General features: G+C 72.7%; 47 protein-coding genes (1 of these 47 running past the window's edge). 19 read left to right on the top strand and 28 right to left on the bottom strand.

Annotated features, from left to right (window positions below; translation table 11 throughout):
- Nucleotides 1–1,824, bottom strand: the 5' portion of a protein-coding gene (locus ACIQGZ_RS23820; protein WP_402605046.1) for a GNAT family N-acetyltransferase. The gene continues 1,020 nt to the left of window position 1, outside the view; 1,824 of the gene's 2,844 nt are visible here — the first part of the coding sequence; its start codon is at nt 1,822–1,824; its stop codon lies beyond the left edge, outside the window.
- A 120-nt stretch (nt 1,825–1,944) separates the two neighbouring features.
- Here ACIQGZ_RS23820 and ACIQGZ_RS23815 point away from each other — a divergent pair, with 120 nt between their 5' ends.
- Nucleotides 1,945–2,223, top strand: a complete 279-nt coding sequence (locus tag ACIQGZ_RS23815) for an HPr family phosphocarrier protein (protein WP_402605044.1) — start codon at nt 1,945–1,947, stop codon at nt 2,221–2,223.
- A gap of 215 nt (nt 2,224–2,438) precedes the next feature.
- Nucleotides 2,439–2,705 carry a hypothetical protein gene (locus ACIQGZ_RS23810; RefSeq protein WP_402605041.1) on the top strand — a complete coding sequence of 89 codons (267 nt, stop codon included), beginning with the start codon at nt 2,439–2,441 and terminating at the stop codon, nt 2,703–2,705.
- Nucleotides 2,706–2,712: 7 nt separating this feature from the next.
- Here the strand turns inward: ACIQGZ_RS23810 and ACIQGZ_RS23805 are convergent, their stop codons facing one another.
- The gene (locus ACIQGZ_RS23805; protein ID WP_402605038.1) at nt 2,713–3,906 is read right to left on the bottom strand and encodes an RtcB family protein; all 1,194 of its coding nucleotides are present in this window, start codon (nt 3,904–3,906) and stop codon (nt 2,713–2,715) included.
- Nucleotides 3,907–4,354: 448 nt separating this feature from the next.
- On the opposite strand from ACIQGZ_RS23805, the gene ACIQGZ_RS23800 reads away from it, so the two are divergent.
- A complete protein-coding gene (locus ACIQGZ_RS23800; RefSeq protein WP_402605036.1) occupies nt 4,355–5,008 on the top strand; it encodes an RNA polymerase sigma factor in 654 nt (217 codons plus the stop codon).
- On the top strand, nt 5,005–5,499 hold the full coding sequence (locus tag ACIQGZ_RS23795) for a hypothetical protein (protein ID WP_402605034.1): 495 nt from the start codon (nt 5,005–5,007) through the stop codon (nt 5,497–5,499). The genes ACIQGZ_RS23800 and ACIQGZ_RS23795 overlap by 4 nt, the downstream gene beginning before the upstream one ends.
- A 32-nt stretch (nt 5,500–5,531) precedes the next feature.
- Here the strand turns inward: ACIQGZ_RS23795 and ACIQGZ_RS23790 are convergent, their stop codons facing one another.
- Nucleotides 5,532–6,455, bottom strand: coding sequence for an alpha/beta fold hydrolase (locus tag ACIQGZ_RS23790; RefSeq protein ID WP_402605032.1), 924 nt, complete (start codon nt 6,453–6,455; stop codon nt 5,532–5,534).
- Nucleotides 6,456–6,589: 134 nt separating this feature from the next.
- On the opposite strand from ACIQGZ_RS23790, the gene ACIQGZ_RS23785 reads away from it, so the two are divergent.
- The gene (locus tag ACIQGZ_RS23785; RefSeq protein ID WP_402605029.1) at nt 6,590–7,063 is read left to right on the top strand and encodes an HIT family protein; all 474 of its coding nucleotides are present in this window, start codon (nt 6,590–6,592) and stop codon (nt 7,061–7,063) included.
- Here the strand turns inward: ACIQGZ_RS23785 and ACIQGZ_RS23780 are convergent.
- Nucleotides 6,995–7,996: an MSMEG_6728 family protein gene (locus tag ACIQGZ_RS23780; RefSeq protein ID WP_402605027.1), complete on the bottom strand. Its 1,002-nt coding sequence runs from the start codon at nt 7,994–7,996 to the stop codon at nt 6,995–6,997. The two genes, ACIQGZ_RS23785 and ACIQGZ_RS23780, sit on opposite strands and share 69 nt — an antisense overlap.
- A 117-nt stretch (nt 7,997–8,113) precedes the next feature.
- Between ACIQGZ_RS23780 and ACIQGZ_RS23775 the strand changes: the two genes are divergently transcribed.
- On the top strand, nt 8,114–8,467 hold the full coding sequence (locus ACIQGZ_RS23775) for a hypothetical protein (RefSeq protein ID WP_402605024.1): 354 nt from the start codon (nt 8,114–8,116) through the stop codon (nt 8,465–8,467).
- A gap of 246 nt (nt 8,468–8,713) precedes the next feature.
- On the opposite strand, the gene ACIQGZ_RS23770 is transcribed toward ACIQGZ_RS23775, so the two are convergent.
- Nucleotides 8,714–10,102, bottom strand: coding sequence for a M16 family metallopeptidase (locus ACIQGZ_RS23770; RefSeq protein ID WP_402605021.1), 1,389 nt, complete (start codon nt 10,100–10,102; stop codon nt 8,714–8,716).
- Nucleotides 10,099–11,454, bottom strand: a complete 1,356-nt coding sequence (locus ACIQGZ_RS23765; RefSeq protein WP_402605019.1) for a M16 family metallopeptidase — start codon at nt 11,452–11,454, stop codon at nt 10,099–10,101. The genes ACIQGZ_RS23770 and ACIQGZ_RS23765 overlap by 4 nt, the downstream gene beginning before the upstream one ends.
- A 296-nt stretch (nt 11,455–11,750) precedes the next feature.
- On the opposite strand from ACIQGZ_RS23765, the gene ACIQGZ_RS23760 reads away from it, so the two are divergent.
- Nucleotides 11,751–14,201, top strand: a complete 2,451-nt coding sequence (locus ACIQGZ_RS23760; RefSeq protein WP_402605016.1) for a DNA topoisomerase (ATP-hydrolyzing) subunit A — start codon at nt 11,751–11,753, stop codon at nt 14,199–14,201.
- A gap of 134 nt (nt 14,202–14,335) precedes the next feature.
- Here the strand turns inward: ACIQGZ_RS23760 and ACIQGZ_RS23755 are convergent, their stop codons facing one another.
- On the bottom strand, nt 14,336–15,100 hold the full coding sequence (locus tag ACIQGZ_RS23755; protein WP_402605014.1) for an alpha/beta fold hydrolase: 765 nt from the start codon (nt 15,098–15,100) through the stop codon (nt 14,336–14,338).
- Nucleotides 15,097–18,942, bottom strand: coding sequence for an RHS repeat-associated core domain-containing protein (locus ACIQGZ_RS23750; RefSeq protein WP_402605010.1), 3,846 nt, complete (start codon nt 18,940–18,942; stop codon nt 15,097–15,099). Before ACIQGZ_RS23750 ends, ACIQGZ_RS23755 begins: the two co-directional genes overlap by 4 nt.
- A 257-nt stretch (nt 18,943–19,199) precedes the next feature.
- Between ACIQGZ_RS23750 and ACIQGZ_RS23745 the strand changes: the two genes are divergently transcribed.
- Nucleotides 19,200–20,045, top strand: a complete 846-nt coding sequence (locus tag ACIQGZ_RS23745) for an alpha/beta fold hydrolase (RefSeq protein WP_402605123.1) — start codon at nt 19,200–19,202, stop codon at nt 20,043–20,045.
- An 88-nt stretch (nt 20,046–20,133) separates the two neighbouring features.
- Here ACIQGZ_RS23745 and ACIQGZ_RS23740 read toward each other — a convergent pair whose 3' ends face one another.
- The 3 genes from ACIQGZ_RS23740 to ACIQGZ_RS23730 form a co-directional block, all read right to left on the bottom strand.
- Nucleotides 20,134–20,439: a hypothetical protein gene (locus ACIQGZ_RS23740; protein ID WP_402605007.1), complete on the bottom strand. Its 306-nt coding sequence runs from the start codon at nt 20,437–20,439 to the stop codon at nt 20,134–20,136.
- Nucleotides 20,430–20,876: an ATP-binding protein gene (locus ACIQGZ_RS23735; RefSeq protein ID WP_402605004.1), complete on the bottom strand. Its 447-nt coding sequence runs from the start codon at nt 20,874–20,876 to the stop codon at nt 20,430–20,432. Before ACIQGZ_RS23735 ends, ACIQGZ_RS23740 begins: the two co-directional genes overlap by 10 nt.
- A 448-nt stretch (nt 20,877–21,324) precedes the next feature.
- Nucleotides 21,325–22,479, bottom strand: a complete 1,155-nt coding sequence (locus ACIQGZ_RS23730) for a methyltransferase (protein WP_402605121.1) — start codon at nt 22,477–22,479, stop codon at nt 21,325–21,327.
- Between the two features lie 102 nt (nt 22,480–22,581).
- On the opposite strand from ACIQGZ_RS23730, the gene ACIQGZ_RS23725 reads away from it, so the two are divergent.
- From ACIQGZ_RS23725 to ACIQGZ_RS23710, 4 genes are all read left to right on the top strand, one after another.
- A complete protein-coding gene (locus ACIQGZ_RS23725) occupies nt 22,582–23,310 on the top strand; it encodes a tyrosine-protein phosphatase (protein WP_402605002.1) in 729 nt (242 codons plus the stop codon).
- A 148-nt stretch (nt 23,311–23,458) separates the two neighbouring features.
- Entirely contained in the window at nt 23,459–24,244 is a 786-nt protein-coding gene (thyX, locus tag ACIQGZ_RS23720) for an FAD-dependent thymidylate synthase (protein WP_402604999.1), read from the top strand.
- Nucleotides 24,245–24,319: 75 nt separating this feature from the next.
- Nucleotides 24,320–25,240: a sucrase ferredoxin gene (locus tag ACIQGZ_RS23715; RefSeq protein ID WP_402604997.1), complete on the top strand. Its 921-nt coding sequence runs from the start codon at nt 24,320–24,322 to the stop codon at nt 25,238–25,240.
- Between the two features lie 102 nt (nt 25,241–25,342).
- Nucleotides 25,343–25,717, top strand: coding sequence for a VOC family protein (locus tag ACIQGZ_RS23710; protein ID WP_402604995.1), 375 nt, complete (start codon nt 25,343–25,345; stop codon nt 25,715–25,717).
- Nucleotides 25,718–25,924: 207 nt separating this feature from the next.
- On the opposite strand, the gene ACIQGZ_RS23705 is transcribed toward ACIQGZ_RS23710, so the two are convergent.
- From ACIQGZ_RS23705 to ACIQGZ_RS23680, 6 genes are all read right to left on the bottom strand, one after another.
- On the bottom strand, nt 25,925–27,556 hold the full coding sequence (locus tag ACIQGZ_RS23705; protein ID WP_402604993.1) for a cation acetate symporter: 1,632 nt from the start codon (nt 27,554–27,556) through the stop codon (nt 25,925–25,927).
- A complete protein-coding gene (locus ACIQGZ_RS23700) occupies nt 27,553–27,843 on the bottom strand; it encodes a DUF485 domain-containing protein (protein WP_402604991.1) in 291 nt (96 codons plus the stop codon). Before ACIQGZ_RS23700 ends, ACIQGZ_RS23705 begins: the two co-directional genes overlap by 4 nt.
- Nucleotides 27,844–28,351: 508 nt before the next feature.
- Nucleotides 28,352–29,053: a response regulator gene (locus ACIQGZ_RS23695; RefSeq protein ID WP_402604988.1), complete on the bottom strand. Its 702-nt coding sequence runs from the start codon at nt 29,051–29,053 to the stop codon at nt 28,352–28,354.
- Entirely contained in the window at nt 29,050–30,210 is a 1,161-nt protein-coding gene (locus ACIQGZ_RS23690) for a sensor histidine kinase (RefSeq protein ID WP_402604986.1), read from the bottom strand. The genes ACIQGZ_RS23695 and ACIQGZ_RS23690 overlap by 4 nt, the downstream gene beginning before the upstream one ends.
- Nucleotides 30,211–30,254: 44 nt before the next feature.
- Entirely contained in the window at nt 30,255–30,740 is a 486-nt protein-coding gene (locus tag ACIQGZ_RS23685; protein ID WP_402604983.1) for a DUF1453 domain-containing protein, read from the bottom strand.
- A gap of 196 nt (nt 30,741–30,936) precedes the next feature.
- Nucleotides 30,937–33,048, bottom strand: a complete 2,112-nt coding sequence (locus ACIQGZ_RS23680; protein WP_402604981.1) for a type IIA DNA topoisomerase subunit B — start codon at nt 33,046–33,048, stop codon at nt 30,937–30,939.
- Nucleotides 33,049–33,592: 544 nt separating this feature from the next.
- Between ACIQGZ_RS23680 and ACIQGZ_RS23675 the strand changes: the two genes are divergently transcribed.
- A complete protein-coding gene (locus tag ACIQGZ_RS23675; protein WP_402604978.1) occupies nt 33,593–33,823 on the top strand; it encodes a hypothetical protein in 231 nt (76 codons plus the stop codon).
- A 169-nt stretch (nt 33,824–33,992) separates the two neighbouring features.
- Here ACIQGZ_RS23675 and ACIQGZ_RS23670 read toward each other — a convergent pair whose 3' ends face one another.
- The 5 genes from ACIQGZ_RS23670 to ACIQGZ_RS23650 all read right to left on the bottom strand — a co-directional run bounded on the left by ACIQGZ_RS23670 (nt 33,993) and on the right by ACIQGZ_RS23650 (nt 40,765).
- Nucleotides 33,993–34,850: a S1 family peptidase gene (locus tag ACIQGZ_RS23670; protein WP_402604976.1), complete on the bottom strand. Its 858-nt coding sequence runs from the start codon at nt 34,848–34,850 to the stop codon at nt 33,993–33,995.
- A 157-nt stretch (nt 34,851–35,007) separates the two neighbouring features.
- Nucleotides 35,008–36,633 (bottom strand): RNA polymerase sigma factor, encoded by a 1,626-nt coding sequence (locus tag ACIQGZ_RS23665; RefSeq protein ID WP_402604973.1) that lies wholly within the window; start codon nt 36,631–36,633, stop codon nt 35,008–35,010.
- Nucleotides 36,634–36,865: 232 nt separating this feature from the next.
- Nucleotides 36,866–38,773, bottom strand: coding sequence for a SpoIIE family protein phosphatase (locus tag ACIQGZ_RS23660; RefSeq protein WP_402604970.1), 1,908 nt, complete (start codon nt 38,771–38,773; stop codon nt 36,866–36,868).
- Nucleotides 38,774–38,944: 171 nt separating this feature from the next.
- Nucleotides 38,945–39,877 (bottom strand): FadR/GntR family transcriptional regulator, encoded by a 933-nt coding sequence (locus tag ACIQGZ_RS23655; protein WP_402604967.1) that lies wholly within the window; start codon nt 39,875–39,877, stop codon nt 38,945–38,947.
- A 141-nt stretch (nt 39,878–40,018) separates the two neighbouring features.
- Nucleotides 40,019–40,765, bottom strand: coding sequence for an NUDIX hydrolase (locus ACIQGZ_RS23650; RefSeq protein WP_402604965.1), 747 nt, complete (start codon nt 40,763–40,765; stop codon nt 40,019–40,021).
- Between the two features lie 140 nt (nt 40,766–40,905).
- Here ACIQGZ_RS23650 and ACIQGZ_RS23645 point away from each other — a divergent pair, with 140 nt between their 5' ends.
- On the top strand, nt 40,906–42,216 hold the full coding sequence (locus ACIQGZ_RS23645) for an alpha/beta fold hydrolase (protein ID WP_402604963.1): 1,311 nt from the start codon (nt 40,906–40,908) through the stop codon (nt 42,214–42,216).
- A 40-nt stretch (nt 42,217–42,256) separates the two neighbouring features.
- Here ACIQGZ_RS23645 and ACIQGZ_RS23640 read toward each other — a convergent pair whose 3' ends face one another.
- Nucleotides 42,257–43,513, bottom strand: coding sequence for a DUF4192 domain-containing protein (locus tag ACIQGZ_RS23640; RefSeq protein WP_402604961.1), 1,257 nt, complete (start codon nt 43,511–43,513; stop codon nt 42,257–42,259).
- 195 nt (nt 43,514–43,708) lie between these two features.
- On the opposite strand from ACIQGZ_RS23640, the gene ACIQGZ_RS23635 reads away from it, so the two are divergent.
- Together ACIQGZ_RS23635 and ACIQGZ_RS23630 are read left to right on the top strand one after the other, a co-directional pair.
- Nucleotides 43,709–45,964 (top strand): DEAD/DEAH box helicase, encoded by a 2,256-nt coding sequence (locus tag ACIQGZ_RS23635; protein ID WP_402604957.1) that lies wholly within the window; start codon nt 43,709–43,711, stop codon nt 45,962–45,964.
- 281 nt (nt 45,965–46,245) lie between these two features.
- Nucleotides 46,246–46,821, top strand: coding sequence for a hypothetical protein (locus ACIQGZ_RS23630; protein ID WP_402605118.1), 576 nt, complete (start codon nt 46,246–46,248; stop codon nt 46,819–46,821).
- Between the two features lie 114 nt (nt 46,822–46,935).
- Here the strand turns inward: ACIQGZ_RS23630 and ACIQGZ_RS23625 are convergent, their stop codons facing one another.
- From ACIQGZ_RS23625 to ACIQGZ_RS23615, 3 genes are all read right to left on the bottom strand, one after another.
- Complete coding sequence (locus ACIQGZ_RS23625; protein WP_402604955.1) at nt 46,936–47,319, bottom strand: hypothetical protein; 384 nt, start codon at nt 47,317–47,319, stop codon at nt 46,936–46,938.
- A gap of 410 nt (nt 47,320–47,729) precedes the next feature.
- Nucleotides 47,730–48,416, bottom strand: a complete 687-nt coding sequence (locus tag ACIQGZ_RS23620; RefSeq protein WP_402604953.1) for a ribonuclease HII — start codon at nt 48,414–48,416, stop codon at nt 47,730–47,732.
- A 9-nt stretch (nt 48,417–48,425) separates the two neighbouring features.
- Nucleotides 48,426–49,118, bottom strand: coding sequence for a TetR/AcrR family transcriptional regulator (locus tag ACIQGZ_RS23615; protein WP_402604951.1), 693 nt, complete (start codon nt 49,116–49,118; stop codon nt 48,426–48,428).
- A gap of 180 nt (nt 49,119–49,298) precedes the next feature.
- On the opposite strand from ACIQGZ_RS23615, the gene ACIQGZ_RS23610 reads away from it, so the two are divergent.
- Together ACIQGZ_RS23610 and ACIQGZ_RS23605 are read left to right on the top strand one after the other, a co-directional pair.
- Entirely contained in the window at nt 49,299–50,840 is a 1,542-nt protein-coding gene (locus tag ACIQGZ_RS23610) for an MFS transporter (RefSeq protein WP_402604949.1), read from the top strand.
- Between the two features lie 232 nt (nt 50,841–51,072).
- A complete protein-coding gene (locus ACIQGZ_RS23605; protein ID WP_402604947.1) occupies nt 51,073–51,891 on the top strand; it encodes a class I SAM-dependent methyltransferase in 819 nt (272 codons plus the stop codon).
- 143 nt (nt 51,892–52,034) lie between these two features.
- Here ACIQGZ_RS23605 and ACIQGZ_RS23600 read toward each other — a convergent pair whose 3' ends face one another.
- Nucleotides 52,035–54,893 (bottom strand): vitamin B12-dependent ribonucleotide reductase, encoded by a 2,859-nt coding sequence (locus ACIQGZ_RS23600; RefSeq protein ID WP_402604944.1) that lies wholly within the window; start codon nt 54,891–54,893, stop codon nt 52,035–52,037.
- Between the two features lie 101 nt (nt 54,894–54,994).
- The gene (gene nrdR, locus ACIQGZ_RS23595) at nt 54,995–55,492 is read right to left on the bottom strand and encodes a transcriptional regulator NrdR (RefSeq protein ID WP_402604942.1); all 498 of its coding nucleotides are present in this window, start codon (nt 55,490–55,492) and stop codon (nt 54,995–54,997) included.
- A gap of 505 nt (nt 55,493–55,997) precedes the next feature.
- Here nrdR and lexA point away from each other — a divergent pair.
- A complete protein-coding gene (gene lexA / locus ACIQGZ_RS23590; RefSeq protein ID WP_402604940.1) occupies nt 55,998–56,837 on the top strand; it encodes a transcriptional repressor LexA in 840 nt (279 codons plus the stop codon).
- The last annotated feature ends 132 nt before the right edge of the window (nt 56,838–56,969 follow it).

Genomic DNA, 56,969 nt, shown 5'->3' with positions numbered 1-56,969 from the left:
GGCCTCCGCGATGGCGGGGGCGTCGGCGGTCAGCTCCGGGTCGCCCCCGGTGCTGCCGAACAGGGTGCTGCCGGGGAAGGCGGGGGTGCCGATGGGCGGGATGGCCACGGTGACCACGGCGTCGACGGCGGGGTCGTCCAGCGCGGTGGCCAGGGCGATCCGGAAGTGGTCGCCGGTGGCGGCGGTGGTGAGGTCGACCGGGGTGCGGGGGCGCAGTCCGGCGCTGAGGCAGGCGTCGTGGGTGAGCAGGCCGAGGGAGTCGGAGTTGCCGATGATGGCGATCCGGTCGCCGGGCGGCAGTGGCTGGTACGCCAGGAGTTCGCCGGTGTCGTACAGCTCGGTGATGGTGTCGACCCGGACCACGCCTGCCTGCTGGAAGAGGGTGTCGACGGTGGCGTCGCGCAGGGCGGAGGCGGTGGAGGGCACGGCGTGGCCGGGCGGGACGCTGCCGGTGTGGCGGCCGCCCTTGACCACCACCACGGGCTTGGTGGCGGCGATCCGGCGGGCGATCCGGGTGAACTTGCGGGGGTTGCCGAAGGACTCCAGGTAGAGCAGGACGACATCGGTGGCCGGGTCCTCCTCCCAGTACTGGAGCAGGTCGTTGCCGGAGACGTCGGCGCGGTTGCCGACCGAGGCGAAGGAGGAGATGCCGATGGCGCGGTGGTGGGCGCTCTCCAGCAGGGCGGCGCCGATGGCGCCGGACTGGCTGAAGACGCCGAAGCCGCCGGCCCGGGGCAGCAGCGGGGAGAGGGAGGCGTTCAGCGGTGCGTCGGCGGCGGTGTTGATCAGGCCGAAGGCGTTGGGGCCGATGACCCGCATGCCGGCGGCGCGGGCCTGGCGGACCAGCTCCCGCTGCTGCTCCCTGCCGTCCGGGCCGGTCTCGGCGTAGCCGGCGGTGACCACGACCAGGCCCTGTACGCCGTGGGCTCCGCAGTCGGCGACGGTGCGGGGTACGGCGGCGGCGGGTACGGCGAGGACGGCGAGGTCGACCGGGGCGGGGAGGTCCAGGACGGAGCGGTGCACGGGCATGCCGTCGAGCTCGGTGCCGGGCGGGGCGGCGCTGTTCACCGCGTAGACGGCGCCGGGGAAGCCGGAGGCCCGCAGGTCGCGCAGCAGGGTGCGGCCGACGGCGGCGGGGTTGCGGGAGGCGCCGACGACGGCGACCGAGCGGGGGGCGAGCAGCCGCTGTACGGACCGGGCTTCGGCGCGGTGCTCGCGGGCGCGCATCACGGCGAGGGAGGCGTCGGTGGGTTCCAGGTCGAGTTCGAGGTGGACGACACCGTCGGCGTAGCTGCGCTGCTGGGTGTAGCCGGCGTCCGTGAACACCTTGATCATCTTGCGATTCTCGGGCAGCACCTCGGCGGCGAAGCGGCGGATGCCGCGCTCGCGGGCGACGGCCGCGATGTGCTCCAGCAGGGCGGAGGCGACGCCCCGGCCCTGGTGGGCGTCCTGGACCAGGAAGGCGACCTCCGCCTCGACCGCGCCGGACTCGGCGTCGGCGGGGCGGCCGGTGGCGTCGATCCGGTCGTAGCGGACGGTGGCGATGAACCGGTCGCGGACCACCACCGCCAGACCGACCCGGTTGACGTAGTCGTGGTGGGTGAACCGCCGCACGTCGCGGTCGGACAGCCTGGGATAGGGGGCGAAGAACCGGAAGTACTTGGACTGGTCCGACACCTGGCCGTAGAACTCCACCAGCCGGTCGGCGTCGTCCGGGGTGATCGGGCGGATGCGGGCGGTGCCGCCGTCACGCAGCAGGACGTCGGCCTCCCAGTGCTGCGGGTAGGCCCGCGCGGGGTCTGCGGGTGCGGCTGAGTGGTCCACCCTGCCAGGCTATCCGGGCTGCGGGGTGGGGGCCGCCGGACGTGCGGGCGGCGGCCCGCACCCATGCAACACTGGTCTAGACAACACCGCGCCCCTGGCTCCACCCGGAAGGCACCACTCATGGCTGAGCGTCGCGTCACCGTCGGCTGGCCCGAGGGCCTGCACGCCCGTCCCGCCTCCGTCTTCGTACGCGCGGCCACGGCGACCGGCGTCCCGGTGACCATCGCCAGGCCCGGAGGCGCCCCGGTCAACGCCGCCTCGATGCTCGCCGTGCTGACCCTGGGCGCCCGGGGCGGTGACGAGGTCGTACTCGCCGTCTCCACGCAGGACGCGGAAGCGGCCCTGGAGCGGCTGGCCACCCTGGTCCGCGACGGGCTGGACGAGCTGCCCGCCGCCTGACGCCCGCCCGCTCCACCCGACGGGTCGCCGGTGCCGGCCGCCCCGACCGGCTGACCATCGCTCTGCCTCCCGTCAGACCGATCGCGGTTCGATCGCGGTTCCATCGACGCCCTCCCCATGGCCGCCGACCGCCGCGCCCCCTGGCGGAACTGCGGCGCATCCTGCGCCCGGGGGCTCGGGCGTTCTTCACCTGCGGCGAGTGGCACGGCCCCGAGGTGCCACCGCACCGGCGCGGCGGACCCCGCTGGGCGCCGCTGATCGCGGAGGCCGGCCTCGACCTGGTCGGCACCCGCATCGACCACGGGCAGCGGGAGCGGTGGCTCGCCCTCTACGCCCTCTGGCTCGACCACGAGGCCGAGCTGCGGGAACGCCTCGGGGACGACACCGCCGAACAGCTGCTCCGGGAGGCCCGCAGCGGCCCCGAGGTGCAACGGCCCAGCCGCCGGGCGCTGCAACTGACCGCCGAGCGCCCGGTCACGTGATGGTGCGTCAGCCCTTGACGCAGACCAGCTGCTTGAGCTGGGCCACCACCTCGACCAGGTCGCGCTGCTGGTCGATGACCTTCTCGATCGGCTTGTAGGCCCCGGGGATCTCGTCCACCACGCCACTGTCCTTGCGGCACTCCACACCCCGGGTCTGCTCCTCCAGGTCCTGGGTGGTGAAGCGCTTCTTGGCGGCGTTGCGGCTCATCTTGCGGCCGGCGCCGTGCGAGGCGGAGTTGAAGGCGTCGGTGTTGCCGAGGCCACGGACGATGTACGAGCCGGTGCCCATCGAGCCGGGGATGATGCCGTAGTCACCGGAGCCCGCCCGGATGGCGCCCTTGCGGGTGACCAGCAGATCCTGGCCGTCGTACCGCTCCTCGGCCACATAGTTGTGGTGGCAGGAGATCACCTGCTCGAAGGTGACGCCCGCCCGGCGGAACTCCCGGCGGACGACGTCCTGGAAGAGGGCCATCATGATGGCGCGGTTCTTCTTGGCGTACTCCTGTGCCCAGAACAGGTCCTCGCGGTAGGCGGCCATCTGCGGGGTGTCCGCGACAAACACCGCCAGGTCGCGGTCGACCAGGTTCCGGTTGTGCGGCAGGGAGCGGGCGACGCCGATGTGGTGCTCGGCCAGCTCCTTGCCGATGTTGCGGGAACCGGAGTGCAGCATCAGCCACACCGAGCCCGCCGTGTCGAGGCAGAACTCGATGAAGTGGTTGCCGCCGCCCAGCGAACCCATCTGCGACAGCGCCCGCTCCCGGCGGAACCTGACCGCCTGCGCCAGGCCGTCGAAGCGCTGCCAGAAGCCGTCCCAGCCGGCCGTGGGCAGGCCGTGCAGGCGGCTCGGGTCGACGGGGTCGTCATGGCCCTGACGGCCGACCGGGATGGCCTCCTCGATCTCGGAACGCAGGCGGGAGAGGTCATCGGGCAGGTCACGGGCGGTGAGCGAGGTCTTGACCGCGCTCATCCCGCAGCCGATGTCCACGCCGACGGCGGCCGGGCAGACGGCGCCCTTCATGGCGATGACGGAGCCGACCGTGGCGCCCTTGCCCAGGTGGACGTCGGGCATCACGGCGAGGCCGCTGATCCAGGGCAGCGAGGAGATGTTGCGCAGCTGCTGCATGGCCTGGCCCTCGACGGCGGCCGGGTCGGTCCACATGCGGATCGGCACCCGGACGCCGGGAACCTCGGTGTACGACATGGTTGAAACGACCTCCAAGGTCGGATGGCCCACTTGCGAGAGTGCCACGCGAGAGTCCGGCGTGGCTCGGGAAGGCTGTGCCCCCAGGGGGGTGTGCGCCGCAGGGACGCCCCCGCTTCCCCCGTGCGCGGAGGCGGCCCTGGGCGCTGTGTGGTGCGCGTCGGCGGTGTTACCGCCGGGTGCGCACCGGGGACGGCGCGGTTCGGCGGAGCCCCGGGGAGCGGCGAGTGCTGGAACAGCGCCCGCTCGGTGTCTCGACCCGCATGGCTTCCGCCTCCCTTCGCCGTGTTCGGGAGCGGCGCTGCCGGTCCCGGGCCCGTGTACCGGGCACGGGACCTATCTACCCACGGCGGCGCGGCGGCGCGCAACGGAATTGCCGAGAAGTGACGGGAACCTTCGGAGCTTGCGGCCCCTCTGTCTTGAGGGAGCGTCACGGAGAGGAGGCTGGATGGGGACTCTGCGGGTGGAGGCAGTGCCAGCGGAGGCACTGCAAGTAAAGGCACGGCGGGCGGAGGCACTGCGGGCGGAGGAGCCGGGGGTGTCGGACGTGGTGGGGGTGTCGGACGTGGGGCCGGGGGCGGCACCGGAGGAGCGGCCGCCGCCGTGGGAGGCCGCTGCTGCGCTGATGCCTGCGGCGCAGCGGGGCGATGTGCTGGCGATGGACGCGCTGCTCCGGCTGCTCACGCCGTATGTGACACGGCTGTGTCGGCCGATCGCGCTGCGCGACACGGCGGACGCGGTGCAGGAGGCGTTGGTCGCGGTCTTCCGGGGGCTGCACACGGTGCAGGAGCCGGGGGCGTTGTACGGGTGGGTGCGTACGGTCACGGTGCGCGAGGCCGTGCGGGTGGCGCGGCGGGCGGCCCGGGAGACGCCGGTGGCGGAGTGGGACGACCGTCCGGCCAGGGGCGATCCGCAGCTGGCCGGGGAGGTGTACGACGTGCTGCGCCGGATGTCGTCGGACCATCGGGCGATCCTGGTGCTGCGCGAGTTGGAGGGGTTGGACGAGCAGGCGGCGAGCGAGCTGCTGGGAGTGTCCCGGGGGACGGTGAAGTCGCGGCTGCACCGGGCGCGCGACAGCTTTCGGAAGGCGTGGCAGCGATGATCGACGGGCTGGAGCAGGAGCAGGATGGAGCGGGTATGCCGGGGGTCGACCCGGTTCGGCGGTTGCGGGTGATGGCAGCCGGGGTGCGGGGGGCGATGTACGCCGAGGGGTATATCGCCGCGCCGCCTGCGGCGGTGTGGTCGGTGGCGGCGGATCTGGAGGGTGAGCTGCCGCGATTGGTGCCGTCCGTGTACTCCTTCCAGCTGGTGGACGGCTCGGCGCCGAGGTTCCGGGCGGTGGCGGCCGGGCCGCTCGGGCATCGGGCGGAGTTCGAGGTACTGCTGGAGGCGGGGTGGTGCCTGATGCAGAGCGAGCTGGTGGTCGGCGGGATGGCGGCGGTGGCGGAGGGTGAGGGCACCAGGTTCGCGGTGCTGGGCGGCGTGCGCAGGCGGAGGCTGGTGCCGATAGCGGCGGTGCTGCGGGCGGTGGGGGCGGTCCGGGTGGGGCGCATGGTGGAGCGGGTGCGGCGGCGGACGGCCGACCGGAGCTGACCGCACCTGCCGGGCGGCCGCTCCCGGCGCCGTCAGCCGTGGAACAGGGCGCCGGCCGCTTCGGCGACCAGGTCAGGGCGCTCCTGGTGGAGCAGGTGCCCGGCGCCGGGTATCACCTGGACGCGCAGCCGGTCGGTGTGGCGGTCGGCACCGGCCAGCACGCTGGGCGGGAGCGTGGCGTCCCGCTCGCCGGCCAGGATCACGGTAGGGGTGGTGAGACGCTGCCGCCGGTAGCGGCCGCGCACCAGGCGGGGGATGTCGTGCAGGGCATACGCGCGGTGCAGCTGCTCGGCGGCGCGGGCGTGCGCGGGTTCGGCGGTGGAGCGGGCGTACTCGTCGAGCTCCTCCGGGCTCCAGACGGCCGGGTCGGCGGTGCCCCGGCGCAGCAGTTGCCGGGTGAAGCCGGGGCTGTGGCGCAGCAGGCGGCGGCCGAGCAGCGGGGTCTCCAGCGGGGCGGTGTGCCAGTAGCGCCAGGCGTTGGGCAGGAGTCGGCGGTGCAGCGGCCAGGGGTGGGTGATGTTGAGGGCCAGGTGGTGGCTGAAGCGGCCGGGTGCGCGCAGGCAGAGCATGAAGCCGAGCCAGCTGCCCCACTCATGGCCGATCAGCCTGACCCGGTCGAGGTCGAGGGTGTCCATCAGGGCCAGCACATCGGTGACCCGGGTGTCGGTGTCATAGCCGTGCGGCGGGGCGTCGGACCAGCCGGAGCCGCGCAGGTCGGGGCAGATCAGGCGATGGTCGGCGGCCAGCAGCGGCAGCAGGTGGTGCCAGGCGTACCAGTGCTGGGGAAAGCTGTGCAGCAGCAGCACGGGCTCCCCTTCGCCGGCCTCGGCCACGTGGAAGCGGATGCCGTCGGCCGTGACGAAGCGGTGGGTCACGCCCGGGGCGGGCGGCAGCGGTCGGGTGGCGGTGGTCGCGGTGCGGGCGGTGTCGGTGGTAGCCGTGCGGGCGGCGGTCATGGGTGGTGCCTCCTGGGCGGGTCGCTGGTGCCTTCTCGTCCGGTCAAGAGGCGCCGGGTGGGCCAGAGGTTCCGAGCGGTTTCCGGCGGCGGGTCGGGGGTGCGCTGCGGCCGGCGGTGGGCTGGAATCGGGGCATGGTGACAACGCGGTCGGAGTGCGTGTTCTGTGCGGTGGTGGCGGGGACGGCGGCGGCGCGGCTGGTCTACCAGGACGAGTGGACGGTGGCCTTCCTGGACCGGCGGCCGCTCTTCCCAGGCCACACGCTGGTGGTGCCGCGCACCCATGTGGAGACGCTGCCGGAGCTGCCGTCCGCGCTGCTGGAGCCGTACTTCTCGGTGGTGCAGCGGGTGGCGGCGGCGATGGAGGGCGCGCTCGGCGCGGCCGGTTCCTTCGTCGCGGCGAACAACCGGATCAGCCAGTCGGTGCCGCATCTCCATTTTCATGTGGTGCCCCGGAACCCCAAGGACGGCCTGCGGGGCTTCTTCTGGCCGCGTGCCCGCTACCGCGACGAGACGGAGGCGGCCGGGGTGGCGGCGACGCTACGGGCGGCGCTGACCGCCGCCGACGAGCCGCAGGACCGGGACGGCGGCCCAGGCAGCCGGACGTGAGGCCGCCACCCGGTCCAGTACCAGCAGTCCGGGCACGTCGGCGGCAGGCGCGGCGCTGAGCTGCCGGGCCCGCAGGAAGCGGAATTCCGGGTCGGCGGTGCGTTCGGCCCGCATCGCGGCCAGGGCAGCGGCGTCCGGGCGGCGGGCGGTCATCCCGGCTTCGGTGCCCTCAGGAGCGGGCTCGGAGCCGGGCATCGGCGTGGCAGGAGCCGTACGGACAGGCTCGCCGGGGATGACCCAGGCGGTGCTGCCGGGGGTGCACAGGCCCGCGAGCAGCGCGACCGTACCGGCGGCGGTGCGCGAGCGTACGGCCAGTTCGGCGTCCGAGCCCGCGCTCACGGCCGCCACCGCCGCGCGGGCCTGCCGGTCGGGCAGCTCGACGCCCAGCAGCCGCGCGGCCTGCTCCAGCCCGAGCGGCCGGTCGTGGCCCCGGCGCAGCGGCCAGCGTGGGAAGGCGGGGTCGGGCCAGGTGTACGGGAGGTCATCGGGCAGTCCGGGTTCGAAGCGGTCCCGGTAGTGGTCCGGGTCCTTGCGCAGCAGCGCCGAGCGGTGGCTGAGGTGCACGGCCTCGTCGCCCAGCCAGGGCGGCAGCAGTCCGTCGTCGGCCAGGTCGCGCTGCGAGCGGGGCCCGCCGGGTCCGGTGAAGTCGCGAAGCTGGCCGGCGACCGTGTCGCGGTGGCCGAGCTGCTGCCAGCGGTGGCAGACGGCCAGGCCGTAGGCGGCCAGCGCGGGTACGAAGCCGCGCCACATCGCCACGGCCGGGTGGTTCTTCCAGCCGTACTCCGGCCAGACCAGCGCGCGGGCGATCTGGAGCGTCTCCACCCGCTGCTTGCCGAGCCGCCTGGTGTCCAGTACGGCCGCGCCGGCGGCGAAGTCCGGGTACGGCAGGAAGGTCTGCACGGGCTGTCGGGTGCCCCCGGCGGGGATTCTCATGCGGCCGGTGTCGGAAAACGGGGTGCCCGGGGTGCGGGCGCGAGCTAGCGTGCGCGTCGGCCGCCCGGCCGGGATCGCGGGTGGGCCCCGGTGTTCTGCGGAGGCGAGGGGGCGGATGTGGCGCTGGTACGCAAGGGTTCGCGGCTGGTCACGGTGGATGGGACGGAGTACCGCTGGCGGGTGCGACCCCGGCCGACGTACTGCCAGGGCGCCGGGTGGTCGTCGCTGACGTTCGCGGTGGAGCGGACCGGCTGCGGGCCGGGTTCGGTGCTGGTGGCGGACCTCGGTGCGGCCCGGCCCGACAACTGGGCGGGCCGACCGGCGATGAGCGTGCTGCCGTCGACCGTGGCGGCGGCCGTCCGCCTGGGTCTGACCCGGGGCTGGCAGCCCGACCGGCCGGGCAGTCCGTTCCTGGTCGGCCCCGGCGACGGAAACCCGGTCGCGCCCGGTCCGACGCCGCTGAGACCCTGACCGGCACGGACATCGACCCCGTCGACCAGGCCCGGCGTCTGGTGCGCGCCCGCTTCCCCGACGCACTGGCGGCGGTCCTGGCCGGATCGACGGCCGCAGGGCGGCCCACGGCCGGCAGCGATCTGGACGTCGCGGTGCCCATCGGGGACGGCGGAGCTACCGGCGGGTGAGCGGGCGGCCCGGGGCCCGCCCGGCCGCCGGGGCCGGTGCAGGGCCCCGGCGGCCGGTGCGGTGGAGGTGCGGCCGTCAGGACTGGACGACGGTGACGTCGCCGATGCCCAGCTCGCGGACCGGGCCTGCGATCACGGAGGCGTCCCCGACCAGGACGGTGACCAGCCGGTCCGGTGGGAAGGCCGCGACCACGGCGGCGGTGGCCTCGGCCGTGCTGACCTCGGCGAGCCGCCGGTACATCTGGGCCTGGTAGTCGTCCGGCAGGCCCTGCTCGACCTGGTCGGCCAGGGTGTCCGCCACGGCGGCGGACGTCTCGTACTTCAGCGGCGCCACGCCGACCAGGTTCTGCACGGCGACATCGCGCTCGTCGTCGGTCAGCCCCTCGGCGGCGAGGGTGCGCAGCACCGTCCAGAGGTCGGCCAGGGCGGGGCCGGTGGAGGCCGTGTCCACCGAGCCGGTGATGGCGAGCAGCACCCGGCCGGTGCCGTCGGAGGCGGAGCGCAGTGGCTGGTTGAGCGCGCGGACGCCGTAGGTGTAGCCCTTCTCCTCCCGCAGCACCCGGTCCAGCCGGGAGGTGAGGGTGCCGCCGAGGCAGTAGGTGCCGAGCACCTGGGCCGCCCAGTGCTCGTCGTGCCGGTCGGGGCCGATCCGGCCGATGAGCAGCTGGGTCTGCACCGAGCTGGGCCGATCGACGATGATCACCCGTGCCGTGTCGTCGGCGGCGATCGGCTCGGAGCTGCTGGGCTCGGCCTTGTCGCCGGTCCAGGCGCCGAGGGTGCGGTCCAGGATGCCGGGGAGGTCGACGCCCTCCAGGTCCCCGACGACGACGGCGGTCGCGGTGGCCGGGCGGACGTGCGCGTCATAGAACGCCTGCACGGCCGCGCGGTCGATGCGGCGTACGGTCTCGGCGGAGCCGGCCCGGGGGCGGGAGAGCCGGTCGGCGCTGTCGAAGAGGTCGCCGTAGAGCGCGAACGCCGCGCGGCGGGCCGGGTTGGCCAGCTCGTGGACGATCTCGTCCAGCCGGTTGGCGACCAGCCGCTCGATCTCGTCCCCGGGCAGGGCCGGGGCCCGCAGCGCGTCGGCCAGCAGGGTGAGGCCGCGCTCCAGCCGGGAGGCGGGCACCTCCAGTGAGACCCGGACGCAGGAGTGGTCGGCGTGCGCGCCCATGGTGGCGCCGGCCCGCTCCAGCTCGGCGGCGAACTCCTCGGCGGTGAGGGTGTCGGTGCCCTCGCTGAACGCTCGGGCGAGGATGGTGGCGACGCCGTCCAGCTCGGCGGGCTCGGCGGCGAGCGGGGCGTCGAGCAGCACCTCGACGGCGACCAGCTGCTGGCCGGGCCGGTGGCAGTGCAGCAGGGTCAGGCCGTTGGCCAGGGTGCCGCGCTCGGGGGCGGGGAACGCCCACGGGGTGGCGGTGCCCGCCTCGGGGCGCGGGTGGAAGGTCATGGTGGGCTCGATGCCGGTCATGCGGCGCCTCCCTCGGAGTTCGCGGCGTCGTCGGAGGCGTCGGAGGCGACGGCCTCCGGGTGTACGGGCTCGTACACGAGCACCGCGCGGTTGTCGGGCCGCACCCGCTCTGCGGCGATGGCCCGGACCTCCTCGGCGGTGACCTCCATGACCCGGCTCAGCGCGGTGTTGACCAGCCCCGGGTCACCGAACAGGACGGCGTAGCGGCACAGTTCGTCGGCGCGGCCGGAGACGGTCTGGAGCCGGTCCAGCCACTCGCGCTCGATCTGCGCCTGGGCACGCTCCAACTCCTCGGGCGTGGGGCCCTCGGCCGCGAAGCGGGCCAGCTCGTCGTCGACGGCGGCCTCGACGTCCTCGATGGTGGCGTCACCGGACGTCTTGACGTCCAGCCAGCCCAGCGAGGGTGCCCCGGCCAGCCGCAGCAGGCCGAAGCCGGCGGTGACGGCGAGCCGGTCGCGGCGCACCAGCCGGTTGTAGAGCCGGCTGGACTCGCCGGAGCCGAGCACGGTCAGCGCGAGGTCGGCGGCGTCGGCCTCCCGGGTGCCGTCGTGCGGCAGCCGGTAGGCGGCCATCAGGGCGCGGGAGGGCACCTCCTCGCGGACGGTGAGCCGCAGCTCCTCCCCCGCGACCGGCGGCAGCGAGCCGTCGCGCGGCTCGGGCTTGCCGTCGTGGGAGGGGATGCTGCCGAAGTACTTCTCGACCCAGCGCAGGGTCTCCTCGGGGTCGATGTCGCCGACCACCGACAGCACCGCGTTGTTGGGCGCGTAGTAAGTGGTGAAGAAGGCCTGGGCGTCCGCGAGGTCGGCCGCGTCCAGGTCGGCCATGGAGCCGATCGGGGTGTGGTGGTACGGGTGGCCCTCGGGGTACGACATCGCGGTGAGCTTCTCGAAGGCGGTGCCGTACGGCACGTTGTCGTACCGCTGGCGGCGCTCGTTCTTCACCACGTCGCGCTGGTTGTCCAGGCTGGTCTGGTCCAGCGCGGCCAGCAGCGAGCCCATCCGGTCGGCCTCCAGCCAGAGGGCGAGCTCCAACTGGTGGGCGGGCATGGTCTCGAAGTAGTTGGTGCGCTCGAAGCTGGTGGTGCCGTTCAGGGAGCCGCCGGCACCCTGGATGAGCTCGAAGTGCCCGTTGCCGGAGACATTGGCCGAGCCCTGGAACATCAGGTGCTCGAAGAGGTGGGCGAGGCCGGTGCGGCCCTCCACCTCGTGGCGGGAGCCGACGTCGTACCAGAGGCACACGGCGGCGACCGGCGTGAGGTGGTCCTCGGAGAGCACCACACGCAGGCCGTTGGCCAGCCGGTGCTCGGTGATGGATAGGCCTCCGGTGGTGGAGGCGGGGGCCGGGTTGGCCATGCTCTTCGGGTCCTTCCCGTCGCTGCTCGGTGTGGTTCCTGCTCGCGGGGTGAGGGCGTCGCCGCCCTCGTGCTGCCCCATTGTGGTGCAACGAACGAGCGGCCCGCAGATGCCCACGCCAGGCCGTTGTTCGCCGCAGGCGGACGCGCGCCGGTGCTCCGGCCGGTGGCGGCGGTGCCCGTGGACGGCGGGCGCGGGGTGGTGGCCGGGGATGTCGGTGCGAGGGGTCACAATAGGGAGCCGCCGTGCCCGCACGGCCTGGATCGACGCTGAACACGCAAAGGAGCCCGCCCGCGATGGCCCGCCGCAGTTCGCCTACCCCGCCGCCCGGCGACTTCGAGGAGCGCATCCTCGATGTCGACGTCGTGGACGAGATGCAGCGCTCCTACCTGGAGTACGCCTACTCCGTCATCTACTCCCGCGCCCTGCCCGACGCGCGGGACGGTCTCAAGCCGGTGCATCGGCGGATCGTCTACCAGGCCAATGAGATGGGGCTGCGCCCGGAGCGCAGCCATGTGAAGTCGGCCCGCGTCGTCGGTGAGGTGATGGGCCGGCTGCACCCGCACGGCGACGCGGCGATCTACGACACCCTGGTGCGGCTGGCACAGCCGTTCTCGATGCGGCTGCCGCTGATCGACGGTCACGGCAACTTCGGCTCGCTGGGCAACGACGACCCGCCCGCCGCGATGCGGTACACCGAGTCCCGGCTGACCGCCGCCGCGATGGCCATGGTGGAGTCGATCGACGAGGAGACCGTCGACTTCACGCCCAACTACGACGGCAGCGAGCAGGAGCCGGGCGTGCTGCCCGCCGCCTTCCCCAACCTGCTGGTCAACGGCGCGTCCGGCATCGCGGTCGGCATGGCGACCAATATGCCGCCGCACAACCTCTCCGAGGTGGTCGCCGCCGCCCGGCACCTGGTCAAGCACCCGGACGCCGACCTGGACACCCTGATGCGGTTCGTGCCCGGCCCGGACCTGCCGACCGGCGGCCGGATCGTCGGCCTGGCGGGCGTCCGGGACGCGTACGAGACCGGCCGGGGCACCTTCAGGATCCGGGCCACCACCACGATCGAGAGCGTCACGGCGCGCCGCAAGGGCATCGTGGTCACCGAGCTGCCGTACAACGTCGGCCCGGAGAAGGTGATCTCCAAGATCAAGGACCTGGTCGGCTCCAAGAAGCTCCAGGGCATCGCCGATGTGAAGGACCTCACCGACCGCGCGCACGGCCTGCGGCTGGTGATCGAGGTCAAGAACGGCTTCGTGCCGGAGGCGGTGCTCGAACAGCTCTACAAGCTGACGCCGATGGAGGAGTCCTTCGGCATCAACAATGTGGCGCTGGTCGACGGGCAGCCGCTGACGCTGGGTCTGAAGGAACTGCTGGAGGTCTATGTCGACCACCGCTTCCAGGTGGTGCGCCGACGCAGCGAGTTCCGGCGCAGCAAGCGGCAGGACCGGCTGCACCTGGTTGAGGGCCTGCTGGTGGCGCTGGTCGACATCGACGAGGTCATCGCCCTCATCCGGGGCAGCGAGAACGCCGCCCAGGCCAAGGAGCGCCTGATGGAGCGCTTCTCGCTCTCCGAGGTGCAGACGGCCTACATCCTGGACACCCCGCTGCGGCGGCTCACCCGGTTCGACCGGGTGGAGTTGGAGGCCGAGCAGGAGAAGCTGCACCGGGAGATCACCGAGCTGACCGCGATCCTGGACTCGGACGCCAAGCTGCGCAGCGTGGTCTCCGGCGAACTGGCGGCGGTGGCGAAGAAGTTCGGCACCGAGCGGCGCACGGTGCTGCTGGAGGGCGGCGTGGTGACGGCCGCGTCGGCGGTGCCGCTCCAGGTGGCGGACGATCCGTGCCGGGTGCTGCTCTCCTCCACCGGGCTGCTGGCCCGCACGGCGGACGCGGACGCGTTCGAGCCGAGCGAGGGGCGGTCCAAGCACGACGTGATCGTCTCGGCGGTGCCAGCCACGGCGCGCGGCGATGTCGGCGCGGTGACCTCGGCCGGGCGGGTGCTGCGGCTGACGGTGATCGACCTGCCCGCGCTGCCGCCGAGTTCGGCTGCGCCCAGTCTGGCGGGCGGCGCGGCGGCGAGCGAGTTCCTGGATCTGGCGCCCGATGAGCGGGTGCTGGCGCTGACCACACTGGACGAGTCCTCGCCGGGCCTGGCGCTGGGCACCGTGCAGGGCGTGGTGAAGCGGGTGGTGCCGGACTGGCCGGCCAACAAGGACGAGTTCGAGGTGATCTCGCTCAAGGAGGGCGACAGCGTCATCGGTGCGGTGGAGCTGCGCACTGGCGAAGAGGATCTGGTCTTCATCGCCTCGGACGCGCAGTTGCTGCGCTATCCGGCGGGGCAGGTGCGGCCGCAGGGCCGCCCGGCGGGCGGTATGGCGGGCATCAAGCTGGCCGACGGCGCCCGGGTGCTCTCCTTCACGGCGGTGGACCCGGCGCTGGACGCGGTGGTGCTCACCGTCGCCGGGACGGCCGGGACGCTGACCGGGGAGGCCCAGTCGAGCTGGAAGCTCACCCCGTTCGAGCAGTACCCGAGGAAGGGCCGGGCCACCGGCGGTGTCCGCTGCCAGCGGTTCCTGCGCGGCGAGGACGCCCTGGCGTTCGCCTGGGCGGGTCCGGCACCGGCTCGGGCGGCGACCGCGGGCGGCGCGCCGGTGGAGCTGCCGGAGCGCGACCCGCGCCGCGACGGCTCGGGTCTGCCCGTCACCGCCCAGGTCGCGGCGGTGGCCGGCCCCGCCTGACGCACCCCGGCCGCCCCGGCTCCGGTGACCGCTTGCGAGCGGCCGCCGGAGCCGGGCTCGGCGGCTCGGCGGCCCGGCGGCCCGGCGGCCCGGCGGCTCGGCGGCTCGGCGGCTCGGCGGCCAAGCTCAGTCGATCAGCCGTTCAGGAAGCCCTCCAGCATCGGCAGCAGCTCCGTACGGTGCGTCACCTCCATGTGGGTGCAGTCGGGGAGGACCGCCAGGCGTGAGTCGGGGATGAGCCGGTGCATCTCGGCGGCGTGCTCCAGGCGGACGAAGTCGGTGTCGCCGAAGACCAGCAGCACCGGTACGGCCAGCCCCTTGAGGTCGTCCGGTGACCAGCCCGCGAAGCCCGCCGCGACGGTGCACTTGGCCATGAAGTCCTGGAAGTGCCCCGGGTCGGGGGCCACCGCGTTGTAGGCGTCCACCATCTGCTGGAAGTCGGCCCGGGTCGGCAACCGGGTCGATGTCGCATGCAGCGCCGGGTCGCGGATCTCGTCGTAGTAGCCGTCCGCCCGGTAGGCGGCGCCCGCGACGGCCAGCCGACCCACCCGCTCCGGATGCCGCAGCGTCGTCTCCAGCGCCGTCATGCCGCCCAGGCTGAACCCGAAGAGGTCGGCCTGCCCGATGCTGAGCGCGTCGAGCAGCGCGACGACGTCACCGGCGAGCGCCGGTACGGTCATCTCCCGGTCGATGTCGGCGGTATGGCCGTGCCCCTGCAACTCGACGGCGATCACCCGGCGCCCGGCGGCCAGCGCGGGCAGCAACTCCCCGAACGACGACTCGATGGTGAGGACGCCGCCGTGCAGCAGTACCAGCGGTCGGCCGGAGTCGGCACCATGGGTCTCGTAGTACATCTCCATGCCGTTGACCTGTGCATAGGCGACCTGATGAGCAGTCATGCCTGCCCCCCTCCAGCTTGGAATCCACTGCTGTCCGGATCGTACGAGCCACCTCTGACAACACGGCCGGTCCTGACGCCGACCACGGGGGCGACCCGCGCGACAGCGGCGACCCACGCCGCCGTCGGCACGGCCGCGACGGCGCGGTGGCGGCCGACCACGGCGAGCCCGGCCGCCAGGCCGAGCGGGTCCGCCCAGGTGTGCGGATTGTGCACATAGCCCTCGGGGTTGACGGCCGGCCCGAGCCCGAGCGGGTCGGGGGCGGTGTAGCGGGCGGTCTCGGGGTCGTAGTAGCGGTGCAGGCCGTAGTGCAGCCGGGTCTCCGGGTCGAAGTACTGGCCGGGGAAGCGCAACGGCGTGTACGTGGTGCTGGTGCTGGGCCAGGTGGTGTTGCCCCAGAGGGTGGGGGTGGCCCGCCAGGCGATGGTCTCGGTGGCGGGGTCGACCAGCTCGGTGGGGGTGCCGACCAGGTCGGTGACGACGGCGAAGAAGCGGCGGTCGGTCTGCTCCCGGGGGGCCTCGGCCGTCGCCCGGGTGGTGATGGTCTCGGTCTGCGCGATGGGATGCAGCCCCCGGTGGTCCCAGCTGAGGGTGTGCGGCCCCGGGAGGTAGCGGGCGCGGGTGGTCTGCTCGGCCAGGGTGGCGCCGTCCCAGGTGAAGTCGGTCTGCTCCTCCACCGTGGTGCCGTCGGCGGCCAGCCGCTGCTTGGCGGTCCGCCGCCCGAAGGGGTCGTACAGGTAGCGCCACCGGGTGCCGTCGGGGGTGGTGACCTGGGTGAGCCGGTCCTCGGCGTCCCAGCCGAAGTGCCAGCTGTCGGGCTGCTGGGCGGATCGGAGGCGCTGCCGCAGGACGGTACGACCGGCGCCGTCGTACTCGTAGCGCACCCGCCCGGCCGTACTGAGCCCGGCCTCGCCGTAGCTGCGGGGGCCCAGCGCCGCGCGGGTGGCGCCGGTGGCCGGCCACTGGGCGTCGGTGAGGTTGCCCGCCGGGTCGTAGGCGTAGCTCTCGGTCCAGGTGGCTCCGTGCACGGCGGTGACCCGGCCGACCTGGTCGAGGTCGAAGGTGCGCTGCCCGGCGAGCCGGTCGTCGATGCCGCAGAGGCTGCCGTCCGCGCAGTAGCTGTAGTCGCGCTGCTGGAGCACGGCGTCACGGCACTTCAGGGTGGACCGGATCAGGCTATGCCGGGTGTCCCAGCCGCTGGTCAGGGTGAGGTGGCCGCCGATGGACCGCTGCCGTTCGCGCCCAGCGGCGTCATAGGCGAAGTCGAGGCTGCCCGCCGGGGTGGTGAGGGCGGTGCGCTGGCCGCCGGGGTTGTACGTCCAAGTGCTGGTGTGGCCGGTGGGGGTGGTGCGGCGGACGCGACGGCCGAGGATGTCCCGGGTGTGGGTGAGGGTGCGGCCGTTGACGCTCTCGGTCAGCAGGTTGCCGAGCGCGTCGACGGTGCGGACCAGCCCGGTGTCCGGCCCGACGGCCTGGATCAGGTGCCCGGCGAGGTCGTGGCAGTAGCTGGTGGTCAGCCCGTCGGCGCTCTTGGAGACCAGGTTGCCCAGCAGGTCGTAACCGTACCGGACCTGCTGGCCCAGCGCGTTGGTGCGCGCGACGACCTGTCCGGCCGCGTCCAGCCGGTAGCTGACGACCCGTCCGTGGAAGTCGTGCTCGGCGACGGGCCGGCCCGCCTGGTCGTAGCGGTACTCCCAGGTCCGGCCCAGCGCGTCCGTGACGGTCACCAGTTGCAGATGCGCGTCGTGGCCGAAGGCGACCCGGGCGCCGTCCGGCCCGGTGCGGGCGGCGAGCGTCCCGAACGGGGAGTACTCATAGGTGGTCACCCGGCCGAGCTGGTCGGTGTGGGTGAGCAGATTGCCCTCCTCGTCGTACGTCCAGCTCTCGGTGCTGCCGTCCGGGGCGGTGCACGACGCCGGTCGCCCCTCGACGGTCCAGGTCAGCCGGGTGACGGCACCCAGCGGATCGGTGAAGGCGACGGTACGGCCGAAGGCGTCGCGCTCGAACCGGCTGGTGGCGCCGGTCGGGTCGGTGACCTCGACCGGGAGGCCGGCCGGATTGCTGTGGACGAAGGTGGTGTGGCCGAGCGCATTGGTGACCGAGGAGAGATGCCCCAACTCGTCGTAGCCGTAGCGGGTGACGGCGCCCAGCGGATCGGTGACCGAGGTGCAGCGGCCGTCCTCGTCGTACTTGCGGCGCCAGACCGCCCCGCCCGGCTCGACGACCACTTCCGGCAGGCTCAGCCCACCGCGCCGGGTGTAGCAGGCGGTGGCCGGTTCGCCGTCGGCGCGCGTGGTGACGACCAGGTCGCCCGCGCCGTCGTACTCGAAGCGGGTGGTGGCGCCGAGCGGGTCGGTGACCGCCAGCAGCCGGTCGTTCCCGTCCCGTTCGGTGCGGACGGTGTGCCCCAGCGGGTCGGTACGGGCCACGATCCGGGCGTGCTCGTCGACGTGGTGGCAAGTGGTGTAGCCGAGGGCGTTGGTCTCGCTGTGCACCCGCAGGCCGGTGGCCGGGTCCGGGTCGCCGTACTCGAAGTGGAAGCGCAGCGAGCCGTCGACGCCGCCCGCGTCCACCACTCGGCCGGAGGTGTCGTAGGCGTACAGATAGCGGGTGTCGTTGCGGTCGGTCCAGGCGAGGATGCGGCCCTGCTCGTCGTTGTCGAAGCGCAGCGGCCGACCGGAGGAGTCGTACACCGCCGACAGCCGGCCGTCGGTGTAGCCGTACCGCCGCAGCAGCAGGTCGCCGCCGTCCGGCCCGGCGCCGGCCAGCCGCAGGGCGATGATCCGGCCCCGGTCGACGGCGACCAGCAGCCGGTAGCCACCGGAGTGGGTGATGCTCAGCGGCGTACCGTCCTCGTCGTACGCGAAGTCGAGACGGCGGCCGAAGGCGTCGCGCAGCCGGGTCAGCAGCGCCGTCCCGCCGTCCGGCCGGGCGGTGAACTCCCGGACCAGGCCCCGGGAGACGTCGGTCAGGGTGTAGTCGCCGGTCGCGGCGTCGACCGCCAGCTCCCGGCGCACCCCGGCGTCGGCCTGCGTCGGCTCGCCGGGGGCAGGGTGTGGATACGCCTGCGCGGCCGCGTCGGTGCCGAGGTGGACGACGCCCTCCGCGTCGATCTCCAACCGCTCGTCGAAGGTGCACACCCAGCGCCGGCCCATCCAGCGCCCCGCCTGGTAGCCCGAGTCATGGGTCCGGGTGAAGGCCAGTGGCAGCGAGCCGGGCAGGAGTACGTCGCTCTGCTCGATGCACAGCCGGCCGGTGGCCAGGTCGACCCCGCCGGGGCCGCCGGTCGCTGCGGGTCGGGCCGCCTCGCGCGGGGTCGCCACCTGCCTGCGGGCGGCGCCGTCCCCGTGCTGGTGGGTCGGAGCCCGGCTGCCGGCGTCGAGGATCTTCAGCAGCAGCGTCGCGGTCTCCTGCTCGATGTGGGCCTCCTCGGCGTTCACGGCGTTCACGGCGTTCACGGCGTTCACGGCGGGCGGCTCCTTCCCCGTCGCGCGGTAGAAGTCCCGTACCGCCAGGCCGGCGTCCTCGGCGAGCGCCCTGCCGATCCGCTGGACGCCGCGCTCCGCCGTCACGTCCAGCGCCGCCGCCACCGCCCGGCAGGTGTCGACCAGCACGGCCAACCGGCTGCCGGACAGCCCCTCCCACTCGGCGGGCAGCGCCTCGCGGGCAGCGCCGGGCAGCCGCGGGGTCGCGGCGGGCCTGTCGTGGGCGTGCTGTATCGTGCTCGCGAACTCCCGGACGCGCGCCGCGTGCTCACGCACGTTGTCCTCGTTCACCTGGGGCCAGTCGACCCCGATGAACTGGAGGAACGACACCACCTCACCGGGCAGCTCGATCGCCATGGCTCTCCCTCGGCCGGCGGTGGACAGGCCGCTCGGCCGCTGGCAATCTAACCGCCGCCCATGCCGCTCCCCCCGCCCCCGCCGGGTGCTCCAGCGCCGCTCTACGGGCGGCCAGGGGCCTCCACGCCAGGACAGCATCACCCTCACGGGTGACCCGCGAGTCCGACCACCGCGAGGAGTACGACCGCCGGAGCAGTGGCGCCGTCGGCGGCGTTGTCAGCGGCGTTGTCAGTGGCGGTCGATACGCTCCGCGCATGATGACGGTGACAGAGAGCGATCTCCAACTGACCGATGGTCGTACGCTGCACTTCTACGACGCCCGCCCCGAGGAGGGCCACCACCTCACGGTGTTCTGGCACCACGGCACGCCCAACATCGGCGCGCCACCGGAACCGCTGTTCCCGGCCGCCGCCCGGTGCGGCATCCGCTGGGTCTCGTACGACCGCCCCGGCTACGGCGGGTCGACTCCCCACCCGGGCCGGGGGCTGGGCGCGGCCGCCGCCGATGTGTCGGCCGTCGCGGACGCGCTGGGCGTCGACCGGTTCGCGGTCATGGGCTCGTCCGGCGGCGGCTCGCATGCGCTGGGGTGCGCCGCGCTGCTGCCCAGGCGCGTCCTGGGCGTGGTCTGCGCGGCGGGGCTGGCCCCCTTCGACGCCGAGGGGTTGGACTGGTTCGCCGGCATGGCGGCATCCGGTGCTTCGGGGCTGCGCGCCGCCGTCGCGGGGCGCGCCGCGCTGCAGGGCTTCCTCGCGGCCAATGACTTCGACCCGGAGTCGTTCACCCCGGCGGACCACGCCGCGCTGGGCGGCGAGTGGTCCTGGCTGGGCACCGTCGCCGGGAAGGGCCTGGACGCCGGAATGGACGGCATGGTGGACGACGACCTGGCCTATGTCCGCCCGTGGGGGTTCGACCCCGCCCGGGTACGCGCGCCCACACTGATCCTGCACGGCGGACAGGACCGCATCGTCCCCAGCTCCCACGGTGCCTGGCTCGCCCAGCACTGCCGCACGGCGGAACTCTGGCTGCGCCCCGACGACGGCCATGTATCCGTCCTCGCCGCGGCCCCGGCAGCCTTGGCCTGGCTACGGGAACACACCGACTGAGCCCACGGGCCGACCGGCCCGTCCGGAAGTGCTCGTACTGGCCGTGCCGGCCCGGAGCGGGTCCGGGCCGTTGTCGGGTTGCACGGGGTCAGCGGGGGTAGTGGGGGCGGAGGCCCGGGGAGAGTTCGGGGTAGCGCCGGAAGATGCGGGCCAGCAGGGCGGTTTCGGCTTCGCGGGCCGCGTCGATCAGGGCCAGCAGGTCAAGGAAGCGCTGGGCCGTCTCGATGGTGGTGCGGCCCCAGGCGACGGCGGGCTCGGCATCGGGGGCCGGGTCTTCGTGCAGGTGCAGCTCGAAGAAGTCCAGGGCCATGCTGCCGGTGGCCGCGCGGAGTTCCGCGACCACCTCATGGGCCCGGCCGCGGTGTTCGGGCTGCCGTGGGGTTGTCAGCTCCACGCGGGCACCGCCAGTTCCGCCCAGACCGTCTTGCCGATCGGGTAGCGGTCCAGCACGCCCCAGCACAGCGAGATGCAGTCGACCAGCAGCAGGCCGCGCCCGTATTCGTCATCCGGGCGCGGCAGGCAGGCCGGGCCGGGTCGCCGTTCGCTGCGGGCGTCGGAGACCTCGATACGCAGCAGGGCCTGGTGGAGGACCAGCCGCACTTCGAACTGGCGGCCAGGTACCCGGCCGTGCAGCACGGCGTTCGCGGCGAGCTCGGCCACGACCAGCGCCGCCGACTGCGGCAGATCGTCGTCCATGCGCAGCCCCCAGCAGTCAAGTTGGCGCAATGTCGCGTGGCGCGCCAGCTGTGCTCCGTGCCGCGTGGGGCTGAACCGCTCGGTGAACTCTCTGACGGCTGCGGTGGTCTCGGCAGAGCGAATCTTCAGCTTCATGCCTCCAACCGTGGCGGCTCGGACATGGCCTGACCAGCACAACGGCGCGTACTGAGAGTGGCCGTACCATCGCCCAAAGTGGCGGTACGCTGGGCCGACTTGAGCTGGCGCGCCCTGCTCCGAAGCGCGGAGAGCACCTCAGCGAGGCGCGAGAAATGGCCAACTACGCAAGCTGCTCCATGAGCAAGCGAGCACCGACCGGCCGCAGCACGCTGAACGTACTCAAGTGATCGATCTCCGGGGCGCGTTTCCCGGCACTTCTCCGGGACTTCACCTGCTTGGAGGCAGCGGCGGTCGAGTTGTACGCCCACGACAGCCTGGTGGCCAACGGGCTTCAGCCCCCGAGGCATGGGCGGGGCACATGGAGTTCGCCGCCGCGCTGTGAGGCAGTGCCGTACTCGACGGCCCCGCCGCCGAGGCGGTTGGCGGGGCCGTCGTAGGTACGCCGTCAGTTCCTGACGGATCGCAGGATGACGAACTTCGGGTTGCTGCTGACGATTTCGCAGTTGCCGAAGATGCGGCGCAGCCGGATGTGGTAGCCGAGATGCCGATTGCCGATCACCCACAGCTCGCCGCCGGGCCGCAGCGCGTCACGCGATCCGGTGAACATCCGCCGGGCCGTGGCGTCGGTCGTGGCCTGGTGGCTGTGGAACGGCGGGTTGCTGAGCACCAGGTCCACCGTGCCGGCCGGGATCGCGGAGAGGCCGTCCGCCACCAGGAATTCGGCCTTGGAGCCCGATGAGGCATTGGCCCGGAAGGTGGCCTCGGCGGAGGCGACGGCCTGGTACGACTCGTCGGTGAAGAGCACCTCCGCGTCCGGCTCGGCCAGCGCCATCGCCGTACCGACCACGCCGTTTCCGCAGCCCAGGTCCACGATCCGCCGGGGGTCGGCGCCCGGGGCGGGCTGCGGCGGGAGGTTGCGCAGCAGGAAGCGGGTGCCGATGTCCAGGCGCTCGGCGCAGAAGATGCCCGCGTGGTTGACCACCGTGCGGCCGGAGACCGCGCCGATGTCGTCGGGCAGTGCGTAGCTGAGCGGCCAGGGGCTGGCGGTGCGCGGGATCGCCGGGTCCGGTGAGCAGAAGATCAGCCGCGCCTTCTTGGCCGCGAGCGAGGTGCGGGTCGGTCCGAGGATGCGCTCGAACAGCTTGAGCGTGGAGGTGTGGATCTCGGTGACCATGCCGGTGCCGACCACGACGGTGTCCGCGTGTACGCCGGGGGCCAGCCGGTGCAGCTGGTCCTCCAGCAGGGCGAGGCTCTTGGGCACCCGGATCAGCAGCGCGTCGATCCGGTCCGGGGGCGTATCCCTGGTGGAGAGCAGGCGCACCGCGTCCGGGTCGGCGCCATTGCGGCGCAGGTTGGCGCGGGTGGCCTGCTGGGCGAGGTGGGAGTCGGTGATCTGTACGGGGCGGTGCGGCGGCTCCGCGGTGGCCAGGGCGGTGGTCAGGGCGCCCCAGCGGTCGCCCAGGACGACGGTGGTGGCGTCGGGGGCGATGCCGTCGAGGTGGCGGAGCAGGTACTCGTCGGCGGCGTCCCAGGCGCGGAGCTGGTCGCGGGGGTCCTCGGGGAAGCGGGTGAGGGCGAGGTCCCCCCAGGGTGTGGTCAGACGGTTCATCGTGCTCTCAGGCTACGCGCAGGGGGCGCGGTGGGGGCGCGAGGCAGTGGGTGGCCGCCCCTCGGAGCCGACGGGGCTCCTAGGGTGTCGGGCATGAGACGGCACATCACCTTCGAGCAGCTGCACAACTTCCGTGATCTGGGCGGGTATCGCACCGATGACGGGCGGGCGGTGCGCTGGGGCCGGCTGTACCGCTCCGACTCGCTCGCCAAACTCCAGGGGGCCGACTGGGAGCGCTTCCTCGGTCTCGACATCCGCACGGTGATCGATCTGCGGTACCCGTGGGAGATCGAGCGCAAGGGCCGGGTGCCGGACGCCGCCGGACTCGCCTACCACAACTTCAGCGTGGAGCACCGGCCGTACGACCAGGCGGAGATCCCGGCCGATGTCGACCCCTGGCGCTACCTCGCGGACCGGTACGCCGAGGTCGCCCTCGACGGCGCGGTGGAACTCCGGCAGGCGCTGGAGGTGATCGCCGCCGACAGCGGCCCGCTGGTGTTCCACTGCGCGTCCGGCAAGGACCGCACCGGGATGGTGGCGGGGCTGGTCCTCTCACTGCTGGGCGTGGGCGTGGACGACGTCCTGGCCGACTTCGCGCTCACCGAGCTGGCCACCGAGCGGCTGGTCGCGGAGTGGCAGGCGTCCCAGCCTGGTCGGAAGCTCAACTGGCCGTCGTACGGGAGGGCTCCGGCTCAGGTCATGCGGCTGTTCCTGGCCGATCTCGCCGCCGAGCACGGCTCGGTGCGCGGGTATGTCGTCGAGCGGCTGGGGGCGGACGAGGAGTTGATCACGGCGCTGCGGGAGCGGCTGCTGACCACCTGAGACCGCCGTTCCGGCGGGTCGGGCGGCCATTCGGCCACGTTCTGGAACGGCGGGAGCCGGGTCGGGGCGACCCGGCATAATGGGGGCGCCCATGGGGCGGGCGAGTTCTGGACCGCCCCTTCGTTTTGCTTGCGTCAGGATATGCCGTATGCGCGCCGTTGAGCCAGAAGTCCGCCTTGTCGCCCGCCCCGATGTCGACTACGCAGAGGTTTCGGAATACCTTGCCGAGGTCGGCGGGGAAAGCTGGCTGGAGCGGATCGACCGGGGCGACCTGGATGACGCGCAGAATCTGGCCGAATTCGCCGGTCGGATCTGCTACCGCTCGTGGGAGCCGGGGCTGAATCCGAATGTCACCAGGATACGTACCGACCAGGACCAGTATCTTAAGAACATCCTGGCCAGCGCGCACGGCTCGGTGCTTGAGCACGTCAGCTTCTCCTTCGTGCTGCACAACGTCAGCCGGGTGGCCACCCATGAGCTGGTACGGCACCGCGCCGGGACGGCGATCTCCCAGGAGTCGCTGCGGTTCGTCCGGCTCGACGACCTCCCGTTCTGGTTCCCCGACTGGGCGCGGGAGGACCCCGAGCTGATGGCTCGCGCCAGTGGACTCCTGACGCAGATCGAGGAGTTCCAAGGCTGGATGGCCGACCATTTCGGACTGGACGAGGAAGGTGTGAAGTTCGCCGAGAAGAAGGCGAAGACGTCGTTCATGCGGCGTTTCGCGCCGGAGGGCCTGGCGACCGGTCTGCTCTGGACGGCGAATATCCGCACGCTGCGCCATGTCATCGAGAACCGCACCGCTCCCGGGGCCGAGGAGGAGATCCGCCTCATATTCGGAAAGGTCGGTGAGCTCATGGTCAAGGAGGCGCCGTCGCTTTTCGGTGACTACAGCGTGCAGGACGGCGCCTGGGTGCCCGGCTGGCGCAAGGTCTGAAGCCGCCGGCCACGTCGGCGGCCTCCGCCGAAGGCCGCCGGGCCGGGTGGGGCTGCTGAGCGTAGGGTTGCCTTGGTGAGCACGTGTACCACCCTCTCCTGGGAACTGGCCGAGCCGCTGGCCGCCACGGCGGCTACCGCGACGACCTGGCTGCTGCTGGAGCAGAACGGCCCCTGGGGGGCCAAGGCACTCACCCACAGCCACCTCGACCCGGCGGTCGGGCGGGCGCTCGACGCGGCTGCCAAGGGGACCGGCGTGAGGGTGGCGCTGATCCGCAGGCCCGGCCGGCACGCCGACTCGGGGACGGGCGGCGGGCACGGTGTGGTGGTCGCGCACACCGCCCCCGGGGCTTCCTGGGTGCGGCGGGGCCAGGTCGACACACCGGGTGACCTGCTCGGACTGGACTTCGCCGCGCTGGGTGCGGGCGACCACGGGGGCTTCGGCTGCTCGGGCGGCTCGGGCGGCGAGCACACCGGCGACCCGTTGGCTCTGGTGTGCACCAATGGGCGGCGCGACCAGTGCTGTGCGCTGCTCGGGCGGCCGCTGGCGGCGGAGCTGGCCGCCGCCGGGCACAGCGAAGTCTGGGAGGTCACCCATCTCGGCGGCCACCGCTTCTCCCCCACCATGCTGGTGCTGCCGTACGGGTACGCCTATGGGCGGCTCACCGTCACCGCCGCCAAGGAGGTGCTGACCGGCACCGCCGAGGGGCGGATGGCCGCCGAGTGGTGCCGGGGGCGCTCCTGTTGGGACCGCCCCGGGCAGGCCGCCGAACTTGCCGTACGTCGGCTCACCGGCGAGGACCGGGTCGACGTCCTCACCGTGGAGCAGCACGAGCGGGACAAAGGTCACTGGGAGGTCCAGGTCCGCCACCTGGACGGCCGCGCCTGGTCCGCCGAGGTGGCCAAGGGCGCCTCCGAGCCGCCCCGCCCCGAAAGCTGCGGCAAGTCCCCCGGCACTCCGGCCCGGATGATCGTCCGCACCCTCGCTCGCCTCTGACCTGCACCGAGCGACCCGCCCGGGGAAACCGGCCCGATTGTGGGAGGTGCGACGTAGACTCGGCGGCGCTTGTGCTGGACCGACTACGGGGAGTGGTTTCGGATGACGGCAATCGCACGGCTGGGCTCGGTGGCGATCGACTGCGCCGACCCCAAGGAGCTGGCCGACTTCTACACGGCGTTGACCGGCTGGGAGGCCACCTTCAGCACCGATGACTTCGTGGCGCTCTCCGGTGACCGGCTCTGGCTGACCCTGATGCGGGTGGACGACTACCTGGCACCCAGCTGGCCGGCGGGCGAGGTGCGCAAGCAACTGCACCTCGACTTCGCGGTGGACGACCTGGACCGCGCCGAGGCCGCCGCCGTCGCGATCGGCGCGGTCAAGGCCGCCGACCAGCCCAGCCCGGACCGGTGGCGGGTACTGCTCGACCCCGCCGGGCACCCCTTCTGCCTCACCACACTGATCCCCGAGAACTGACCCCGAGCGCTGCTCCGACCGCTGGTCAGGGCCGCTGGTCAGGGCCGTGGCACGACCTTGCCGAGGTTGGCGCGGGCTTCGCTGGCCTCGTGCACCCGCGCCGCGTCGGCCGGCGGGATCTCGGCGTGCGCAGCGAGCCGTTTCCGTCGTAGGGGCCCCGCAGGCCGCCAAGGTGTACCCGGCCGTCCGCAGCTGCCCGGTCCGGTGTCAGACGGCACCGGCACCGGTGAGGGAGCGGACCTCCAACTCGGCGTAGCGGTCGGGGTCGGCAGGTCGACGAGAGGTGACGGTGCCCAGCCAGCCCGCCAGGAAGCCGAGCGGGATGGAGACCAGGCCGGGGTTCTCCAGCGGGAACCAGTGGAAGTCCACACCGCTGACGATCGACTCCGGGCCGCCGGAGACCACCGGGGAGAAGACCACCAGCAGCACAGCGGGGACGAGTCCGCCGTAGACGGCCCAGACCGCGCCCCGGGTGGTGAAGCGGCGCCAGAACAGGGTGTAGAGCAACGTCGGCAGATTGGCGGAGGCGGCCACCGCGAAGGCCAGGCCGACCAGGAAGGCGACGTTCAGCCGCTGGGCGTAGAGGCTGAGCGCGATGGCGAGCGCACCGACGACCACCGCCGCGACCCGGGCTACCAGCAGCTCCCGGCGCTCGGTCACCTTCGGTCGACCGGCCCGGCGCAGCGCCCAGGCGTAGATGTCATGGGCGAAGGAGGCCGCGGAGGCAAGGGTGAGCCCGGCGACCACGGCCAGGATGGTGGCGAAGGCGACCGCCGAGGTGACGGCGAAGAGCAGCAGGCCGCCGGTAGTGGCCGCGCCCCCGCCCAGCTCCAGCGCGAGCAGGGGGACGGCGGTGTTGCCCGCCGGGTCGTCGGCACGCACCGCGCCCGAGCCGACGATCGCGGCGGCGCCGAGGCCCAGCACGATGGCCATCAGGTAGAAGCAGCCGACCAGGCCGACCGCCCACATCGTGGAGCGCCGGGCGGCACGGGCAGTGGGCACCGTGTAGAAGCGCGACAGGATGTGCGGCAGCCCGGCGGTGCCCAGCACCAGGGCCAGCCCGAGGCTGATGAAGTCCAGTCGGCTGGTGATCGTGGCGCCGTATCGCAGGCCCGGTTCCAGATAGGCGGGGCCCGCGCCGCTGCCGTCGGCGGCGGCGCGCATCAGCCCGGCGAGATCGCCATGAAAGCGGACCAGGACCAGAGTGGTGAGCAGCGCCGTACCGGAGATCAGCAGCACGGCCTTGATGATCTGGATCCAGGTGGTGGCCTCCATGCCGCCGACGGTGACGTACACGACCATCAGGGCACCGACGCCGACGATGGTCCAGCTGCGGGCCGGACCGTCGCCGGTGCCGAGCAGCAGGGCGACCAGGCTACCCGCGCCGACCATCTGGGCGACCAGGTAGAGCAGGGTGACCACCACCCCGGCGCTGCCCGCGGCCGCCCGTACCGGCCGCTGCCGCATCCGTACCGCGAGGACGTCCGCCAGGGTGTAGCGGCCGGTGTTGCGGACCAGCTCCGCCACCAGCATCAGCACCACCAGCCAGGCGACCAGGAAGCCGATGCTGTAGAGCAGGCCGTCATAGCCGTAGAGCGCGATCAGCCCGGTGATGCCGAGGAAGGAGGCGGCGGAGAGGTAGTCGCCGGTGATGGCGAAGCCGTTCTGCAACGGGCTGAAGGCACGGCCGCCGACGTAGAAGTCGTCGGCGGCACTGCTGCGGCGCCCGGCGCGCAGGGTGATGGCCAGGGTCACCAGCACGACCACGGCGAACAGCACGGTGGCCAGGACGTGGTGCTGTGCGGTGGGGCCCGCCGCGAGCGGTGCCGGGGCGCTCACCGGAGCCGGTCCTGGGTGTCCCAGCGCAGGCCGAGGGCGGCCCGGTCGCGTTTGGCGCGGGCGTGGCGCCCATATAGCCAGGTGATCAGGAAGGTGGAGGCGAACTGGAGCAGCGCGAGTAGCCAGGCGACGTTCAGCGGGCCGGCCACCGGGTGGCGCATCAGGGCGGGCGCGGTGGTGGCGGCGACCAGGCAGAGCAGGTACCAGGCGAGGAACAGCGCCGAGACCGGGAAGACGAAGCCCCGGTAGCCACTCCGGATTCGCTGGAAACCCTCGCTCTGCTGCACCGCGCGGTACACCTCGGCGGCGGCCGGTCGCGGTGCTGCCTGCGCGCCGAGCGGCGTGGGGGCGCGGCAGGGGGCTTGGGTGCCGGGGCGGCACGGCGGAAGGGCCGTCCGGCGGATGCCGGGGCCGTCGCGGCCCGGGGGGCGAAGCCGTGGCGCCGGGCGACCAGGGGGTCGATCGGCACCGCTGTTCCTTGCTGTCTCAACGGTTGAGCTCCTGACGTGGGACGCGCCACCGGCTTCGGGCGCCGTGTCCCACCCAGGGTGTCCGTCCGCGTACGCCTGCACGGACGGCAGTAGCTATGTTCACCCCATCTGGTGAAGGGCGGGTGAGAGTCTCCAGAGCGCATGCGGAACGCCGAGCGGTGTGCATGGGCCGCCGCCTGGCTATGCGGTCGCTCTGGGCATGGGGGTCGGCCTGGTTACCGCGTGGCAAGAAGCGCCAGGGCGCAGCGGCCCTGCCATCGGCCTGGGCGCGGCCGGCCGGCCGGCTGGGCGGGGGTCGCACTGCTCAGGGCTGCCGGGAGATCCCGTGCAGATAGGCGTAGCGCACCGCCTGGGCCCGGTCGCGGACCCCGGTCTTGGCGAAGAGATTGTTGATATGGGTCTTCACCGTGGCCATGCTCACGAACAGCGTTGCTGCGATCTCCGGGTTGGACAGCCCGTCCGCGATCAACGCGAGCACCTCGGCCTCCCGGCCGGTAAGGCCGTCGGGCAGCCGGGCAGGCTGCTGCGCGGGCTGCGGCGGCAGCTCCGCCCGGAGCTCCGGCGGCGGCGCGGGCCGCCCCGCGAGCCGCTCCAGCAGCCGACGCTGCACCTGCGGGGCGAGGCCGGCAGCGCCGGAGCGTACGTCGGTGATCGCGCGGGCGATGGCCTCACCGCCCGCGTCCTTGGTCAGGTAGCCCCGGGCGCCCGCCTCCAGCGCGGGGAACAGCGAGTCGTCGTCCACATAGGTGGTGAGCACCACGACCTCCGTCCCCGGGTGGTCGGCACGGATGCGCCGGGTGGCCTCGACGCCGTCGCAGTGCGGCATCCGCAGGTCCATCAGCACCACGTCCGGCGCGTACTCGGCCACCAGCCGGACGGCCTCCTCACCGTCCGCCGCAGCGCCCACCACCTCGATACCGGGCAGCAGGCCGAGCAGCATCACAATCCCCTCGCGGACCACCGTCTGGTCGTCCGCGACCAGCACCCGCACCGCCTGCCCGGTCATGCCGGCACTCGCAGCCGCACTCGCCATCCTCCGTCGTCGGGGCCGGATTCCAGGGTGCCGCCGAGCAGTTCCGCACGCTCCCGCATCCCCAGCAGACCGTACCCGGAACCGCTGCCCGCCAGCTCGGAGGTCTTCTCCCGCCTGGCGGCCCTGGCGTTGCGCACCTCCAGCTCCACGGCCTGTTCCAGATAGCTCAGCCGAAGCACACAGCCCGCCCCGGCGGCGTGCTTGCGGACGTTGGTGACGGCCTCCTGGGCAGTACGCCGCACCGCGAGCCCGGCCTCGGCGGCGAGCGGCCGGGCGGTGCCCTCGACCTCCAGCCTGGCCCCCTCGGCGGCGGCCAGCGACGCCAGAAAGTCGCCCACGGGAGTGAACTCGCCACGCAGCGCGGAGAGCGCCTGCCGGGTCTCGGCCAGCCCGTCCAGAGCCATCCGGCGGGCGGCCACCACCCGGTCCCGCACCTGCTCCCGGTCGACGTCGGCGTCCAGCATCAGCCGGGCTGCCTCCAGGTGCACCAGTTGGGCGGAGAGGCTGTGCGCCAGCACATCGTGGATCTCCCGGGCGATCCTGGCCCGCTCGGCCAGCGCGGCGGACTCCGCCTCGGCGGTCCGGGCGGCCCGCTCCTGGGTGAGCAGCCGCTGCGCGTTGCCCCGGGCCTCGGCATCCAGCCGGAACACATAGCCCAGCAGGGCCACACCCCCGGTGGTGGTGACGGCGGTCAGCCAACCCTGGTGGTCCACGACGGCGTACGAGACGAGCGCGAGCAGGCTGCCCGGTACCCCGACCGCCAGCGGCAGCCGCTCCATGGCGACGATCCCGGCCCCGTACCAGATCACAGCGGTCAGCAGCGGCACCTGAACCGCCCAGGCGCCAAGGCCGACCGCCAGCAGGCCCCCCAGCAGGGCGGTGGAGAGCAGTAGTCGGTGCTCCAGGGTGGCGCGATAGAAGGCTCGTACGGCGACGCCCAGCACAATCAGAGCGGCCGCCGTGCCCGCAGCGGCCCAGCCGGTCAGCTGACCGGGCCCGAAGATGCCGTACAGCAGGGCCGCGATCACCACCAGTCGCGTCCCGAGACCGATCCTGGTCCGGGCACGGCTGAAGCCCCGGTGGCTCAGCGCCTCCCAAGACGGCCAGCGCGTCCATGCCTCCAGCTCCATCTGCGGTCCTTCCGCCACCGACGGCGGAGTCGGCGGCCACACACTCAGCCTGCGGCAGGGACACGGTACGACGGTTCCAGCAGGTGTGCCCGCCAGGCGACCACCAGTCCCCGCACCAGCAGCAGCGCCGCCACCGCGAGCAGCAGGCCGTTGGTGCCCTGGTGCACGCCCATCCCAGCGCCCAGCGCGTACAACCCGCCACGCAATACCAGCATGCCCGCCCAGGCCGCCGCAGTGGCCTTGGTGCCCCTGACCCACAGGGTGCCGTCCTCCGCCTGCCATATTCGGGTCGTCCAGCCCCAGACGCAGCCCATGGCGACCTCCACCAGCACCCCGGCGGCCAGCAGTGCGACGGCCGCCGCCCGGTGCCCGGGGTCTATCAGCTGCGGGTCACGCAGCGCCACCACGGCCAGGATCAGTGGCAGCAGCCAGATCCGACGGCCGGTGCGGACCTGGCGGGCCCGCATCTGCCGGACCACGACCAGGGCCACCGCGGCGACCGCGATCAAGACGTCCGAGATGCCGTTCATCGAGCCTTCTCCGTATCCGCGTCGGGGATGCGGCGTCGGAGCGGACCCGACGCCGAAGTGCGACACCGATGACGCTACGGAGTGTGAAGGGGCGCTGCCTCGGAGCAGCGGTGGAGGTCCGGGTGGAAACGCCGTGTGCGGGTCTCCACCCCAGGGTGGAGACCCGCACACGGCGGAAAGGTTCGGGCGGAGGGGCTCAGGCGTCGATGCGGGAGCGGTCCAGCGTGGCGGCGGAGTCCACGATGAACTCCTTGCGGGGAGCGACGTCGTTGCCCATCAGCAGGTCGAACACCCGCTCGGCCGCCTCCAGGTCCCCGAGGTTGATCCGGCGCAGGGTGCGGTGGCGCGGGTCGAGGGTGGTCTCCGCGAGCTGGTCGGCGTCCATCTCACCGAGGCCCTTGTAGCGCTGGACCGGCTCCTTCCAGCGCTGTCCCTTGCGCTGGAGCCCCAGCAGCAGGGCCCGCAGCTCGCTGTCGGAGTAGGTGTAGAGGTACTTCTCCTGACCGCGCTTGGGGTTGGTCAGCTCGATGCGGTGCAGCGGCGGCACCGCGGCGAACACCCGGCCGGCCTCCACCATCGGACGCATATAGCGCTGGAAGAGGGTCAGCAGCAGGCAGCGGATGTGAGCGCCGTCCACATCGGCGTCCGCCAGCAGCACGATCTTCCCGTAGCGGGCCTGGTCGATGTCGAAGGTCCGACCGGAACCGGCTCCTATCACCTGGATGATCGAGGCGCACTCGGCGTTCTTGAGCATGTCCGCGATGGACGCCTTCTGCACATTGAGGATCTTGCCCCGGATCGGCAGCAGCGCCTGGAACTCGGAGTTCCGCGCCAGCTTGGCGGTGCCCAGCGCGGAGTCGCCCTCGACGATGAACAGCTCGCTGCGGTCGACGTCGTCGCTGCGGCAGTCGGCGAGCTTGGCGGGCAGCGAGGAGGTCTCCAGCGCGGTCTTGCGACGCTGTGCCTCCTTGTGCTGGCGGGCGGCGACCCGGGTGCGGGCGGCGGCGACCACCTTCTCCATCACGGCGCGGGCCTGCTGCTTCTCATCCCGCTTGGACGAGGTGAGGAACGCCTTGAGCTCCTTGGCGACCACGGCGGCCACGATCCGGGAGGCGGCCGAGGTGCCGAGCACCTCCTTGGTCTGGCCCTCGAACTGCGGCTCGGCCAGCCGTACCGTGACGACCGCCGTGAGGCCCTCGGTGGCATCGTCCTTGGTGACGTCGTCCTCGGCGACCCGCAGCAGCTTGGCGGAGCGCAGCACCTCGTTGAGCGTCCTGCTGAGCGAACGCTCGAATCCGGCCACGTGGGTGCCGCCCTTGGGGGTGGCGATGATGTTCACGAAGGAGCGCAGGGTGGTGTCGTAGCCGGTGCCCCAGCGCAGCGCGATGTCCACGCCCAGGTCGCGGGTGACCTCGGTGGGGGTCATATGGCCCCGGTCGTCCAGTACCGGGACGGTCTCCTTGAAGGTGCCGGCGCCGGAGAGCCGCAGCACATCGCAGACGGCCTTGTCGGGCGCCAGGAACTCGCAGAACTCACCGATGCCGCCGTCGAAGCGGAAGACCTGCTCGTCCACCTGGTCGGAGTCCAGCAGCCGCTCGTCGCGGACCACGATGGTGAGCCCGGGGACGAGGAAGGCGGTCTGCCGGGCGCGGTTGTGCAGGTTCTCCAGAGAGAGCCTGGCGTCCTTGAGGAAGATCTGCCGGTCGGCCCAGTAGCGGATACGGGTGCCGGTGCGGGTGCGGGGCACCTTGCGGACCTTGCTGAGGCCGCTGCCGGGCTCGAAGGGGGCATCCGGCGACAGCTCGGTGAAGATGCCGGGCGTGCCCCGGCGGAAGCTGATGGCGTGGGTGTGGCCGCCCCGGTCGACCTCGACGTCCAGCCGGGCGGACAGGGCGTTGACGACGGAGGCGCCGACGCCGTGCAGGCCGCCGGAGGCCGCGTACGAGCCGCCGCCGAACTTGCCCCCGGCGTGCAGCTTGGTGAGGACGACCTCCACGCCGGACAGCCCGGTCTTGGGCTCGACGTCGACCGGGATGCCCCGGCCGTTGTCGCGGACCTCCACCGAGCCGTCGTCGTGCAGCAGCACCTCGATGTGGTCGCAGTGGCCGCCGAGCGCCTCGTCCACCGAGTTGTCGATGATCTCCCAGAGGCAGTGCATCAGGCCCCGGCTGTCGGTGGAGCCGATGTACATGCCGGGGCGCTTGCGCACCGCCTCGAGTCCTTCGAGGACGAGCAGGTGCCGCGCGGTGTAGTTGGAGCCGTCGTCGCCGGCGAGCAGGGCGGTCGGCACGGTCGTTTCGGCGGTCACGCGGTGCTACTCCTCAATCCGTCTGAGTCATCGTGCGGTGTCGGCACGGAGCCGGGGCTTGTACGCGCTGCGCGAACACGGACTTTGAGGATGCGTCTGCCCGGAACGCTCTGCGCCGCACCGGCTCGCACCGCTGCCGGGGCCAGCCTAGGGTGGCCGTGCCGCTGACGTGCAGGCTACCGGTGTGTGGGCCGGGGCTTATGCTCCAACCCCGACCCGTTCCATGCTACGCGTACTTCGTACAAGCGTTCGATAACACCATTGGGTGATCCATACGTCACGGGAGCCGGTACGCATGAACCGTCCGCACCCGGGGCACGTCCTCAGCAACACAATCAGAAACTCCACAACGGCAAGCAGGCGAACCGGCGACGAAGAAGCCGCCACCGTCCGCCGCCAACCTGGTCAACCGACCCGGCCCCGCTTGAACCGGTGCACAGTGATCAAAAAGGCACCAGAAAGAAAAGGCGCAAGCGGGAACGTTTTCGGCCTGGTTGGATGTTGACCCTGGTACGACAGCTCGTCGAGCTAGAGAAGAGGCGACGTGACTACTGTTCTGACCCCCGCGAGTCCGCTCACCGCGGCCGACCGTTGCGACCGTTGCGGCGCCCAGGCCTACCTGCGCGTCGTGCTGGCCAGTGGCGGCGAGCTGCTCTTCTGCGCCCACCACGGGCGGAAGTTCGAGCCGGAGCTCAAGAAGATCGCCGTGGAGATACAGGACGAGACCGGTCGGCTCACCGCGCCCTCCGCCACGGCCTCCACCGAGGAGCGCTGACACGAGCGAGAGACCCCCGACGAGCTGAAGCCGGTACAGGCCGGCAGCCGGGCGGCGGACCGTGTGTGGTCCGCCGTCCGGTTTTTGCCATGCCCCGCACCGCTCGCAGGGTGTGCCGTCCGTCACACGGCCGATCAGGCAGTGTGACGGATGGCTAAGTGATGACTACTCAGAGTTGGGCCCTGACGGCGTCCGCCATCGCCGCCAGTCGGGTGTAGACCCCCGGATAGCGCTGCTGGGCGCAGCCGGTGCCCCAGGAGACCACCCCGACCAACCGGCCGCCGACCGTCATCGGCCCGCCGCTGTCCCCCTGGCAGGCATCCCGACCGCCGTAGCGCTCACCGGCGCAGACCATGGACTTGGCGTCGAAGTGGCCGTTCGGTCCGCCCGGGTAGTCGGACGCACACACCGAGTCCGCCAGGAACGGCACCTGCACGGAGCGCAGCTGGGCGGAGTAGCGACCCGCGCCGGTGGTGTCGCCCCAGCCGAAGACCTGCGCCCGGGTGCCGGTCTTGTACGGTGCCGCCTCGCCCTGCCCGACCAGCGGCACGGTCGGCCGGCCTGCCTGCGGCTCCGCCAGCGTGACGACCGCGACATCCCAGACGTTGGCCGTGAAGGAGTAGTCCGGATCGACCCAGACGCCCTGCACCGGCACCTCGACGCCCTCGTCACCGGTGATGTCGGTGCGCCCCAGGATCACCCGCAGCTCGGGCCGGTCGGTGCGGGCTCCGCTGGCTTCGTCGTAGAAGCAGTGGGCGGCGGTGACCACCTTGGTCGGGCTCACCAGGGCACCGCCGCAGAACTGGCCGGAGCGGGCGGAGCCGAACTGCGGCCGGCTGGCCAGGGCGACGACCCAGGGATGCAGCTCCGTGCCGTCCGCGACCCCGCCGACGATGCGCCGCTGCGCCTGCGCCGCCCCTGCGGTCCCCGGCACCGCTGCGACCACCGGCGGCAGCAGGGCCAGTAGGGCCAGGAACGCGCCCCGGTGGAGTGGTACGGCGCCACGCGCCCGACGGATGGCCAGCACCGGTGTCCTCCTGGAGGGGTCTGCGACAGACAACCGACCCAGCGTAATTGACCCATCACCAGCTGTGGCAGCGCCTGCGGCGAGACAACCCTTCCGGGGGAATGCGAAGCGGGGCCCGGAGCTGGCGCTCCGGGCCCCGCGACTGCTGTCGGCCGACTCAGTCCAGGTAGTCGCGCAGCACCTGGGAGCGCGACGGGTGGCGCAGCTTGGACATGGTCTTGGACTCGATCTGGCGGATGCGCTCACGGGTGACCCCGTAGACCTTGCCGATCTCGTCCAGCGTCTTCGGCTGGCCGTCGGTGAGGCCGAAGCGCATGGAGACCACGCCGGCCTCACGCTCGCTGAGGGTGTCCAGCACGGAGTGCAGCTGCTCCTGGAGCAGGGTGAAGCTGACCGCGTCGGCCGGGACGACCGCCTCGGAGTCCTCGATCAGGTCACCGAACTCGCTGTCGCCGTCCTCACCGAGCGGAGTGTGCAGCGAGATGGGCTCGCGGCCGTACTTCTGGACCTCGATGACCTTCTCCGGGGTCATGTCGAGTTCCTTGGCCAGCTCCTCCGGGGTGGGCTCGCGGCCCAGGTCCTGGAGCATCTGACGCTGCACACGGGCGAGCTTGTTGATGACCTCGACCATGTGCACCGGGATGCGGATGGTCCGCGCCTGGTCCGCCATGGCGCGGGTGATCGCCTGCCGGATCCACCAGGTGGCGTAGGTGGAGAACTTGTAGCCCTTGGTGTAGTCGAACTTCTCCACCGCGCGGATCAGACCGAGGTTGCCCTCCTGGATCAGGTCCAGGAAGAGCATGCCGCGACCGGTGTAGCGCTTGGCCAGCGAGACGACCAGTCGGAGGTTGGCCTCCAGCAGGTGGTTCTTGGCGCGGCGGCCGTCCTCGGCGATGATCTCCAGCTCGCGCTTGAGCTTGGGCGCGAGCTTGTCGCCGTTGCCCAGCTTGTCCTCCGCGAAGAGGCCGGCCTCGATGCGCTTGGCGAGCTCCACCTCCTGCTCGGCGTTGAGCAGCGGGACCTTGCCGATCTGCTTGAGGTAGTCCTTCACCGGGTCGGCCGTGGCACCGGCGGCGGCGACCTGCTGCGCGGGGGCGTCGTCCTCGTCCTCGTCGGAGAGCACAAAGCCCTCGGACTCCTCCTCGGGACCGGTCGCCTCGCCGTCGCCCTTGGCGCCGGGCAGCGCGGTGTCCTCGACCGACTCGTCGTCGGTGGTGAGGTCGTCGTCGCCCTTCTTGCCAGCCTTGCCCGCGGCGGTCTTCTTCGCCGCCGTCTTCTTGGCCGGTGCGGCCTTCTTGGCGACCGCCTTCTTGGCCGGTGTCGCCGCCTTCTTGGCGACGGCCCTGCTGGGCGCCGCCTCCTCGGCTCCGTCGACCGCGTCGGCGGTGGCGGTGAGCGGGGACACGGCCGTGGCAGCCGCCGTACGGGGCACGGCGGGCCGCGAGGTGACCGGCTGCGAAGCGGCGGCGGTGCGCGTGGTGGTGACCGCCTTGGTCGCCGTACGCTTCGCCGTGCTCTTGGCCGCCACGTTCTTGCGCGCGCGCTTGGAAGCAGACGGGTCCGCCGCGCTGACCATCAGGTCAACCCCTTCCTCAATGAGGACCTGGTTGAGGCTGCGCATGACGTTCTTCCACTTGGTGACCGGGATCTGGTCCGCCTCGAAGGCCTGGCGCACGTCGTCACCGGCGATCTGCCCCTGTGCCTTGCCCCGCTCGATGAGCGCCATGAGAGCGGCGGACTCGGCGATCTCGGGTGGGAGCGAACGGGATGTGCTGGCCGACACGAACAACCTCTCGGACGTGAGTGGACGGGAAGCCGGGCCCGTCCCCCGGCCCGTCGAGGGCAGGAGGAGTGCCGGGTGCACGGCGGGTGCGCGGGCGGTGCGTCGGGTTCGGGCTTCACGGCTGGGCTTGCGGGACGGGAACAACCCTCCAGGGCAACACAGCATTCTGACATGCCGCCCGTATTCCGGAGCTGCTTCCGCTCTCGTAGACATCGCTGCGCAAGCCCAAGTGTTACGCATGCCCTTCGTGGCCCCCGTCACACCCCCCGGGATCGGGCCCGGCCGCGGCCGTGATCCGCACTCCGAGCACCGTGACATCGTCGTTGCGCTCCTGCCCCGCCAGCATCCCGGCGACCACCGTGCCCAGCAGCGCGTCCAGGGCGCCGACCGCGGCCGGACGGCCTCGGGCCACCTCCAGCAGTTGGTCGAGGCCCTGCTGCAAGCCGCGTGTCCTGGTCTCCACCAGGCCGTCGGAGAAACCGACCACCACATCCCCCGGGGCCAGCCGCACGGTGCGCTGGATGCGCGGCTCGGGGATGCCGAGCGGCGTCGCCGCCGGGCCCGCGTCGACCAGTCTGGCCCCGCCGTCAGCGGAGACCACCAGGGCCGGCAGGTGGCCCGCGTCACCCAGGGCCAGCTCGCCGGTCGCCGGGTCGAGCAGGCCGTAGAGCACGGTGGTGAGCGACTCGTCGTCCTCGGTGGCGGTGAAGAGGCGGTCCAGGCCGGCCAGCACGGCGGCCGGCTCCGGGTCGGTGAAGGCGAGGGCACGCAGCGCCGAGCGGACCCGGCCCATCCCGGCGGCGGCCGTCAGCCCCTTGCCGATCACATCCCCCACCACCAGGGCGACCCGGCCGTCGGGCAGTTGGAAGCAGTCGTACCAGTCGCCGCCGACCTCCGTGCCCGGGGCGCCCGGCAGGTAGCGGAAGCCGAACTCCACGCCCCGGACGGCCGGCAGGCAGCGGGGCAGCAGGCTGCGCTGGAGGCTCAGCGCGGCTTCGCGTTCCCGCTCGTACAGCTGGGAACGCTCGACGGCGAGGGCGCACTGGGCCGCCAGTGCGTCCAGGAAGGCGCGGTCGTCGGCGTCGAAGTGGTGCTCGCCCTCGAAGAGCAGCCGCAGGCTGCCCAGCGGCGCGCCGGAGGCGATCAGGGGGAGCACAGCCCAGGACTGCGGCTCGGAGCGCGCCGGCTTCTCCACGTCACTGGTGAGTGCTGGGGGCCGTCGGCGCTGGGCACCGGGGGCGGTGTCCGTGCCCGGATCGGCCCGGGGATTGGCTTGGACATCGGCTCGGAGCGGCGAGGGACGGTCCGTCGCGGGGCGGGGTGGCCTCAGGCGGGTGGCGGCGGTCCGCAGGTCCGGCTGCCGGGCTCCGTACCGGCGGGCGTCGTACGGGTGGCCGCTGGGCAGGCGGGCGGCGGACCGGCGCGTGTCGGGCGGATCGGGCAGCGCTGCGGGAAAGTAGCGCGGTCTGCCGTCCCGTACCGTCGCGGCCAGTACCTCGCACCAGTCCCCCGGTACCGGCCGACGGGTGCGGCCCGGGTCGGCGGCCGGCAGGTCCGGCCAGGGGAAGCGGTGCAGCCGGGCGTCCAGCAGGTGGAGCTCGGTGCGGTACGCGCCGATGCCGCGCCCCAGCGCGCTCACCGTGCGGGCCACGTCGCAGGCGGCGAGCGCCCCGGCCAACTGGTCGGTCATCGCCTGGAGCCGGGAGGTGCGCCACTGCCCCTCGCGCAGCAGTTGCCGGGCCCGGTGCTCCTCGGTGATGTCCGCCACCACGCCCAGCACGCCGCAGGGCGTACCGTCGGGCCCCGGTACGGGACGCCAGGTGCAGCGGACCCGGCGGATACCTCCAGCGCCGCACAGCAGGGCCTCCGGCTCCACCGACGGCAGGCGCTCGTCCAGCGCGCGGCGCGCGGCCCGCTCGACGCTCCGGCCGTACGGCCCCGGCAGCGCCTCGCAAGGGCGCCGACCGAGCAGCCCGGGGGTTGGGGTGTCGGCCAGCACGGCGTAGCCGTGGCTCACCCGGGTGTAGCGCAGCCGGTCGTCCAGCAGGGCGAAGGCGAGTTCCGGGTGGCCCAGCAGGGCCGCCTCAAGGGCGGTGCCGATACCGTCGCCGTCCCGGCTGTGAAGTGTGTCGCCGACCATCGTGGCGTTGTCACCGCCCTTGTCACGACCCGGCCGCCGCGCCGACCGGGCGCGGCGACCGAACCAGGCACTTCAGGGAATTCGTCCCCCACGTCATCGCAGGAGGTGCCGGGCCGCGCCCTTGCGTCGTACACCGACGCACCATCGCGTGGCGGGGCGCGGCGGCCCGGGTCAGTGCTCCCGCGGGGCGGGGACGACGTGCTCGATGTCGGGGTGGACGGTGAGCAGGGAGCGCATGGCGGCCTCCGCAGCGGGCCCGTCGCCGGTGCCGAGTGCGTCCAGCAGCCGGGCGTGCAGACCGACGGAGGGCTCGGAGGGGCGCTCGCAGGCGGTGGCGGGGCCGCCGCTGACCTGGAGGGCGCAGGCGACGATGCCGGAGAGGTGCTCCAGCATGCGGTTGCCTGCGAGTTGCAGCACCAGGACGTGGAACTCGGCGTCGGCGCGGGCGAAGGTGACCGGGTCGCCCTGGGCGGCGGCGTGGCCCATGATCTCGGTCATGTCGACCAGCCGCTGCTGGACGTCCTCGCGGCCGTGCCCGGCGGCGAGGCGGGCGGCCAGCGGCTCGATGGCCCAGCGCAGTTCGAACAGCTCGCGGCGCTGGTCGTCGCGCTGCGGGCCGAAGGCGCGCCACTCGATGATGTCCGGGTCGAGCAGATTCCAGTCGCTGACCGGGCGGACCCGGGTGCCGACGTTGGGGCGGGCACTGACCAGGCCCTTGGCCTCCAGCACACGCAGCGATTCGCGGACGACGGTGCGGGAGACCTCGAAGCGCTGGCCGATCTCCTCCGGCACCAGCGGACGGTCGGCTCCCAGGTCGCCGGCCACGATCATCTGCCCGAGCTGCTGGACCAGTTGCCCGTGCAGGCCGCGGCCCCGGCTGCTGGTGGTCTTCCGGCCGAACCTGGCCAGGTCGCCCTCGGCCCCCTCCCAGCGGGGGCCCGGCGGGGTCGGCCGCTCGGACAGGGCATAGCGGTCCAGCTCGCCGGGGACCGGAACGCCTGTCTCGGCGGAGCGGTTGGAGTTCATGGTGGGGTGCGCAAGGGTACTCACAGCTCCTTTGTCGGTCACGCCTGTCTGCGACTTGAGAACTTTCGTGAAAAGCACACGAAAGGGTGATCACCCACCGGCCGACAATTGACTTTCTATCAGGTTCAATCGCCCATTACCGACATACGGTTCACCGACTCCGGTGCCACAATGATCCGCGCTGCGGCCGACCGGTCTTCGGCGGGACGGACGGGGGCTCTACGGCTCCGGGCGGAGCATCGGCGGGTTGAGCACCGTGGCGCCGCCGGCCCTGAACAGCTGCGCGGGGCGGCCTCCCTGACGGGTCGTCGTACCACCGGCCGGCACCAGGAAGCCCGGTGTGCCGGTGACCTTGCGGTGGAAGTTGCGCGGGTCCAGCACCACGCCCCACACCGACTCGTACACCCGGCGCAGCTCCCCCACGGTGAACTCGGCCGGACAGAAGGCCGTCGCCAGCGAGGAGTACTCGATCTTCGACCGGGCCCGCTCCACGCCGTCGGCGAGGATCTCGGCATGGTCGAAGGCGAGCGGTACGCCGTCCTCGCCCCCTCGGCAGCCCAACAGCTCGCCCACCGGCGCCCAGCGGGCACTGCGCGCGTCCCCGCCGGGGCGGGGGGTGGGCAGATCGGGTGCCAGCGCGAGATGGGCGACGCTCACCACTCGCATCCGGGGGTCGCGCTGCGGGTGCCCATAGGTGGCGAGCTGCTCCAGGTGGGCCCCGGCCGCCGCCTGCCCCTGGGCGGCATGGGCCCGCAGCCCGGTCTCCTCGGCCAACTCCCGGGCCGCCGCCTCCGCCAGCCCCTCGTCCGGCCGGACGAAGCCGCCGGGCAGCGCCCAGTACCCCTGGAACGGTGGCTCGCCCCGCCGCACCACGAGCGCGCACAGGGCGTGCTCCCGCACGGTCAGCACCACAAGGTCGACCGTAACGGCGAAGGGGGGGAAGGCCGACGGATCGTAACGCGACATGGCGACGATCCTAGTCGTCTTCCTGACGATAAACAGCGGATCGGGCTTCCTCGTGCGGCCGGTACCGGACGTGGTCGGACCCTCGGGATACGGTGCCGGGGCCCCACTGTGACCAGCACATTCCGCTTGCGAGGAGTTCCATGACCGTCATCCGGCAGCCCGGCGTCGTCTCGACCGACCATGTCCTCCAGGTGCCGCTGGACCACGCCGATCCCCCCGGGGAGCAGATCGAGCTCTACGCCCGGGAGGTCGTCGCGGCCGGCCGCGAGCGGGACGAGTTGCCGTGGCTGCTCTTCCTGCAGGGCGGCCCCGGTGGCAAGGCCGGACGGCCACTGGGACGGGACGGCTGGCTGGACCGCGCGCTGGACGACTACCGCGTCCTGCTGCTCGACCAGCGCGGGACCGGGCGCTCCACTCCGGCCAACCGGCAGACACTGCCCACGCGCGGCGGCGCGGCGGAGCAGGCCCGTTATCTGGCGCACTTCCGCGCGGACTCGATCGTGCGGGACGCGGAGGCCGTACGCAGGCAGTTGCTGGGCAAGGACGGCCGCTGGAGCCTGCTGGGCCAGAGCTTCGGCGGCTTCTGCACCCTCAGCTATCTGTCGCTGGCGCCGGAGGGCCTGCGGGAGGCGTTCGTCACCGGCGGACTGGCCGGTCTGGGCACCAGCGCCGAGGACGTCTACCGGTCCGCGTATCCCCGGGTGGAGCGCAAGAACCGCGCGCACTACGAGCGCTGTCCACAGGATGTGGCGGCGGTGCGGCGCATCGCCGAGCATCTGCGCGCGGCACCGGCCCGGCTGCCCGACGGCGGCCTGCTGACGGCCGAGGCGTTCCAGGCGCTGGGCCTGCTGCTGGGGACCGGGACCGGCTCGCAGACCCTGCAGTACCTGCTGGAGGAAGCCTGGGTACGCGGCGTGTCCGGCTTCGAGCTGTCGGACACCTTCCTGGCCGGGGCGCAGGGGCAGCTCTCCTTCGCGGGCAACCCGCTCTACGCGGTGCTGCATGAGTCGATCTACGGTCAGCGCACGGTCGACACGTCGGGCACCCGCTGGGCGGCGCAGCGGGTGCGCGCGGAGTTCCCCGCCTTCGACGTGGATCTGGCGCTCGCCGGGGACGACCCGGTGCTGCTCACCGGCGAGATGATCTACCCCTGGATGTTCGACACGGACCCGGCCCTGCGACCGCTGAAGGAGGCGGCCGAACTGCTCGCCGAGCGGGGCGACTGGCCGGATCTGTACGACCCGGCGCGGCTGGCGGTCAACGAGGTGCCGGTGACGGCGGCGGTTTACCACGACGACATGTACGTGGACACCGCCGACTCGCTGGAGACGGCGCGGGCGGTGCGGGGCGTACGCACCTGGGTCACCAATGAGTGGGAACACGACGGGCTGCGGGTGAGCGGCGGTGCGGTGCTGGACCGGTTGATCCGGATGGCGCGCGGCGAGGTGTGAGCGGTCGGCCCGGCCCCCGTCCGCACCGCCGTGCCGCCACTCAACCGCCCGCACAGGTGCTCCTCGGTGCCCGACGGCGGTCGGGGGCTCGGCGGCGGTCCTTGCGCGGGCGGCGGCCGAGCCGACCGCGCGGCGCGGCGGACCCGCTCCGGGCCGCCAGGCGTCGGGCCCGGTCGTCGCGCAGGACCTCCCGTAGCCGGTCGGGCCGCAGACCGGCGTTGAGGGAGTCGTACAGCAGTTGCGCCAGCGTGTACCCGGGATCGGCCTCCAGCGCGCGGGAGAGGGCCACCCGCGTCGTCGGTGTGTCGTCGGCCAGCCAGGTCGTCCAGGCGAGCAGGGTCAGCGGGGCGGCGGCGAGGTCGCAGAACGGCGGCACGCAGCGGCGAGCCAGGAACCGCCACAGCCGCTGGGCCGGCACCAGGTCAGCCGGTTCGGCGAACTCGGCGGCCCGGTCCCGGGACTGCTTGTCGCGCAGCCCGAGCAGCAACCGGGCGGCCTGCTCGTCGTCCAACCGGTCGGCCCCGGCCCGGAACCGCTCGATCGCGGCGTCCAGCAGGTCACCGGTCCGCTCGCGAGCGGCCTCGGGGCTGCCGGGCGGGCGGCCCTCGCGGCGCAGCACGGGCAGCAGCCGCTCGAAGGCCCGCCGCTGTGCGTCGGCGGCCGGTGGCCCGACGGGCTCCATGGCGGCGGCCAGCTCCTTGCGGCTGCCCCGCACCGCCAGCCCGGCGTAGGTCGCGGCGGCGGCCACCGGGCCGACTTGGTCGGCGCGCCGGACGGGGGTGCCGCGCGGGTCGCAGCACCCGGGCTGTGAGCAGATGTAGGACCACCAGCGGCCGTCGGAGACGCAGAGTGACTCCATCACCTTCAGGCCGACCGCGCGGAACTCGGTGGCGAGCAGAGCGGCCAGCGGTCGCAGGCGCGCGGCGACGTCAGCGCCGTCCTGCCCGGGGGCGGGGTCGCGGCACAGGTACAGCACGACGGCCGAGGGACGGCAGTCGCGTTCCTCGGACAGCCGGACCAGGAGGCGGGCGGTCTCGGCTGCCATACGTGCCCGATCCGGCTCGGCGGGGATGTCGACCCGCACGGTGCCGCCCTGCCGCAGCCCGTCACCCTGGAGGCCCAAGGCGACAATGCTGTCATCGGGGTGGAAGCCCAGCAGATAGGGCAGCATCTCGGCCAGATCGGCGGGGCCGCGCATCCGTACGGCGGGCTGGTCGGGGAAGTGGGCGGCGGGCAGCGGGCCGCCGTCGTTGCCGCTGCTGCCGCCGGAGCGGCCGGCGTGGTTGCTGTCGGTCATGGCGAGGACTGTGCCGGGTGGAGCGCCGATCCGGGGCCTGTCCGATTTGCCCTGTGGACGACACGCCATCTGTGGATATCCGTATCCCCCGCAGGAGTGAATCGGCCGGGTCGCACCCGCCCAGCGGATCGTTTCTCCACAGGTTCGCCCGGCGACGTTCGCCGGATGTCCGTACGGCGAGGTTGTATGGACCGCATGGACCAGCACCAGCCGACCGCGCCGACCACCACCCCGACCGACACCGCCCCGACCTATACCGGCCCGACCTACACCGGCCCAAGCGATACCGCTCCCGACCGGGCCGCCGTCCGCGAGCGCGCCGACGAGGTGCTGCGCCGGCTGGCCGGGGACCGGGCCACGCTGCGCGAGGACCAGTGGCGGGCCATCGAGGCCCTGGTCGTCGACCGCAGGCGTGCGCTGGTGGTGCAACGCACCGGCTGGGGCAAGTCAGCGGTGTACTTCGTGGCGACCGCGCTGCTGCGCGAGCGCGGAGCGGGCCCCACGGTGATCGTCTCCCCGCTGCTGGCCCTGATGCGCAACCAGATCGACTCCGCCGCCCGTGCCGGCATCCGGGCGCGCACCATCAACTCGGCGAACATCGAGGAGTGGGACGCGGTACAGGCCGAGGTCGCGGCCGGTGAGGTGGACGTCCTGCTGGTCAGCCCCGAGCGGCTGAACAACCCCGACTTCCGCGACCAGGTCCTGCCCAAGCTCGCCGCCTCCACCGGTCTGCTGGTGGTGGACGAGGCGCACTGCATCTCGGACTGGGGCCATGACTTCCGCCCCGACTACCGCCGTCTGCGCACCATGCTCGCTGAGCTGACCCCGGGTGTTCCGGTGCTGGCCACCACCGCCACCGCCAACGCCCGGGTCACCGGGGACGTCGCCGAGCAGTTGGGCACCAGGGCGGGGGCCGACAGCGGGGACGGCGCCCTGGTGCTGCGCGGCCCGCTGGACCGGGAGAGCCTCACCCTGGGCGTACTGACGCTGCCCGACCCCGCGCACCGCCTGGCCTGGCTCGCGGACCACCTGGACGCGCTCCCCGGCTCCGGCATCGTCTACACCCTCACCGTGGCCGCCGCCGAGGAGGTCACCGCCTTCCTGCGGCAGCGCGGCCACCCGGTGGCCTCCTACTCCGGGCGCACCGAGGACGCCGAGCGCCGCGCCGCCGAGGCCGACCTGCTGGCAAACCGGGTCAAGGCGCTGGTCGCCACCTCCGCGCTGGGCATGGGCTTCGACAAGCCCGACCTGGGCTTCGTGGTCCACCTCGGCTCCCCCAACTCACCGATCGCCTACTACCAGCAGGTCGGGCGCGCCGGGCGCGGCGTGGACCGTGCCGAGGTGCTGCTGCTGCCGGGCCGGGAGGACGAGGCGATCTGGCGCTACTTCGCCTCACTGGCGTTCCCGGCCGAGGAGCAGGTCCGGCGCACCCTCGACGTACTCGGGGAGGCCGACCGGCCGCTGTCCACCGCCGTTCTGGAGGCCCGGGTCGACCTGCGGCGCACCCGGCTGGAGACCATGCTCAAGGTGCTCGACGTGGACGGCGCGGTGCGCCGGGTGCGCGGCGGCTGGACGGCCACCGGGCAGCGCTGGGCGTACGACGCCGAGCGCTACCGGCGGGTCGCGGAGGCTCGGGAGAGCGAGCAGCGGGCGATGCGCGAGTACGCGGTCACCGAGGGCTGCCGGATGGAGTTCCTGCGGCGGCGACTGGACGATGAGCAGGCCCGGCCCTGCGGCCGCTGCGACACCTGTGCCGGGCCCCGGCACAGCCCGGAGGTGTCGCCCGAGGCCCTGGACGCGGCCCGGACCGCACTCGGCAGGCCCGGAGTCGAGGTCGAGCCCCGCCGCATGTGGCCCACCGGCATGGAGGCGGTCGGCGTCTCCCTCAAGGGCCGGATCGCGCCCGGGGAGCAGGCCGCCACCGGCCGGGCGCTGGGCCGGCTCTCCGACATCGGCTGGGGCAACCGGCTGCGTACGATGCTCGCCCCCGGTGCCCCGGACGGTCCGGTGCCCGGCGAGGTGGTGGACGCGATGGTGACCGTCCTCTCCGACTGGGCACGCGGTCCGGGCGGTTGGGCGGCCGGCGACGGGAGCACCGACCGGCCGGTGGGCGTGGTGACGGTCGCCTCCGGCACCCGGCCGGCCCTGGTCGGCAGCCTCGGGGCGCGGATCGCCGCGATCGGCCGGCTGCCGTTGCTGGGACAGATCGAGTACACCCCGGCGGGGCCGCCGCGCGGGGCCCGCAGCAACAGCGCCCAGCGACTGCGGGCGCTGCACGACGCCTTCACGGTGCCGCCGGCGCTCGCCGAGGCGCTGGCGGCCTGCGAGGGGCCGGTGCTACTGGTGGACGACCTGGTCGACACCGGCTGGACGGTGACGGTCGCAGCCCGGCTGCTGCGCCGGGCCGGGGCTCGGGGGGTGCTGCCGCTGGTGCTGGCGGTTCAGGCGTAGCCAGGCTTGCCGGGCCTCGGGCGGGGCACGGCCGGTCGGGACCGGTGTCACCGATGGGGGTGGGATATATCGGGCGTACGCGGCGGTGTCGGGCGAGGTTCGGAAGTTCGTCATTGCCGGTCACGCCGGTGGGGCGGGAGAATCAAAGAGCATCCACCATTCCCGGGCCCACCAGCCCGGCCCTCGGCGTGCGCGCACGCCCTACCAGGGCGGGAGCGCGCGGAAGGAGGAACGTGATCAACGGCATCGACCGCAGTCCCACCCCCTCCGCCCCACCCGCCATGAGCCGGACGCTGGACCTGGAGACCTGGTCCGACGCGGGAATCCCGCTGCTCCGCAATCCGCGCGAGTTCGTCGGCGCCCTCCACGCACGGCACCTGCCCGCGCCGGGCACCGCGATCGTCGCCGTCCTCGACCCGCTGCACCGGGTGGTCGGCTCGGCTTCCTTCGCGCCCCGGGCCGACAGCAGCGACGGCTGGCAGTACCGCAACGCGATCCTCGCGCATCTGCGCCGGGTCGTGCCGCACGACCTGCGTCGCGCCGTGCCGTCTCGGACCGCCGTGCTGCTGCTCTGCCGCGCCGGCGAGCCCGGATGGACGCCGCAGGACGGCGCCTGGATGTGGGGGCTGCGGGATGCCGCAGGGCTGCACGGGCTGCGGTGCGGCTCCTACATCACGCTGACGCCGCAGGGATGGCAGGTGTTGGGGGACGGCCGCCATGGACGCAATCCCCATGCGGGCTCCTGGACCGACGGTTCGCCTCCGGCCAATGTGGCGACGCTGCCCGACCGCTCGTCGGACAGTCGGCACTGGGCTCGACGGTCGGCGCCGCCACTTCGGCGGGCTGCTGGGCGCTGACGGCTTCGGGGAGCCGGGGTTGGGGGCGCCGGTTGCAGGAGCCGCACGGGCGGGCCGGGCCCAGGGCAGACCGAAGCGCCCGGCCGGTGGGGATGGCCGGGCGCTTCGGCTGGGTCAGGCGTGAGCGGGCTGGGGGATGCCGTCCAACAGCGTGCCGAGCTGCGCGGGGTCGCCGCAGACCAGCAGCAGCGTCCGGGCGGTGCCCAGGGCCGCCGTCAGGGCCTGGGCGTTGCGCTGCTCGGTGCCGTTGCAGGCGAGCACCACGACCTCGCGGGCGGCGGCCGCACGGGTGGCCAGGGCGTCGGCGTAGAAGACGTCCCCGCCCTCCTCCAGCTGCGCCCAGTAGTGCTCCTCGCCGAACGAGGACTCGTGGCGCTGCCACGGGTGGGCGTCACCACTGGTGAGCACCAGCACGTCGCTCGGCGCGCGGCCGGACTCCAGCAGGCCGTCCACCGCCTCGTCGGCGTGATCCAGAGCGGTCGGCGCGGTGGCCGGCACCAGCCGGACCTCCGGCGCGGTCGCGGCGGTACGGCGGGGCGCCGGGCCCGGCTTGGGGATGCGGGCGGTTCGCGGGCCTGTCCGGTCGCCGCGCGGAGGCGCGGGGCGGGGCGGGCCGGGACGGGGGGCCGGCAGGGGGGCCGGCGCCGAGTTGGCAGGGGACGCCTCTGCTGCGCCAGGCGCTGCGGGCGTACGGGGGGCTACTGCGTCCGACTTGCGGGGGAAGGGAACGCCGGGGCCCGGGATGCTCTCGTGAATCTCCGGCTCCTCGGGGAAGACAGGCATACCGCGATGTCTATCAAACGTAGGTGCGAAGCGCAGCACCGGCCCCACCCATTGGCGCCCCGCAGCCCGGTGGTACGGCGCCGCTCGGGCCGGACCACCGTCCGGGCCAGCAGCTTGACGTACCGTCAGAAACCCAGCGCCAGTTGCTGTCCCGCGTCCGGCGCCGGTGTGCGGACCTTCTTCAGATGGCGCCAGGCGGGCAGGTCGTCCAGGTAGGCCCAGGAGAGCCGATGGAGCGGACTGGGGCCGAACTCGGCCAGCGCCGCCCGGTGCACCGGCGAGGGATAGCCCGCGTTGTCCTGGAAGGCGTACGGGGGATGCTCGGCCCCCAGCTCCGCCATCAGCCCGTCCCGGTACACCTTGGCGAGCACCGAGGCCGCCGCCACCGAGACGCAGCTCTGATCGCCCTTGATGACCGTACGCACCCGCCACGGGCCGCCGAGGTAGTCGTGCTTGCCGTCCAGGATCACCGCGTCGGGCCGCACCGGCAGGCCCTCCAGGGCCCGCACCGCCGCCAGTCGCAGCGCCGCCGTCATGCCCAGTTGGTCGCACTCCTCGGCGGAGGCGTGGCCGAGCGCATGGGCGGTGACCCAGTCGGCCAGCACGGCGCGCAGCGCGGTGCGGCGGAGCGGGGTCAGCAGCTTGGAGTCGGTCAGACCCTCGGGCGGGCGCCGCAAGCCGGTGACGGCCGCGCACACCGTGACCGGGCCGGCCCAGGCGCCCCGGCCCACCTCGTCGACACCGGCGACCACGGCCGCGCCGGCCCGGCGGAGCGAGCGCTCCACGCTGTGAGTGGGGGGTTCGTACGGCACGGCCCCAGGCTACGCCGACGCGCCGCCGCCGGGGGTCGGGGGGCCGGGACGCGGTGCGACCATCGGCAGCAGCACCTGGTCCACCAGCCGCTCGGCGAACCCCTCGGGAAGTTCCCCGCCGCACACCTTGGACCGGTACAGCAGCAGGGCCGGGACCACGTCCGCGATCAGCGGATCGGCCGCGTCGGGACGGACGTCGCCCCGGGCCACGCCTCGGCGCAGGATCTCCAGCATCTCCCGCTTGGCGGGCTCCACGACCCGGTCCTGGACGAAGGAGGCGAAGACCCGGGCCCGGTCGTGGTCGAGCTCGCCCATCAGGACGCGCATCGCGGCGCCCGCCGGTGACTGGACGGACGTGCACATGCGCTCGGCCAGCTTGCGCAGCTCCGCGCGGGCCGAGCCCAGATCGGGAATGTCAGTGGCGGGTGGCAGGCTGGATGCCAGGGCGTCGAGCACCAGTTCCTGCTTCGATGCCCAGCGCCGGTACAACGCTGCCTTCCCGGTCTGCGCGGCACCGGCCACCCCCTCCATGGTCAGCCGCGCGAAACCACCGGAGGTCAACTGGTCAAGAGTCGCCTCGAAGATCGCGCGCTCCAGCGCCTTGCCCCGGCGTCGCGCCGGGGCGGCCGGGGCGGCCGAAGCGGTCTGATGCGGGGCAGTGTGGGGCGGGGGCGACTGTGAGCGATCGGGCAAGGAGGTCATCCGCCAGGTTCTCCGTAACAATCCGTCACGATCCCAAGGAACGTTTGCGTTCACTAATTATCCCCCGTTAGGGTGAATCCCAGTGAACGCTACCGTTCTCTCACGGCGGGGCACAGTCGGCCGACGCAGCCGAGGCCACGCCACCCAAGCCACGCAGCAAGAGCCAACAGGGGGCATATTGTGGCTGTCTCGGACACTCTCATCACCCACTCCCCGCCCAAGGCGAGCAAAGGACAGCGCCCGGGGATAGCGCTCACGGTCATCGCCGCCGCCCAGTTGATGGTGGTGCTCGACGCAACGATCGTGAACATCGCACTGCCGCACATCCAGGACTCGCTCCACTTCTCCACCACCGACCTCGCCTGGGTGATCAACGCCTACACCCTCACCTTCGGCGGCCTGCTGCTGCTCGGCGGCCGGGCCGGCGACATACTCGGGCGCCGACGGGTCTTCATCACCGGCGTCCTGCTGTTCAGCCTGGCCTCGCTGCTGGGCGGCTTCGCGCAGAACTCCGGCATGCTGCTGGGCGCCCGCGCACTCCAGGGCATAGGCGGGGCGATCTGCTCGCCCACCGCGTTCGCGCTGATCGCCACCAACTTCAAGGAGGGCCCGGAGCGCAACCGCGCCTTCGGGGTCTTCTCCGCGGTCGCCGGTTCCGGCGCGGCCATCGGCCTGCTGGCGGGCGGCCTGCTCACCGAGTACCTCAACTGGCGCTGGGTGCTCTTTGTGAACGTGCCGATCGCGATCGTGATCGCGGTGGCGGCCCCCCGGTACATCAACGAGTCCGAGCGCCACCCCGGCCGCTTCGACATCGCCGGTGCGCTGGCCTCCACACTGGGCCTGGTCTCGCTGGTCTACGCCTTCATCCGGGCCGCCTCGGACGGCTGGAGCGACAGCTTGACGCTGGTCGCCTTCGCCGCAGCGGCGGTGCTGCTGGTCACCTTCATCGTCGTCGAGCGGCGCACCCAGGAACCGATCACCCCGCTGCACATGTTCGCGAACCGCAACCGCAGTGGCAGCTATGTGATGATGCTCTGCCTCGCGGCGGCGATGTTCGGGATCTTCTTCTACGTCACGCTCTTCGTGCAGCGGACGCTGGGCTACAGCCCGCTGAAGGCAGGTGTGGCATTCCTGCCGATCAGTGCCGCGATCATCACGACGGCCCAGATATCGTCCCGGTTCCAGGCCAGGACGGGCCCCAAGCCCTTCATGGCAACCGGCGCGCTGCTGGTCACCATCGGCCTGCTGTGGCTGACGCGTACCACCGCACACAGCGGCTACCCGGAGGGGGTGCTCGGCCCCACCGTGATCTTCGGCCTGGGGATGGGCTGCATCTTCGTACCGCTGATGCTGCTCGCGGTCTCCGGGGTCTCCGCCAGGGAGACCGGCGCGGCGTCCGGCCTGCTCAACGCCACCCAGCAGGTCGGCGGCGCGCTCGGCCTGTCCATCCTGACCACGGTGTTCGGCACCGCGGCCAAGGACGAGTTCACCCGGCAGCTGCCGTCGTTCACCGCGTCCGCGACGCCCGCGCAGAAGGCCGAGTTCGGCAAGACGCAGCAGCTGCCCGGCAGCTGGGGCGACGAGGTGCTGGCCTACGGCATCTCGCATGCCTTCCTGGTCGCGGTGGCGCTGGCGTTCCTCGCGCTGCTGACCGCCATCTTCGTGATCAAGGCCAAGCCGTCGAGCCTGCCCTCGGCACCCGTGCCGGGCGCCGGACTCTGATCGGCCCGGACCGGGGGCGGCGGGAGGTCTCCCGCCGCCCCCGGTCCGCTGTCGCACACAGCGAGCAGCATGCGGTGCTCAACGCCGAGCAACACCGAGCAACGCCGCTCCGCCCGCCACTTCTGACGGAGCGTCATTGAGCTGGCACCGGCCGACCTGAAAACCCATCGGACGGTGCGGTGCGCCGTCAGTAGGGTGACCACACGGCGACCACCGGAGCGAAGGGCGGGGCATGACGACCGAGCAGCGGGACGACGTGGAGCGCGGCAGGGTCTTCGGCGAGGTGGCGGAGGTCTATGACGCCGCCCGACCGGGATACCCGGACGACCTGGTCTCCGAGGTGCTCGGCTATGCGGCGCTCGGTGACCGGCCGGCCGTCGAGGTGGGGGCCGGTACCGGCAAGGCGACCGTGGCCTTTGCCGCCCGTGGCGTCCCGCTGGTGTGCGTCGAACCCGACCCGCAGATGGCTGCGGTGCTGCGCCGCAACACCGCCGCGTACGCCGACGTCCGGATCGACGTCGGCGGCTTCGAGGAGTGGCAGCCGGGCGGGCGGCGCTACGGGCTGCTCATCGCGGCTTCGTCCTGGCACTGGGTGGACCAGGCGCGGCGCTGGGACCTGGCGTACGGGGCGCTGGCGCCCGGCGGGGCGATGGCGCTGGCCTGGCACGTCTACGGCGTCCACGACACCGCCCTGCACTCCGCGCTGGCCGAGGTCGACACCCGCTACGGGATGGTCCACACACCGCACAGCGACCCGCTCGCGGCCTACGACGACGAGTCGGCCGCCTGGACCGAGCAGGCAGGCCGGCCGGAGCCCGAGTGCCGCCGCGACGGCCGCTTCACCGATCTGCGGTCGATCCGCTTCCGGCAGGAGCACCGCTACTCCGCCGACGCTTACCGCGACCACCTGCTGTCGGTCTCCGCGTACCGCATCCTGCCGGACCACCGCCGCGAGCAGGTCCTCACCGAGGTCGCCCGCACCCTGGAAGCCCACGGCGGCGGCATCACCGTGGACCGCGTCACCGACCTCTTCCTGGCCCGCGCCCGCTGAGCCCGCGCCCGCCGCCCACAGCGCTGCCCCGGTCCTCCCAAGGGAGGACCGGGGCAGCGCCTTGCATTCAGGGCCTGCCGGAATTCAGCTCACATGCCGAGTCGCGACTCGGATTCCGGCGGACCTGCTCCGCATTCCTGGCCTCAGCTGCAGCCGCTGGTGGAGCCGCAGCCCTCGCAGAGGTAGCAGCTGCCCGCGCGGCGCATCTTGGTGCCGCAGGAGAAGCAGAGCGGGGCGTCGGCGTTGAGGCCCTGCTGGGCCTCGACCAGCTCGGTGGAGGAGTGGATCTGCACCGGCACCGGCTGGGCGGCGGCCTGCGGAGCGGCGGCGGGCTGGGCCTGGGCGCGGGGGGCGGACTGGGCCAGGCCCTCGACGTCCAGGTCCTCGTCGTCGGACGGCTCGTACGAGCCGGTCTCCAGGTGCCGCTGACGCTCGTCGGCGGAGTGGATGCCGAGCGCGGAGCGGGTCTCGAAGGGCAGGAAGTCCAGCGCCAGGCGGCGGAAGATGTAGTCGACGATCGACTGCGCCATCCGCACGTCCGGGTCGTCGGTCAGACCGGCCGGCTCGAAGCGCATGTTGGTGAACTTCGAGACGTAGGTCTCCAGCGGCACGCCGTACTGCATGCCGACCGAGACGGCGATGGAGAAGGCGTCCATCATGCCCGCCAGGGTCGAGCCCTGCTTGGACATCTTGAGGAAGACCTCGCCCAGGCCGTCGTCCGGGTAGGAGTTGGCCGTCATGTAGCCCTCGGCGCCGCCCACTGTGAAGGAGGTGGTGATCCCCGGGCGGCCCTTGGGGAGGCGCTTGCGGACCGGGCGGTATTCGACCACCTTCTCCACCGGGGCGGCCTCGCCCTTGTCGTCCTTCTTCTTGGCCGAGAGCGGCTGGCCGACCTTGCTGTTCTCGCGGTAGATGGCGAGCGCCTTGACGCCCATCTTCCACGCCTCGAAGTAGATCTCCTCGACCTCTTCGACGGTGGCGGTCGACGGCATGTTCACCGTCTTGCTGATGGCGCCGGAGATCCAGGGCTGGATCGCGGACATCATCCGGACGTGGCCCATCGGGGAGATGGCCCGCTCGCCCATGGCGCAGTCGAAGACCTCGTAGTGCTCCGCCTTGAGGCCGGGCGCGTCCAGCACATTGCCGTGCTCGGCGATGTGGGCGACGACCGCCTCGATCTGCTCCTGGTGGTAGCCGAGCCGCCGCAGCGCGCGCGGGACCGTGTTGTTCACGATCTGCATCGAGCCGCCGCCGACCAGCTTCTTGAACTTGACCAGCGCCAGGTCGGGCTCGACGCCGGTGGTGTCGCAGTCCATCATCAGGCCGATGGTGCCGGTCGGGGCGAGCACCGACGCCTGGGCGTTGCGGAAGCCGTGCTCGGCACCGATCCGCTGCACGTCCTGCCACGCCTCGGTGGCGGCGGCCCAGACGGGGGCGTCCAGGTCGTCGCTGCGCACGGCGGCGGCGTTGGCCTCGGCGTGCTGGCGCATCACCCGCTGGTGCGCCTCGGCGTTGCGGGCGTAGCCCTCGTACGGCCCGACGATGCCGGCCAGCTCGGCGGAGCGGCGGTAGGCGGTGCCGGTCATCAGCGAGGTGATGGAGCCGGCCAGCGCGCGGCCGCCGTCGGAGTCGTACGCGTGACCGGTGGCCATCAGCAGGGCGCCGAGGTTGGCGTAGCCGATGCCCAGCTGGCGGAAGGCGCGGGTGGTCTCGCCGATCTTCTGGGTGGGGAAGTCCGCGAAGCAGATGGAGATGTCCATCGCGGTGATGACCAGCTCGACGACCTTGGCGAAGGTCACCGCGTCGAAGGTGTCGTCGGCGCGCAGGAACTTCATCAGGTTGAGCGAGGCGAGGTTGCACGAGGAGTTGTCCAGGTGCATGTACTCGCTGCACGGGTTGGACGCGTTGATGCGGCCGGACTCCGGGCAGGTGTGCCAGTGGTTGATGGTGGAGTCGTACTGGATGCCGGGGTCGGCGCAGGCCCAGGCGGCCTCGGCCATCTTGCGGAAGAGCTTCTTGGCCTCGACGGTCTCGATGACCTCGCCGGTCAGGCGGGCGCGCAGGCCGAACTCGCCGCCCTGCTCCACCGCGGTCATGAACTCGTCGGAGACGCGCACCGAGTTGTTGGCGTTCTGGTACTGGACCGAGGTGATGTCGTCACCGCCGAGGTCCATGTCGAAGCCCGCGTCGCGCAGCGCGCGGATCTTCTCCTCCTCCTTCACCTTGGTCTCGATGAAGGCCTCGACGTCCGGGTGGTCGACGTCCAGCACGACCATCTTGGCGGCGCGGCGGGTGGCGCCACCCGACTTGATGGTGCCGGCCGAGGCGTCGGCGCCACGCATGAAGGAGACCGGGCCGGAGGCGTTGCCGCCGGAGGTGAGCAGCTCCTTGCTGGAGCGGATGCGGGAGAGGTTCAGGCCGGCGCCGGAGCCGCCCTTGAAGATCATGCCCTCTTCCTTGTACCAGTCGAGGATCGACTCCATGGAGTCGTCGACGGACAGGATGAAGCAGGCGCTGACCTGCTGCGGCTGGGCGGTGCCGACGTTGAACCAGACCGGCGAGTTGAAGCTGAACACCTGGTGGAGGAGGGCGTAGGTCAGCTCGTGCTCGAAGATCTCAGCGTCGGCGGGCGAGGCGAAGTAGCCGTTGTCCTCACCGCCGGCGCGGTAGCTCTTCACCACCCGGTCGATGATCTGCTTCAGGCTCCACTCGCGCTGCGGGGTGCCCACCGCGCCGCGGAAGTACTTGCTGGTGACGATGTTGACCGCGTTGACGGACCAGGTGTCGGGGAACTCGACGCCATGCTGCTCGAAGTTGATCGAGCCGTCCCGCCAGTTGGTCATGACGACGTCACGCCGCTCCCAGGTCACCTCGTCGTACGGGTGGACCCCCGGGGTCGTGTGGATGCGCTCGATCCGCAGGCCCTTGTCGGCCCTGGCGCCGCTCTTGCCGCCGCTCTTCGAGCGCGAGCCGCGTGCCGAGCCGCTCGTCGTCTCTGTCACTTCGTCCTCCTCCTGGGCAAACGCCCTGAGTGCCCCGTGACTTCCCGGGACACTTCGTCTCGCATCAAGGTGGGCCCGCGCGGGGCCGGAACGCCCCGCTGTCAGGGCGCGGGGGCAGGAGCGGGTACGGGAGCACCCTCCCCCGCCGCGGGAGGCCGCTCGGCACGCAGTTCGCCGATGGCGGCCTCGAAGTCCTCGAGGGAGTCGTACGCCCGGTACACCGAGGCGAACCTCAGGTAGGCGACGACGTCGAGCTCCTTCAGCGGACCGAGTATGGCCAGGCCGACGTCATGGGTGGACAGCTCGGCGCTGCCGCTGGAGCGCAGGCACTCCTCGACCCGCTGCCCGAGGAGCGCGAGGGCGTCCTCGGTCACCGGGCGTCCCTGGCATGCCTTGCGCACACCGGTGATGACCTTGTCGCGGCTGAAGGGCTCGGTGACCCCGCTGCGCTTGATGACCACCAGGGTGGCGGTCTCCACCGTGGTGAAGCGGCGGTTGCAGTCGGGACACTGGCGGCGGCGCCGGATGGCGGTGCCGTCGTCGGTGGTGCGGCTGTCGACCACACGGCTGTCGGAGTGCCTGCAGAAGGGGCAGTGCATGGAAGGCTCCCTCCTCCGTCAGCGGCGTCGCGAGATCCCCGGGCGGCCGTGGAACGGCACCCGGAGCAGCGACAAGTGTAGGCGACGCCCATCCGGCCTGAACCACGGGGGACCACAACCTGTGGGCTTCGGGCATCACTCTAGCCACAAGATGTGGGGTCTGGCGCAAGCTGCCGGCGGCGTGTTCCGTAGCCCTCGGCTCACCGCTCGCAATCGGTGCTGGTCAGCGCCGAAAGCCGGAGGCGGGGGTTCCACGAGGCCCCCGGGACGGGTCGCCGGGGTCACTCGGACGGCCCCGCCGGAGCCTCTCCGAGCGGGATGGGCTGCCATGCGGAGGCATCCGGACTAGACTACTCGCAGTCGAACACTTGCTCGGCAATACACCCTAGACCTTGATCATGTCAGGCGACTCGCGGGAAATTCACTCGAACGTGTGTTTGGCGCAACCTTTCGATAGGAACTACCGTTGGCCTATTAGCGAGAACGTCCGTCGAGAGGGGCCGCCGTGACCACCGCAGAAAGCAGCACCGTCCCGGTGCAGGAACGTTCCCAGAAATCCCTGGACCACAGCCAGGAAGACCATCGGATCGCCGGTCAGGGTCTCGTTCCAGACCAGCCGGTCGAGCATGCGGCGACTCAGGACTCGGTGCCGCACGGCGGCCTCGACACTCCGACGCGCTCGCTGCCCGGCCGGCCGCCCGGAATCCGCACGGACGAAACGGGGCTCACCGATCGCCAGCGCCGGGTTATCGAGGTGATCCGGGATTCCGTGCAGCGGCGCGGATATCCGCCGAGCATGCGGGAGATCGGGCAGGCCGTCGGCCTGTCCAGCACCTCTTCCGTCGCCCACCAGCTGATGGCCCTGGAGCGCAAGGGATTCCTGCGCCGCGACCCGCACCGCCCACGCGCCTACGAGGTGCGCGGCGTCGAGGTCGCCCGGCCGAACACCGCCGACAACGCGGGCCGGCCGTCCACCTCGTATGTGCCGCTGGTGGGCCGGATCGCGGCGGGCGGTCCCATCCTGGCCGAGCAGTCGGTGGAGGACGTCTTCCCGCTGCCGCGTCAGCTGGTGGGCGACGGCGAGCTGTTCGCGCTCAAGGTCAGCGGTGACTCGATGATCGAGGCGGCCATCTGCGACGGCGACTGGGTCACCGTCCGCCGCCAGCCGGTCGCGGAGAACGGCGACATCGTGGCCGCGATGATCGACGGCGAGGCCACGGTGAAGCGGCTGAAGCGGGAGGACGGCCACATCTGGCTGATGCCGCACAACAGCGCCTACCCGCCGATCCCCGGCGACAATGCGACCATCCTCGGCAAGGTCGTCGCAGTGTTGCGCCGCATCTGACCCGGGCCGGTCACGGATACCCGAAGACGTGGCTGTGGGGCCCCGCCCCCCCGGGCGGGGCCCCCCCCCCCGCGGGGGGCATGCCGCGGCGCGTTTGGGGTGGGCCCCCGCGGGGGGGCGGGCGGCGCCGCC

The organism is Streptomyces sp. NPDC092296, assembly GCF_044755465.1.
GTDB lineage: Bacteria > Actinomycetota > Actinomycetes > Streptomycetales > Streptomycetaceae > Peterkaempfera.
Note: the sequence above shows the minus strand (reverse complement) of the source record. Positions and strands in the feature narration are given on the sequence as shown.

Excerpts from the sequence above, each read along its gene's own strand:
- ACIQGZ_RS23690 (WP_402604986.1), bottom strand. The coding sequence starts at position 30,210 with ATGGAGCTGGAGGCATGGACGCGCTGGCCGTCTTGGGAGGCGCTGAGC.
- ACIQGZ_RS23630 (WP_402605118.1), top strand. The coding sequence starts at position 46,246 with ATGAGCCGGACGCTGGACCTGGAGACCTGGTCCGACGCGGGAATCCCG.
- ACIQGZ_RS23805 (WP_402605038.1), bottom strand. The coding sequence starts at position 3,906 with ATGTCGTACACCGAGGTTCCCGGCGTCCGGGTGCCGATCCGCATGTGG.
- ACIQGZ_RS23755 (WP_402605014.1), bottom strand. The coding sequence starts at position 15,100 with ATGACTGCTCATCAGGTCGCCTATGCACAGGTCAACGGCATGGAGATG.
- ACIQGZ_RS23615 (WP_402604951.1), bottom strand. The coding sequence starts at position 49,118 with ATGACCTCCTTGCCCGATCGCTCACAGTCGCCCCCGCCCCACACTGCC.
- ACIQGZ_RS23650 (WP_402604965.1), bottom strand. The coding sequence starts at position 40,765 with ATGTCGCGTTACGATCCGTCGGCCTTCCCCCCCTTCGCCGTTACGGTC.
- ACIQGZ_RS23790 (WP_402605032.1), bottom strand. The coding sequence starts at position 6,455 with ATGACCGCCGCCCGCACGGCTACCACCGACACCGCCCGCACCGCGACC.
- ACIQGZ_RS23750 (WP_402605010.1), bottom strand. The coding sequence starts at position 18,942 with ATGGCGATCGAGCTGCCCGGTGAGGTGGTGTCGTTCCTCCAGTTCATC.
- ACIQGZ_RS23645 (WP_402604963.1), top strand. The coding sequence starts at position 40,906 with ATGACCGTCATCCGGCAGCCCGGCGTCGTCTCGACCGACCATGTCCTC.
- ACIQGZ_RS23725 (WP_402605002.1), top strand. The coding sequence starts at position 22,582 with ATGAGACGGCACATCACCTTCGAGCAGCTGCACAACTTCCGTGATCTG.
- ACIQGZ_RS23785 (WP_402605029.1), top strand. The coding sequence starts at position 6,590 with ATGGTGACAACGCGGTCGGAGTGCGTGTTCTGTGCGGTGGTGGCGGGG.
- ACIQGZ_RS23800 (WP_402605036.1), top strand. The coding sequence starts at position 4,355 with ATGGGGACTCTGCGGGTGGAGGCAGTGCCAGCGGAGGCACTGCAAGTA.
- thyX (WP_402604999.1), top strand. The coding sequence starts at position 23,459 with ATGCGCGCCGTTGAGCCAGAAGTCCGCCTTGTCGCCCGCCCCGATGTC.
- ACIQGZ_RS23735 (WP_402605004.1), bottom strand. The coding sequence starts at position 20,876 with ATGAAGCTGAAGATTCGCTCTGCCGAGACCACCGCAGCCGTCAGAGAG.
- ACIQGZ_RS23760 (WP_402605016.1), top strand. The coding sequence starts at position 11,751 with ATGGCCCGCCGCAGTTCGCCTACCCCGCCGCCCGGCGACTTCGAGGAG.
- ACIQGZ_RS23780 (WP_402605027.1), bottom strand. The coding sequence starts at position 7,996 with ATGAGAATCCCCGCCGGGGGCACCCGACAGCCCGTGCAGACCTTCCTG.
- ACIQGZ_RS23660 (WP_402604970.1), bottom strand. The coding sequence starts at position 38,773 with ATGGTCGGCGACACACTTCACAGCCGGGACGGCGACGGTATCGGCACC.
- ACIQGZ_RS23815 (WP_402605044.1), top strand. The coding sequence starts at position 1,945 with ATGGCTGAGCGTCGCGTCACCGTCGGCTGGCCCGAGGGCCTGCACGCC.
- ACIQGZ_RS23765 (WP_402605019.1), bottom strand. The coding sequence starts at position 11,454 with ATGGCCAACCCGGCCCCCGCCTCCACCACCGGAGGCCTATCCATCACC.
- ACIQGZ_RS23695 (WP_402604988.1), bottom strand. The coding sequence starts at position 29,053 with ATGACCGGGCAGGCGGTGCGGGTGCTGGTCGCGGACGACCAGACGGTG.
- ACIQGZ_RS23605 (WP_402604947.1), top strand. The coding sequence starts at position 51,073 with ATGACGACCGAGCAGCGGGACGACGTGGAGCGCGGCAGGGTCTTCGGC.
- ACIQGZ_RS23795 (WP_402605034.1), top strand. The coding sequence starts at position 5,005 with ATGATCGACGGGCTGGAGCAGGAGCAGGATGGAGCGGGTATGCCGGGG.
- ACIQGZ_RS23635 (WP_402604957.1), top strand. The coding sequence starts at position 43,709 with ATGGACCAGCACCAGCCGACCGCGCCGACCACCACCCCGACCGACACC.
- ACIQGZ_RS23710 (WP_402604995.1), top strand. The coding sequence starts at position 25,343 with ATGACGGCAATCGCACGGCTGGGCTCGGTGGCGATCGACTGCGCCGAC.
- ACIQGZ_RS23685 (WP_402604983.1), bottom strand. The coding sequence starts at position 30,740 with ATGAACGGCATCTCGGACGTCTTGATCGCGGTCGCCGCGGTGGCCCTG.
- ACIQGZ_RS23640 (WP_402604961.1), bottom strand. The coding sequence starts at position 43,513 with ATGACCGACAGCAACCACGCCGGCCGCTCCGGCGGCAGCAGCGGCAAC.
- ACIQGZ_RS23770 (WP_402605021.1), bottom strand. The coding sequence starts at position 10,102 with ATGACCGGCATCGAGCCCACCATGACCTTCCACCCGCGCCCCGAGGCG.
- nrdR (WP_402604942.1), bottom strand. The coding sequence starts at position 55,492 with ATGCACTGCCCCTTCTGCAGGCACTCCGACAGCCGTGTGGTCGACAGC.
- ACIQGZ_RS23745 (WP_402605123.1), top strand. The coding sequence starts at position 19,200 with ATGACGGTGACAGAGAGCGATCTCCAACTGACCGATGGTCGTACGCTG.